Source organism: Chelatococcus asaccharovorans (assembly GCF_003201475.1).
GTDB classification, from domain to species: domain Bacteria; phylum Pseudomonadota; class Alphaproteobacteria; order Rhizobiales; family Beijerinckiaceae; genus Chelatococcus; species Chelatococcus asaccharovorans.
This window is the reverse complement of record NZ_QJJK01000009.1, coordinates 115,108-172,146: the sequence shown is the minus strand read 5'-3', so window position 1 is coordinate 172,146 and position 57,039 is coordinate 115,108. Positions and strand designations below refer to the sequence as shown.

Annotated in this window: 53 protein-coding genes (2 of these 53 cut by a window edge); 25 read left to right on the top strand and 28 right to left on the bottom strand. The window is 64.8% G+C overall.

From position 1 onward, the window contains the following. The 3 genes from carB to C7450_RS21590 all read left to right on the top strand — a co-directional run. On the top strand, positions 1 to 2,651 hold the 3' portion of the coding sequence (gene carB, locus C7450_RS21600; RefSeq protein ID WP_110376524.1) for a carbamoyl-phosphate synthase large subunit. 682 nt of this gene lie to the left of the window's left edge; the window shows 2,651 of its 3,333 coding nt (coding positions 683-3,333); its start codon lies beyond the left edge, outside the window; it ends in the stop codon at positions 2,649 to 2,651. Positions 2,652 to 2,799: 148 nt separating this feature from the next. Next, positions 2,800 to 3,273 carry a transcription elongation factor GreA gene (gene greA / locus C7450_RS21595; protein ID WP_110376523.1) on the top strand — a complete coding sequence of 158 codons (474 nt, stop codon included), beginning with the start codon at positions 2,800 to 2,802 and terminating at the stop codon, positions 3,271 to 3,273. A 138-nt stretch (positions 3,274 to 3,411) separates the two neighbouring features. After that, positions 3,412 to 3,948, top strand: a complete 537-nt coding sequence (locus C7450_RS21590; RefSeq protein ID WP_110376522.1) for a hypothetical protein — start codon at positions 3,412 to 3,414, stop codon at positions 3,946 to 3,948. Between the two features lie 4 nt (positions 3,949 to 3,952). On the opposite strand, the gene C7450_RS21585 is transcribed toward C7450_RS21590, so the two are convergent. Next, entirely contained in the window at positions 3,953 to 4,432 is a 480-nt protein-coding gene (locus tag C7450_RS21585; protein WP_110376521.1) for an Lrp/AsnC family transcriptional regulator, read from the bottom strand. Between the two features lie 112 nt (positions 4,433 to 4,544). Here C7450_RS21585 and C7450_RS21580 point away from each other — a divergent pair, with 112 nt between their 5' ends. The 3 genes from C7450_RS21580 to C7450_RS21570 all read left to right on the top strand — a co-directional run bounded on the left by C7450_RS21580 (position 4,545) and on the right by C7450_RS21570 (position 7,497). After that, positions 4,545 to 5,519, top strand: a complete 975-nt coding sequence (locus C7450_RS21580) for a mitochondrial fission ELM1 family protein (RefSeq protein ID WP_342588532.1) — start codon at positions 4,545 to 4,547, stop codon at positions 5,517 to 5,519. 64 nt (positions 5,520 to 5,583) lie between these two features. After that, positions 5,584 to 6,549 carry a thioredoxin-disulfide reductase gene (trxB, locus tag C7450_RS21575; RefSeq protein ID WP_110376663.1) on the top strand — a complete coding sequence of 322 codons (966 nt, stop codon included), beginning with the start codon at positions 5,584 to 5,586 and terminating at the stop codon, positions 6,547 to 6,549. Between the two features lie 57 nt (positions 6,550 to 6,606). Then, positions 6,607 to 7,497 carry a LysR family transcriptional regulator gene (locus tag C7450_RS21570; RefSeq protein WP_110376520.1) on the top strand — a complete coding sequence of 297 codons (891 nt, stop codon included), beginning with the start codon at positions 6,607 to 6,609 and terminating at the stop codon, positions 7,495 to 7,497. Between the two features lie 787 nt (positions 7,498 to 8,284). On the opposite strand, the gene msrP is transcribed toward C7450_RS21570, so the two are convergent. The 5 genes from msrP to C7450_RS21545 form a co-directional block, all read right to left on the bottom strand. Continuing rightward, on the bottom strand, positions 8,285 to 9,220 hold the full coding sequence (gene msrP / locus C7450_RS21565; protein WP_110376519.1) for a protein-methionine-sulfoxide reductase catalytic subunit MsrP: 936 nt from the start codon (positions 9,218 to 9,220) through the stop codon (positions 8,285 to 8,287). A gap of 76 nt (positions 9,221 to 9,296) precedes the next feature. Then, positions 9,297 to 11,030, bottom strand: coding sequence for an AMP-binding protein (locus tag C7450_RS21560; protein WP_110376518.1), 1,734 nt, complete (start codon positions 11,028 to 11,030; stop codon positions 9,297 to 9,299). A gap of 285 nt (positions 11,031 to 11,315) precedes the next feature. After that, positions 11,316 to 13,364 (bottom strand): elongation factor G, encoded by a 2,049-nt coding sequence (locus tag C7450_RS21555; protein WP_110376517.1) that lies wholly within the window; start codon positions 13,362 to 13,364, stop codon positions 11,316 to 11,318. 358 nt (positions 13,365 to 13,722) lie between these two features. Next, positions 13,723 to 14,241: a DUF992 domain-containing protein gene (locus C7450_RS21550; protein ID WP_110376516.1), complete on the bottom strand. Its 519-nt coding sequence runs from the start codon at positions 14,239 to 14,241 to the stop codon at positions 13,723 to 13,725. A 153-nt stretch (positions 14,242 to 14,394) separates the two neighbouring features. Further along, complete coding sequence (locus C7450_RS21545) at positions 14,395 to 15,597, bottom strand: pyridoxal phosphate-dependent aminotransferase (protein WP_110376515.1); 1,203 nt, start codon at positions 15,595 to 15,597, stop codon at positions 14,395 to 14,397. Between the two features lie 236 nt (positions 15,598 to 15,833). On the opposite strand from C7450_RS21545, the gene C7450_RS21540 reads away from it, so the two are divergent. Together C7450_RS21540 and C7450_RS21535 are read left to right on the top strand one after the other, a co-directional pair. Next, positions 15,834 to 16,049 carry a hypothetical protein gene (locus C7450_RS21540; RefSeq protein WP_146227436.1) on the top strand — a complete coding sequence of 72 codons (216 nt, stop codon included), beginning with the start codon at positions 15,834 to 15,836 and terminating at the stop codon, positions 16,047 to 16,049. A gap of 167 nt (positions 16,050 to 16,216) precedes the next feature. Continuing rightward, a complete protein-coding gene (locus tag C7450_RS21535; protein ID WP_110376513.1) occupies positions 16,217 to 17,353 on the top strand; it encodes a PQQ-dependent sugar dehydrogenase in 1,137 nt (378 codons plus the stop codon). Here the strand turns inward: C7450_RS21535 and C7450_RS21530 are convergent. The 7 genes from C7450_RS21530 to C7450_RS21500 all read right to left on the bottom strand — a co-directional run bounded on the left by C7450_RS21530 (position 17,334) and on the right by C7450_RS21500 (position 25,348). After that, entirely contained in the window at positions 17,334 to 17,705 is a 372-nt protein-coding gene (locus C7450_RS21530) for a DMT family protein (RefSeq protein WP_110376512.1), read from the bottom strand. The two genes, C7450_RS21535 and C7450_RS21530, sit on opposite strands and share 20 nt — an antisense overlap. A gap of 101 nt (positions 17,706 to 17,806) precedes the next feature. Then, positions 17,807 to 18,817, bottom strand: a complete 1,011-nt coding sequence (locus tag C7450_RS21525) for a hypothetical protein (protein WP_110376511.1) — start codon at positions 18,815 to 18,817, stop codon at positions 17,807 to 17,809. Positions 18,818 to 19,261: 444 nt separating this feature from the next. After that, positions 19,262 to 20,503, bottom strand: a complete 1,242-nt coding sequence (locus C7450_RS21520) for a DUF1501 domain-containing protein (protein WP_110376510.1) — start codon at positions 20,501 to 20,503, stop codon at positions 19,262 to 19,264. Positions 20,504 to 20,557: 54 nt separating this feature from the next. Next, positions 20,558 to 22,039, bottom strand: coding sequence for a DUF1800 domain-containing protein (locus C7450_RS21515; protein ID WP_110376509.1), 1,482 nt, complete (start codon positions 22,037 to 22,039; stop codon positions 20,558 to 20,560). A gap of 304 nt (positions 22,040 to 22,343) precedes the next feature. After that, positions 22,344 to 23,036 (bottom strand): class I SAM-dependent methyltransferase, encoded by a 693-nt coding sequence (locus tag C7450_RS21510; RefSeq protein WP_170147357.1) that lies wholly within the window; start codon positions 23,034 to 23,036, stop codon positions 22,344 to 22,346. A gap of 156 nt (positions 23,037 to 23,192) precedes the next feature. Then, a complete protein-coding gene (locus tag C7450_RS21505) occupies positions 23,193 to 24,179 on the bottom strand; it encodes an NADPH:quinone oxidoreductase family protein (RefSeq protein WP_110376507.1) in 987 nt (328 codons plus the stop codon). Further along, complete coding sequence (locus tag C7450_RS21500) at positions 24,176 to 25,348, bottom strand: CaiB/BaiF CoA transferase family protein (RefSeq protein WP_170147356.1); 1,173 nt, start codon at positions 25,346 to 25,348, stop codon at positions 24,176 to 24,178. Before C7450_RS21500 ends, C7450_RS21505 begins: the two co-directional genes overlap by 4 nt. Before the next feature lie 326 nt (positions 25,349 to 25,674). On the opposite strand from C7450_RS21500, the gene C7450_RS21495 reads away from it, so the two are divergent. The 3 genes from C7450_RS21495 (at position 25,675) to C7450_RS21485 (ending at position 29,187) form a co-directional block, all read left to right on the top strand. Beyond that, positions 25,675 to 25,869, top strand: a complete 195-nt coding sequence (locus C7450_RS21495) for a hypothetical protein (RefSeq protein ID WP_110376505.1) — start codon at positions 25,675 to 25,677, stop codon at positions 25,867 to 25,869. Between the two features lie 116 nt (positions 25,870 to 25,985). Next, on the top strand, positions 25,986 to 28,715 hold the full coding sequence (gene uvrB, locus C7450_RS21490) for an excinuclease ABC subunit UvrB (protein ID WP_110376504.1): 2,730 nt from the start codon (positions 25,986 to 25,988) through the stop codon (positions 28,713 to 28,715). A gap of 133 nt (positions 28,716 to 28,848) precedes the next feature. Beyond that, a complete protein-coding gene (locus tag C7450_RS21485) occupies positions 28,849 to 29,187 on the top strand; it encodes a hypothetical protein (protein WP_245450032.1) in 339 nt (112 codons plus the stop codon). Between the two features lie 84 nt (positions 29,188 to 29,271). Here C7450_RS21485 and C7450_RS21480 read toward each other — a convergent pair whose 3' ends face one another. Next, a complete protein-coding gene (locus C7450_RS21480; protein WP_410369452.1) occupies positions 29,272 to 30,327 on the bottom strand; it encodes a Tim44 domain-containing protein in 1,056 nt (351 codons plus the stop codon). A gap of 367 nt (positions 30,328 to 30,694) precedes the next feature. Here C7450_RS21480 and C7450_RS34685 point away from each other — a divergent pair, with 367 nt between their 5' ends. Beyond that, positions 30,695 to 31,744 (top strand): extensin-like domain-containing protein, encoded by a 1,050-nt coding sequence (locus C7450_RS34685; RefSeq protein WP_245450030.1) that lies wholly within the window; start codon positions 30,695 to 30,697, stop codon positions 31,742 to 31,744. 150 nt (positions 31,745 to 31,894) lie between these two features. On the opposite strand, the gene dapB is transcribed toward C7450_RS34685, so the two are convergent. After that, the gene (dapB, locus tag C7450_RS21470; RefSeq protein WP_110376502.1) at positions 31,895 to 32,704 is read right to left on the bottom strand and encodes a 4-hydroxy-tetrahydrodipicolinate reductase; all 810 of its coding nucleotides are present in this window, start codon (positions 32,702 to 32,704) and stop codon (positions 31,895 to 31,897) included. 160 nt (positions 32,705 to 32,864) lie between these two features. Here dapB and C7450_RS21465 point away from each other — a divergent pair, with 160 nt between their 5' ends. The 4 genes from C7450_RS21465 to C7450_RS21450 all read left to right on the top strand — a co-directional run bounded on the left by C7450_RS21465 (position 32,865) and on the right by C7450_RS21450 (position 35,699). Continuing rightward, positions 32,865 to 33,317, top strand: a complete 453-nt coding sequence (locus C7450_RS21465; RefSeq protein WP_146227434.1) for a hypothetical protein — start codon at positions 32,865 to 32,867, stop codon at positions 33,315 to 33,317. Between the two features lie 74 nt (positions 33,318 to 33,391). Then, positions 33,392 to 34,099, top strand: a complete 708-nt coding sequence (locus C7450_RS21460) for a ribonuclease T2 family protein (protein ID WP_245450028.1) — start codon at positions 33,392 to 33,394, stop codon at positions 34,097 to 34,099. Beyond that, the gene (locus C7450_RS21455) at positions 34,096 to 34,935 is read left to right on the top strand and encodes a 23S rRNA (adenine(2030)-N(6))-methyltransferase RlmJ (protein WP_110376500.1); all 840 of its coding nucleotides are present in this window, start codon (positions 34,096 to 34,098) and stop codon (positions 34,933 to 34,935) included. Before C7450_RS21460 ends, C7450_RS21455 begins: the two co-directional genes overlap by 4 nt. A 158-nt stretch (positions 34,936 to 35,093) precedes the next feature. Beyond that, positions 35,094 to 35,699, top strand: coding sequence for a glutathione S-transferase family protein (locus C7450_RS21450; protein ID WP_110376499.1), 606 nt, complete (start codon positions 35,094 to 35,096; stop codon positions 35,697 to 35,699). 180 nt (positions 35,700 to 35,879) lie between these two features. Here C7450_RS21450 and C7450_RS21445 read toward each other — a convergent pair whose 3' ends face one another. Further along, entirely contained in the window at positions 35,880 to 36,638 is a 759-nt protein-coding gene (locus C7450_RS21445; protein WP_110376498.1) for an outer membrane protein, read from the bottom strand. Between the two features lie 372 nt (positions 36,639 to 37,010). Beyond that, the gene (locus tag C7450_RS21440; RefSeq protein ID WP_170147355.1) at positions 37,011 to 37,679 is read right to left on the bottom strand and encodes an outer membrane protein; all 669 of its coding nucleotides are present in this window, start codon (positions 37,677 to 37,679) and stop codon (positions 37,011 to 37,013) included. A gap of 336 nt (positions 37,680 to 38,015) precedes the next feature. On the opposite strand from C7450_RS21440, the gene C7450_RS21435 reads away from it, so the two are divergent. Both C7450_RS21435 and C7450_RS21430 read left to right on the top strand, forming a co-directional pair. Next, on the top strand, positions 38,016 to 38,819 hold the full coding sequence (locus C7450_RS21435) for a glycosyltransferase family 2 protein (RefSeq protein ID WP_110376496.1): 804 nt from the start codon (positions 38,016 to 38,018) through the stop codon (positions 38,817 to 38,819). Then, positions 38,816 to 39,571: an SDR family oxidoreductase gene (locus C7450_RS21430; RefSeq protein ID WP_110376495.1), complete on the top strand. Its 756-nt coding sequence runs from the start codon at positions 38,816 to 38,818 to the stop codon at positions 39,569 to 39,571. Before C7450_RS21435 ends, C7450_RS21430 begins: the two co-directional genes overlap by 4 nt. Here C7450_RS21430 and pgeF read toward each other — a convergent pair whose 3' ends face one another. The 3 genes from pgeF to lgt form a co-directional block, all read right to left on the bottom strand. After that, complete coding sequence (gene pgeF / locus C7450_RS21425) at positions 39,572 to 40,381, bottom strand: peptidoglycan editing factor PgeF (protein WP_110376494.1); 810 nt, start codon at positions 40,379 to 40,381, stop codon at positions 39,572 to 39,574. 205 nt (positions 40,382 to 40,586) lie between these two features. Further along, positions 40,587 to 41,753, bottom strand: coding sequence for a class I SAM-dependent methyltransferase (locus C7450_RS21420; RefSeq protein ID WP_245450026.1), 1,167 nt, complete (start codon positions 41,751 to 41,753; stop codon positions 40,587 to 40,589). Next, positions 41,750 to 42,658 carry a prolipoprotein diacylglyceryl transferase gene (gene lgt / locus C7450_RS21415; protein WP_110376493.1) on the bottom strand — a complete coding sequence of 303 codons (909 nt, stop codon included), beginning with the start codon at positions 42,656 to 42,658 and terminating at the stop codon, positions 41,750 to 41,752. The genes C7450_RS21420 and lgt overlap by 4 nt, the downstream gene beginning before the upstream one ends. A gap of 228 nt (positions 42,659 to 42,886) precedes the next feature. Between lgt and C7450_RS21410 the strand changes: the two genes are divergently transcribed. The 6 genes from C7450_RS21410 to C7450_RS21385 all read left to right on the top strand — a co-directional run bounded on the left by C7450_RS21410 (position 42,887) and on the right by C7450_RS21385 (position 48,135). Beyond that, entirely contained in the window at positions 42,887 to 43,159 is a 273-nt protein-coding gene (locus C7450_RS21410; protein ID WP_110376659.1) for an accessory factor UbiK family protein, read from the top strand. A 381-nt stretch (positions 43,160 to 43,540) separates the two neighbouring features. Continuing rightward, positions 43,541 to 44,041 (top strand): type III secretion system chaperone family protein, encoded by a 501-nt coding sequence (locus C7450_RS21405; protein WP_110376492.1) that lies wholly within the window; start codon positions 43,541 to 43,543, stop codon positions 44,039 to 44,041. Between the two features lie 411 nt (positions 44,042 to 44,452). Beyond that, complete coding sequence (proC, locus tag C7450_RS21400; RefSeq protein ID WP_110376491.1) at positions 44,453 to 45,271, top strand: pyrroline-5-carboxylate reductase; 819 nt, start codon at positions 44,453 to 44,455, stop codon at positions 45,269 to 45,271. Positions 45,272 to 45,371: 100 nt separating this feature from the next. Beyond that, complete coding sequence (locus C7450_RS21395; protein ID WP_110376490.1) at positions 45,372 to 46,163, top strand: TetR/AcrR family transcriptional regulator; 792 nt, start codon at positions 45,372 to 45,374, stop codon at positions 46,161 to 46,163. Positions 46,164 to 46,396: 233 nt separating this feature from the next. Then, positions 46,397 to 46,771: a tRNA-binding protein gene (locus tag C7450_RS21390; RefSeq protein ID WP_110376489.1), complete on the top strand. Its 375-nt coding sequence runs from the start codon at positions 46,397 to 46,399 to the stop codon at positions 46,769 to 46,771. Between the two features lie 62 nt (positions 46,772 to 46,833). Further along, positions 46,834 to 48,135 (top strand): hemolysin family protein, encoded by a 1,302-nt coding sequence (locus tag C7450_RS21385; protein WP_110376488.1) that lies wholly within the window; start codon positions 46,834 to 46,836, stop codon positions 48,133 to 48,135. 25 nt (positions 48,136 to 48,160) lie between these two features. Here C7450_RS21385 and C7450_RS21380 read toward each other — a convergent pair whose 3' ends face one another. From C7450_RS21380 to C7450_RS21370, 3 genes are read right to left on the bottom strand one after another with little or no spacing between them, the layout of a single operon-like run. Next, the gene (locus tag C7450_RS21380; protein ID WP_110376487.1) at positions 48,161 to 49,543 is read right to left on the bottom strand and encodes an ATP-binding protein; all 1,383 of its coding nucleotides are present in this window, start codon (positions 49,541 to 49,543) and stop codon (positions 48,161 to 48,163) included. Next, positions 49,540 to 50,256 (bottom strand): response regulator, encoded by a 717-nt coding sequence (locus C7450_RS21375; RefSeq protein ID WP_210206500.1) that lies wholly within the window; start codon positions 50,254 to 50,256, stop codon positions 49,540 to 49,542. The genes C7450_RS21380 and C7450_RS21375 overlap by 4 nt, the downstream gene beginning before the upstream one ends. A 5-nt stretch (positions 50,257 to 50,261) precedes the next feature. Next, the gene (locus C7450_RS21370; protein ID WP_110376485.1) at positions 50,262 to 50,768 is read right to left on the bottom strand and encodes a MarR family winged helix-turn-helix transcriptional regulator; all 507 of its coding nucleotides are present in this window, start codon (positions 50,766 to 50,768) and stop codon (positions 50,262 to 50,264) included. 289 nt (positions 50,769 to 51,057) lie between these two features. Here C7450_RS21370 and C7450_RS21365 point away from each other — a divergent pair, with 289 nt between their 5' ends. Then, positions 51,058 to 51,948: a branched-chain amino acid aminotransferase gene (locus tag C7450_RS21365; RefSeq protein WP_110376484.1), complete on the top strand. Its 891-nt coding sequence runs from the start codon at positions 51,058 to 51,060 to the stop codon at positions 51,946 to 51,948. A gap of 215 nt (positions 51,949 to 52,163) precedes the next feature. On the opposite strand, the gene C7450_RS21360 is transcribed toward C7450_RS21365, so the two are convergent. From C7450_RS21360 to uvrC, 5 genes are all read right to left on the bottom strand, one after another. Continuing rightward, a complete protein-coding gene (locus tag C7450_RS21360; RefSeq protein WP_425351254.1) occupies positions 52,164 to 53,603 on the bottom strand; it encodes an MATE family efflux transporter in 1,440 nt (479 codons plus the stop codon). Positions 53,604 to 53,686: 83 nt separating this feature from the next. After that, a complete protein-coding gene (locus tag C7450_RS21355) occupies positions 53,687 to 54,181 on the bottom strand; it encodes a molybdenum cofactor biosynthesis protein MoaE (RefSeq protein WP_110376658.1) in 495 nt (164 codons plus the stop codon). 2 nt (positions 54,182 to 54,183) lie between these two features. Then, complete coding sequence (gene moaD / locus C7450_RS21350) at positions 54,184 to 54,435, bottom strand: molybdopterin converting factor subunit 1 (RefSeq protein WP_110376657.1); 252 nt, start codon at positions 54,433 to 54,435, stop codon at positions 54,184 to 54,186. A gap of 122 nt (positions 54,436 to 54,557) precedes the next feature. Beyond that, positions 54,558 to 55,136: a CDP-diacylglycerol--glycerol-3-phosphate 3-phosphatidyltransferase gene (gene pgsA, locus C7450_RS21345; RefSeq protein ID WP_245450024.1), complete on the bottom strand. Its 579-nt coding sequence runs from the start codon at positions 55,134 to 55,136 to the stop codon at positions 54,558 to 54,560. A gap of 89 nt (positions 55,137 to 55,225) precedes the next feature. Next, on the bottom strand, positions 55,226 to 57,039 hold the 3' portion of the coding sequence (uvrC, locus tag C7450_RS21340) for an excinuclease ABC subunit UvrC (protein ID WP_110376655.1). 391 nt of this gene lie beyond the right edge of the window; 1,814 of the gene's 2,205 nt are visible here — the last part of the coding sequence; its start codon lies beyond the right edge, outside the window; it ends in the stop codon at positions 55,226 to 55,228.

Genomic DNA, 57,039 nt, shown 5'->3' with positions numbered 1-57,039 from the left:
ATAAGGCGGACAACTGCATCATCGTCTGCTCCATCGAGAACATCGATCCGATGGGCGTGCATACGGGCGATTCGATTACGGTCGCCCCCGCTCTGACCCTGACCGACAAGGAATACCAGATCATGCGCGACGCCTCGCTGGCGGTGCTGCGCGAGATCGGCGTCGAGACCGGCGGCTCGAACGTGCAGTTCGCGGTCGATCCGGCCAACGGCCGCATGATCGTCATCGAGATGAACCCGCGCGTGTCGCGCTCCTCGGCGCTCGCCTCGAAGGCCACCGGCTTCCCGATCGCGAAAGTGGCCGCCAAACTCGCGGTCGGCTACACCCTCGACGAGATCGCCAACGACATCACCGGCGGCGCAACGCCAGCCTCCTTCGAACCCTCGATCGATTATGTCGTCACCAAGGTGCCGCGCTTCGCCTTCGAGAAATTCCCCGGCGCCGAGCCCACCCTGACGACCGCCATGAAATCGGTCGGTGAGGCCATGGCCATCGGCCGCACCTTCCAGGAATCCCTGCAGAAGGCGCTGAGGTCGCTCGAAACCGGCCTCACCGGCCTCGACGAGATCGAGATCCCCGGCCTCGGCCAGGGCGACGACCGCAACGCCATCAAGGCGGCGCTCGGCACCCCGACCCCGGACCGCCTGCTGATCGTCGCCCAGGCGATCCGCCTCGGCATCGATTTGAAGCAGATCCACGACACATGCCGCATCGACATGTGGTTCCTCGAGCAGCTTGAGGAACTCATCGCCACCGAGGAGAAGGTCCGCGCGCACGGCCTGCCGACCACCCCGCGTGCCTTCCGCAAGCTGAAATCCATGGGCTTCTCGGACGCGCGCCTTGCCGTGCTCACTGCTAAGACCGAGGCTGAGGTCAAGGCCGCGCGCCGCGGCCTTGGCATCCGGCCGGTCTTCAAGCGCATCGACACCTGCGCGGCCGAATTCGCCTCGCCGACGGCCTATATGTATTCGACCTATGCAGCGCCCTTCGCCGGCACGCCGGCGGATGAAGCGCTCCCCAGCAACCGCGACAAGGTCATCATTCTCGGCGGCGGGCCGAACCGTATCGGCCAGGGCATCGAGTTCGACTACTGCTGCTGTCACGCCGCCTTCGCGCTGAAGGACGCGGGTTACGAGACCATCATGGTCAACTGCAACCCGGAAACCGTGTCGACCGACTACGACACGTCGGATCGGCTCTATTTCGAGCCGCTGACCGCCGAGGACGTGCTCGAGATCATCGATACGGAGCGGGAGGCCGGGCGGCTCCATGGCGTCATCGTGCAGTTCGGCGGCCAGACGCCCCTGAAGCTCGCGGGCGCGCTGGAGGCGGAAAAGGTGCCGATCCTCGGCACCTCACCCGACATGATCGACCTCGCGGAAGACCGCGACCGCTTCAAGCGCCTGCTCGACCGGCTCGGCCTGAAGCAGCCCAAGAACGGCATCGCCTATTCCGTGGAACAGGCCCGCCTCGTCGCGGCGGAAGTGGGCCTGCCGCTCGTCGTGCGCCCCTCCTACGTGCTCGGCGGCCGCGCCATGGCCATCATCCGCGACGAGGACACGCTGTCGAACTACCTGCTCGACAGCCTGCCCGCGCTGGTGCCCCACGACATCAAGGCGCGCTACCCCAACGACAAGACCGGGCAGATCAACACCCTGCTCGGCAAGAACCCGCTTCTGTTCGATCGCTATCTCTCGGACGCCATCGAGGTCGACGTCGATGCGCTCTGCGACCGCAACGGCGTCTATATCGCCGGCATCATGGAACATATCGAGGAAGCCGGCATTCATTCCGGCGACAGCGCCTGCTCCCTGCCGCCGCATTCCCTCGATGCCGAGCTCCTCGCCGAGCTTGAGCGCCAGACCAAGGCGCTGGCGCTGGCGCTTGAAGTGGGCGGCTTGATGAACGTGCAATATGCCATCAAGGACAAGGAGATCTACGTCCTCGAGGTCAATCCGCGCGCCTCGCGCACGGTGCCCTTCGTCGCCAAGGTGATCGGCGAGCCGATCGCCAAGATCGCAGCCCGCATCATGGCCGGCGAAGCGCTCGAGGTCTTCGACCTCAAGCCGAAGACCCTTGAGCATATCGGCGTGAAGGAAGCGGTGTTTCCCTTCGCGCGCTTCCCCGGCGTCGACGTGCTGCTCGGGCCGGAGATGCGCTCGACGGGCGAGGTCATCGGCCTCGACCGGTCGTTCGGCGTGGCCTTCGCCAAGAGCCAGCTCGGCGGCGGCACGAAGGTGCCGACCAAAGGCACGGTTTTCGTCTCGGTGAAGGATGTCGACAAGGAGCGTATCCTGCCGACCGTGCGGCTTCTCACCGGCCTCGGCTTCAAGATCGTCGCGACCTCCGGCACGCAACGCTTTCTTGAGGATAATGGCATCGTGGCGACGAGTATCAACAAGGTTCTCGAAGGTCGCCCGCATGTGGTGGACGCCATCAAGAACGGCGGCATTCAGCTCGTTTTCAACACCACCGAAGGGGCGCAGGCCCTCTCGGATTCGCGGTCACTGCGGCGGGCGGCCCTCTTGCATAAGGTGCCTTACTATACCACTCTTGCAGGCGCTGCGGCGGCTGCCGAAGGGATCAAAGCCTATCTCGACGGCGAACTGGAGGTGCGTGCATTGCAGGACTATTGGCCGGCCCACAGTTGATGGACCGCCAGTCGCGGTAGACCCAATTTTTTCATTGATCCCGTCGCATTCCCGATAGCCTAAGATCCCGACCCTGACACCCTCGGTCGGACCACTCCGCGAAAGCGGAGAACGGCCGGGGCGACGTTGTATTGCGAGAGAAGGACGAATGGAGAAGATCCCGATGACAGCGGCGGGCTACGCTGCACTTGAGGCGGAACTCAAGCAGCGCCAGCAGCAGGAGCGTCCGCGCATCATCCAGGCCATTGCGGAAGCGCGTGCGTTGGGCGACCTGTCTGAGAATGCCGAGTACCACGCCGCCAAGGAAGCCCAGGGGCTCAACGAAGGGCGCGTGCAGGAGCTTGAGGGCCTAATTTCCCGGGCCGACATCATCGACGTCTCCAAACTCGACGGCCAGAGCGTCAAGTTCGGCGCGACGGTGACCCTCGTCGACGAGGACACCGAGGAAGAGCGGGTCTACCAGATCGTCGGCGAGCCCGAAGCGGACGTGCGCCGCGGCAAGATGTCGATCACCTCCCCCGTTGCCCGTGCGCTCATCGGAAAAACCGTTGGAGACACGGTCGAGGTCAATACCCCCGGCGGTGGCAAGTCCTACGAGATCGTCAAGGTCGCGTTCATTTAGTTTCCCAAGCGCGTTCATTTAGTTTCCCAAGCGCGTTCATTTAGTTTCCCAAGTCGGTATGGCTACGCGTAACACCGTGCAGCTGCGGAAACTTTACGGGTCAGGTTCGCGTTGAACGAGCGAGCAGGAGGGGTTGTCATGCGTAGCGTATCGCGTCGAACCGTCACCGCCGGTGTGGCGGCCGCCCTCGCCCTTGCTTTCGCTGGCTGCGTGTCGAAAGGCGACATAAGCCTGCCGCCCGATGTGGCCGCGACAATCCGGTACGCGACCATCACCGTGGACGTGTCCGCCTTGCAGGCCAAAGGGCTATCGGATTGGGCGTCGCTCATTCAGCAGGCGACGACCGCCCAGCTCACGAAGGCGTTCGCGGATCAACGCACGACGGCTAAGAACGGCGCGACCCTTCAGGTCGTCATCACGGGCGTGACGCTGACGAGCTTCGTCGGCGGTGATGGCGGCGATCTCCCGATGGATGGCGGCAGCTCCAACGATTATCTCGAGGGCGACGCGTTCGTCATCTCCTCCACGGGCGAGATACTGGCCAAGAAGCACATCCTGCTGGCTTTGCCGGCCGAAGAGGCCGGCGCCTGGTATCTGCCGAACATCGATCAGATGCGGCTGGTGAACCTTTCGAAGAATTTCGCGCGCTGGGTTCAGCACTACTTCCACAGCTGACCGCTCAGGCGCTTTCCCGGTCCGGGAAAGGCATGATTGGCGCGTCCTTGACCTGGTCGAGGGTCACGGCGGTGCGGACATTGCGGACATTGGGCAGTCCTGTCAGCTCCAGCACGAAGGACTGGAAGGATTTCAGGTCCGGCGCCACGCATTTCAGGAGATAGTCGATATCACCGGACAGGGTCCAGCATTCGCGCACAAGGGGCCAGGCCCGGATGCGGGCCTCGAACTGCGCGAGATCAGTCTCTGCCTGGCTCGCCAGATGGACCATGGCAAAGCACGTGACCTCGTAGCCGAGCTGCCTTTCATCGAGGATGGCGCGATAGCCCTTGATGAGCCCCGCCTCCTCCAGCGCGCGCACCCGCCTGAGACAAGGGGGCGCCGACAGACCTGCACGCTTGGCGAGCTCGACGTTCGTTATGCGCCCTTCGGACTGCAACTCCGCCAGAATTTTCCAGTCCGTATCGTCCAAAGTGAAACGCAAGGGGGAACCATCCCTTCCCGCAGGTGCGAAGGCTGTGTAGACCCGTGAGCAGACTGACACAAGCGCGACGGTCCGGCGATAGCCACCTTGCGCACCGCGACCGGAGTCTGTTGTGATTCTGCCGGCTGATACAACGTCATGGGTTGTGACGGATGGCAAGATCGGCGATGAGGGACAATGCCTTGCGATAGCCGAGGCGTTGGGCCTCACCCCGTCCGTTCGCCGCGTCGCGCCCCGTCCGCCCTTCGCATGGGCGATGCCCTATGGACCGATCGATCCGCGCGAGGCGCCGTCTGAGCCAGACAGCCCGATCGCCCCGCCCTTCCCGGATATCCTGATCGCCTCCGGCCGGCGCGCCATCGCCTATGTCCGTCATGTCAAACGGGCGTCCCAAGGCCGCACCTTCACGGTCATCCTGAAAGACCCGCGCACGGGCGCCGGCGCCGCCGACCTCGTCTGGGTGCCGGCCCATGACCGCCTGCGCGGGCCGAATGTCATCGCCACATTGACGAGCCCGCATCGCATCACGCCCGAGCGGCTCGCCGCCGCGCGCGCAGCACCGCCGTCCTGTCTCGCAGGGCTGCCAGGCCCGCGCGCTGCCGTGCTCGTCGGCGGGAACAGCCGGCACCATCGTTTCACGGCGGCCGACATCGCCCGCTTCACGAGCCTTCTCGGCGAACTCGCGGCCTCGGGCGTGTCGCTGATGGTGACCCTATCCCGGCGAACGCCCCAGGCCCTCGCCGACGCGGTCAAGGAGATCGTGACCCGTAACGCCTGTTATATCTGGGATGGCCAGGGGGAAAATCCCTATATAGCCCTGCTGGCGCTCGCCGATTCGGTCGTCGCAACAGCCGATTCGGCCAATATGGTCGCCGAGGCGGCCGCCACTGGTGTGCCCATTCTCGTTTTCGAGCCTTCAGGCGGACATCGAAAGATCAAAGCGTTGCTGGAAGGCCTCACGTCGGCAGGAGCTGTGCGTCCTTTTGCCGGAAGGCTTGAAGTAGGAGCATACCTGCCATTAAATTCAACCGTGACTATCGCGGATGCGATCGTTACCGCCTACAGGCGGCATCGGTCACATTTGTAACCCTTCTCGCGGCCTCGAGGTCGCGCCCGCAGACAGCGCTTATGGCTGCTGCGTTCTGGACCTGATCATGAGCCACACGCACAGTAAAGTTTTGATCGTCGGCTCCGGGCCGGCAGGCTATACGGCTGCGATCTATGCAGCACGAGCAATGCTTGAGCCGGTACTGGTCACGGGACTGCAGCAGGGCGGACAGCTCACGATCACCACCGATGTCGAGAACTATCCCGGCTTTGCCGACGTGATCCAGGGACCCTGGCTCGTCGAGCAGATGCGCCTGCAGGCCGAGCACGTCGGCACAAGGCTGATCAACGACCATATCGCGTCGATAGACCTGAGCCATCGTCCCTTTCAGGTCAAAGGCGACGGCGGCGACACCTATTCGGCCGAGGCGCTCATCATCGCGACCGGTGCGCAGGCGCGCTGGCTCGGCCTGCCCTCCGAGCAGAAATTCCAGGGCTTCGGCGTGTCGGCCTGCGCCACCTGTGACGGATTCTTCTTCCGCAACAAGTCGGTCATCGTTGTCGGCGGCGGCAATACGGCCGTCGAGGAAGCGCTCTACCTCGCCCAGATCGCCGCGAAGGTCACCCTCGTCCATCGCCGCGACAGCCTGCGCGCCGAGCGCATTCTGCAGCAGCGGCTTTTCGAGAACCCGCGCATCTCCGTGGTCTGGAACAGCGAGCTGCACGACATTCGCGGCAATGAAGCGCCTCTCAACGTAACCGGCGTCAACCTGCGCAATGTGGTGACCGGGGAAATCAGCGAACTGCCGGCAGACGGCGTCTTCATTGCCATCGGCCACAAGCCCGCGAGCGAACTGGTGGTTGGACAGCTCGAGCTGACGCCATCGGGCTATATCCGCACCGTGCCTGGCTCAACCGCGACCTCCGTTCCGGGCGTCTTCGCCGCCGGCGACGTCACGGACGAGGTCTTCCGGCAGGCTGTCACGGCGGCGGGTCTCGGCTGCATGGCGGCGCTCGAGGCCGAGCGCTGGCTTGTCACGCGCGACGCCGGTCTCCGGGCCGCTGAATGACCGTGGCCATCGGCAACGCATTGATGATGATAACGAAGAAACGCCCGGGGGGCGGCCGTGGATTGGGACAAAGTTCGTATCTTCTATACAGTTGCCGAGGCGGGGAGTTTCACCCGGGCCGGCGATGATCTCGGCCTCAGCCAGTCTGCCGTAAGCCGGCAGGTCAGCGCTCTTGAGCGCGAGCTGAAAGCGCCCCTGTTTCATCGTCATGCCCGCGGCCTTATCCTGACCGAGCAAGGCGAGCTTTTGTTCCGCGCCGCGCGCGACATGACCATGCGGCTCGATTCGACGCGGGCCCGCCTCGCCGAATCCCGGGAGCGTCCATCGGGCAATTTGCGCGTCACCACGACGCTCGGATTGGGCTCGCATTGGCTCACGCCGCGCCTCGGCGAGTTCCTGGATCTTTATCCCGATGTGCGTGTCGAGCTCATCCTCACCGACGAGGAACTTGACCTGTCCATGCGCGAGGCCGACGTCGCGATCCGGCTGCGCCAGCCGGTTCAGGGCGACCTGATCCAACGCCGGCTGTTCACCGTGCATTTCCACGTCTACGCATCAACCGAATATCTCAAGCGCTTTGGCCAGCCCGACAAGCTCGCCGATCTCGACAGCCATCGCATTCTGACGTTCGGCGGCCCGATCCCGCATTATCTCCTCGCCGCCCACTGGCTGGCAACGGCCGGCCGCGACGTCAAGGACCCGCGGGCCCACCATCTCGTGGTCAACAATATCACCGCGCTGAAGAAGGCGACGGAAAAGGGCGCCGGGATCGCCGTGCTGCCCGACTATCTCGTCGAGCCGGGGCTTGGCCTCGTGCAGATCCTGACGGACGTCGAGATGCCGTCGCTCGACAGCTATCTCGTCTTCCCCGAGGAAATGAAGAACGTGGCGCGCGTGCAGGTCTTCCGCGACTTCCTGATCAGCAAGGCCCAGCGCTGGACCTACTGACGGCGACAGGCTCATCCGCACTGCAGAGACGGGGGCGCATCGCCCTCTTTTTTCAGCGAACAGCGTCCGATCGATAACGGCCCGCACGAGAGGCTGGAGGCCGCCTGGGCCTGCCCAGAAAATCGGCAGGTTGCAGTGCAAAGGCCACTGAGGACATGGCGACGGAGGAAGCCCGGCAATTCATGCAGGGTTTGAATGGAGCTCGGCGCCATTTGCGAATCACTGCCGGCTGATTCTCCACGCGCTAAGGCAGGCAAACTGGCAGGCAAACACGATCAAGATAGGGCATTTGAATGTTTGCAGCCCAATTTCGTGGGGCTTTTAGCGTTAAATGACGCCGATGCGACGCCTTGATCAAATTTCTCAAACAAGGTTAACGCGTCGTTACCGCGGTAAAGCGCCGGTCCTATAGGCGTCTTAATAATCTCATTTTCCTATATTTTTCGTCGCGCCACTGCTGTGAAACCCGCATCGCTCTTACGGTTAGCCGCGGCTGTCGACTAAATATGCGGCAACTGCATAGCAGTCATGTCGCATGTTGCATTGCAAAAAGGCAGAAAATCGAGCATATTGATCATGGCTGAAGACGTTGGGCTCCGCACCACCTCCCGGCGTAGAGCTTGTTTTCGGCCGTTCCCCTCTGGAAGTGTTCTGACTTCGGTCAGACATTAACTCGGGCCGGATTTCCCTAGTGGAAATCCGGCTCCTTTTCTTTGGGGGATCGGCATTGGCCACCAGCGCCTGTCACGGAGTTGGATTGACCTTCAGGTTACCCACTCCAGCTTCTTCACATGAAGAGGCGCTCGCCTTCCAGGCCCTTGTACATATCAGCCACGAACTCGCCGTAGCCGTTGTAGATCACGGTCGGCCGGTATTCCCCTGTTCCCAGCACCTCCTCGCGCGCCTGGCTCCATCGGGGATGGGCGACAGCCGGATTCACATTGGCCCAGAAGCCGTATTCCGAGGCCTGCAGGCTCTCCCAGTAGCTGACCGGACGCTTCTCGGAAAAGGAAATCGCAACGATCGACTTGATCGATTTGAACCCGTATTTCCAGGGGGTTGCCAGCCTCAGCGGTGCACCCATCACCTTCGGGAGCGGCTTCCCGTAGGCGCCCGTGACCATGAAGGCGAGATCGTTGGTGGCCTCGGCGATGGTGAGACCTTCGGTGTAGGGCCAGGGGTACCAGGTCTGTTTCTGCGCGGGCGCGACCTTCGGGTTGAGAAAGGTCTTCATCACCACGTATTTGGCCGAACCAAGCGGCCGCGCCATGTCGACAAGCGCGCGCATCGGAAAGCCCGTCCACGGCACGGCCATCGACCAGGCCTCCACGCAGCGATGCCGATAGAGCCGCTCCTCAAGGCTGACACGCCGCAAGAGGTCTTCGAAGGCGATCTCGAACGGCTTCTCCACAAGGCCGTCGATCTTCACGGTCCAGGGCGAGGTCGGCAGCGCCTCCGCGGCGGATGCCACGCGCTTGGAAAAGCCGAACTCGTAGAAATTGTTGTAGTTCGTGTTGTCGCTTTCGGGCGTAACCGGCTGGGTGAGCTTGTAGAGATCGTTGCGGGCGGCCGGATAAGGGCTGTCGGCGGCGAGCGCGGGCCCGCCCCCTGCAAGCACCAGGGCCCCGCTACCGGCCATGAACGCCCGGCGATTGAGGAATATCGCCTCGTCCGCGGCTTCTCTTTCAGGGATTTCCCAGCCACGTTTTGCTCTCACGAACATACACGGCCCCATTGTTGGAAACGTTGATCTGATCCGCCAGAGAAAGCGCCTGTCACAGGCGAAGCGCAAATCACGTTCAGGTGCTTCCGGCCGGCGGATGCCCGTTGAGCACCGCCTCGCGAAGGACGCGGCGCAACACCTTGCCCACATTCGATTTCGGCAGGCTGTCGCAGAAGGTGATGCGCCGGGGCATCTTGTAGGGCGTGAGCGACTGGCGGGCAAAGGTCCGGATGTCGTCCTCCGTCAGGCTCGGATCGCGCGGGACGATATAGGCAGCGACCATCTCGCCCGATTGCGCATCCGGAAGCCCGATTACGGCAGCCTCCAGGACTTTCGGATGGCGCACCAGCACATCCTCCACCTCGGTCGGATAGACGTTGAAGCCCGAGACGATCACCATGTCCTTGATGCGGTCGACAATGCGCAACGCGCCATCAGCTTCCATCACGGCAAGATCACCGGTGCGGAAGAAGCCATCGGCCGTCATCACCGCGGCCGTGGCATCGGGATGGCGCCAGTAGCCGGCCATGACCTGGGGTCCGCGCACGCAGAGTTCACCAACACTGCCGATCGGCAGATTGTCCTGTCCGCCGGAGGCGCGAATGACCACGACGGTCGACGGCAGGGGATAACCGATCGTGCCCGTGAACGCCTCGATATCGAGACGATTGACGGACACCACCGGCGAAGTCTCCGACAGGCCATAGCCCTCGATGATGGGCTGGCCCGTCAGCGCTTTCCAGCGCTCCGCCACCGCCGCCTGGGTCGCCATGCCCCCCGAGACACAGAAGGCAAGCCGCGAGAAGTCGATCGCCTTCGCGCCGGGATGGTTCAGTATGGCATTGAACAGGGTGTTGACCCCGCACAGCATGGTGAAGCGTTCCGTCCGGAGGGTCTTCACCAGCCCCGCGATATCGCGGGGATTGGCGATCAGCAGCGAGCAGGCACCGCAGACGAAGCGGCTGATGCAACAGGCCGTCAGCGAGAAGATGTGATAGAGCGGCAAAGCCGTGACCATCACCTGGCCTTCCATGTCGTCCGGCACCCAGGCGCCAACCCAGGCGCGGATCTGCGCGACATTGGCGACGATGTTGCGATGCGTGAGCATCGCACCCTTCGGAATTCCCGTGGTCCCACCCGTATATTGCAGGAAGGCGACATCCTCGCCGGCAATGCTGACCGGCGCCGGCCGTCCGGTAGGGCCGGCCATGATGGCGCTGAAGCGGTGATGCCCCGGCAATGCGAAAGGCGGCACTGCCCGCTTCACATGCCGCGATACGGCATTGACCAGATGCCCCTGCCACCCCATGAGATCCCCCGGCGCGACGACGACGATCGCATCGAGGCCGAGATCCTGTCGCGCCGTGGCGACTGTGCCGGCGAAATTTTCCAGGACGAACAGCGCGCGGGCACCCGCGTCCTGGAGTTGGTGCGTCAATTCGGTGGCGGTGTAGAGCGGATTGACGTTGACCACCGTGTAGCCGCCGCGGATGGCACCGATCATCACCGCGGGAAAGGCCAGCACATTCGGCATCATGATGGCGATCCGATCGCCCTTCACGAAACCCTGCGCCTGCAGCCACGCGGTGACCTTATCAGCCGCCTGGCCGAGCGCCCGATAGCTCAGGGTGGCACCGAAGCTCTTGAAGGCCGGGCGATGGTCGAACCGGGCGATCGCCGTGCTGAACAGGTCCGCCAGCGTGCCCTGCGGCTCGATCGCATGGGGGACGGAGGCTGGATAGGCGGAGAACCAGGGAGCCGAATCATCCGCGGCGAGATGCGTCTCGCCTGCCCTCTCCTCGCGCGCCATCCCTTGCCTTTCCGCTCTTAATCGTGCGTGCCGCCGTCGGGCGCCCACCGACAGACTAGAGCATGGCACTGACAAGTGTGAAACGGTTTCCGACAAATTCGGTGTTTGAACAAGGAGATAAAGCAGCGGGCGTGGCTGGCGGCATCAGAACGTCCGCTGGTCTTCTCAATGGGCCATGACCCTTCCCCCAGCGCCCTCCCCCAAGGCCCAGCGAAGAGCGCCATCGCCGCGCCGGGCCGCGTGGCGCCGTCGGCTTGGGTCGTTATCCAGACTTGCGCCCCGCCATCAACCGTGGGCAGCCTGCTGCGCGACGAGATCCGCCGCCTTGCCGGTCAGCTCCGCGAAATGATCGAAGCTTGCCGAGAATGTGCCGACCCCCTGGGTCGCCGAGCGCAACTCGACGATCATGTCGCCGATCTCGGCTTCCGGAATATGGGCCTTCACCGTGTCCCAGCCCTCCCAGCCCGGCCGCCTGTCATAACCGAGGATCTGCCCACGCCGCGCCGAGATCAGGCCAGTGATCTTCACCATGACCTCGGAGGGCACCGCGAGTTCCACGCCGAGCACGGGCTCCAGCAGGACCGGACTGGCCTTCGGCAGGGCGTCGGCGAGCGCGAGCCGCGCCGCGGCGCGGAAGGCCATGTCCGAGGAATCGACCGTATGATAGGAGCCGTCCTTGAGCGTCACCTCGACGTCGACGACAGGGAAGCCGAGCGGCCCCTTGCCCGTCGCCTCGCGTACACCGGCTTCCACCGAGGATATATATTGCCGCGGGATGACCCCGCCACTGATCATATCCGTGAAGATCATGCCTTCGCCGCGCGTGAGCGGCGCGATATCGATGACGACGTCGCCGTACTGGCCGTGGCCACCTGACTGCTTCTTGTGCCGGCCGCGCGCGGAGGCCATCGTGCGGATGGTTTCGCGGTAAGCCACTTGCGGCCTGCGCACGGCAACCTGCACGCCGTAGCGATTGGCCAGGCGTTCCAGCGCCACGCGCAGGTGCATCTCGCCCTGCCCTGCCAGCCGCAGTTCTCCAAGCTCCGGCTGGTGCTCGACGACAAGCGACGGATCGGCCTCGACCAGCTTGGCGAGCGCGGCCGTCAGGCGCACGTCATCCTTGCGGTCTGTCGTCACCAAAGCACAGGCATAGACGGGCTGCGCCGCCGTGAGCCTCACCAGCGGCTCGGGCGCCGTCCGCCCCGCGGCGAGTGTTTCGCCCGTCGCGATACCTTCGAGCCGTGCCAGGGCGACCGTGTCGCCGAGGCCTGCCGTCTGCTGCCGCGTGGTCGCCGCACCGTTCTGCCGCAGGATACCGGCGATGCGCGCCTCGCTGCCGCCGGACCCCGTCACGCTATCGCCCTCGGCCAGGCTGCCGCGCAGTATCCTGACCAGTGAAAGCTTGCCCCCTTGCGGCAGATGCGTCGTCTTCATCACCTGGGCCAGCGCCGGTCCCTCCGGCGCGACACCGAGGCGTCGCGCCGTATCCGCAACACCCGGCACCTCGTGGCGCAGCGCCTTGAGCAGGCGCGTGACGCCGTTGCCGCGTTCGCCCGCGCCGATGAGCACCGGCACGACATGCTGCTCCCGCAACTCGCGCGTGAGATCGTCGAAGACGCGGTCACGCGGCGGCTCGATCTCCTCGAGCAAGGCTTCCATCAGCGTGTCGTCGTAGTCCGCGAGCTTCTCCAGCATGGAGAAGCGCGCCTCCTTCTCGGCGGGAAGCTCCGCCTCCGGCAGATCGACCACCTCGCTTGCGGCATGTTCGCGGTAGATGAAGGCCCGCTCGAGCGCGAGGTCGATGAATCCGACCGCAATGCCGTCGTTCCAGATCGGAATCTGCCGCATGAGGAGCGGGGTGCGCGATGCGGCCTGCAGGAGACTGAGGGCGTCCCTCACCTCCAGCGACGAGGCATCGACCTTGTTGAGAAAGATGAGGCGGGGAATGCCTGCATCTTCAAGCTCGCGCAGGACGACCTCAAGGGCATGCAGCTTGCGGACATCCGCCTCGCAAACGACGATCGCAGCGTCACAGGCCGGCAGCACTGCACCCATGTCATGGCGGAATTCAAAAGAGCCGGGGCAATCGATGAACGTATAGCTCTCGCCGAGATATTCGAGCGAAGCGACATTCGCTTCCACGCTCATCAGATGGGCGCGGGCCTCCGGACTGGCATCGCCGACCGTGTTGCCGTCGGCAACGCGGCCCTGGCGATCGAGCGCGCCGGCGCGTGCCAGAAGCGCTTCCAACAACGTTGTCTTACCGCTCTGCTGGGGCCCCACGATGGCAATGCATCGTGGCCCAGCAGATACTCTCCCGCCTTGATCTCCCATGGCATTCTCCTCTCCAGCCCAGTCTCTGCCGGGAGCCCGTTGCCCCGACAGTCGTGCCTGGTCCCAGCGCGGCCCGCGTCTCGCCGAACGCGCGTGGGTGTGAGAATGGTGGTCCAAGGTGCGGAAAAGCGCCCAAGCGGATCGCCATTCTCGCGGGCTCTTTCCGGCCCAGAATGGCAATGGTCTCGCTAAAGGGCGTGAGAATCAAGCGCTGCGTTGGCGCGACGCTGTGAGCGGGCAGCGGACAAGGGCTCCGGCCCGCACAGCCGGGCCGGGCGACGATCCGGGCATTCTCGCCGTTGACTCGCGGCGAGAATGCGCGGCCACTCCGATGGCTGGTAAAATCGACTTCAGCCTGTCAGCGGACGCTATGGAGCTGAAGATCGGCAACCCCGAGGGCAAGATTGAAGCCTTGCTGGCCCTGGATGGACAGCGGCTGCAGGCTGATGGAGCGGCGCGATCCGCCGACGAGCACATTGGCCCCCACGCCGCCGCCAACCGTTGCCTCGCCCGAGACGCCGGCGTAGGTGCCGGCGAGCATGCCGCGCGCCGTGCGGCCACCGGTGGAGAACACGTCCCAGATCAGGGTGCCTTCCGTGGTGGCGCCGATGTCGAGACCGAATTTGCGGATCGTGCCCGCATAGTAATCACGCTTGCCGGCATTGCCACGGAACACGCAATTTAGGGCTTTGGACGATGTGATGATGAAACCCGGGCCGCCGGATACGGAACAGGTCAGCCGGCCAACACGCGTGTTGCTGGTGCTCTGAGCCTCCGCCGAGGCCACAAGCAGGGGCGCGGACGCCAGAAGAGCGCCAACGGACGCAATACCGAGGGCACGCGCAAAGGTCTTTCGTGTGACGCTACCGAATGTCATGGGGCTCTCCTGCCAAGGTTCTACTGCCGAGGTTCTACCGCGAGGGGCCCTTCCGCGAAGGGCTCCTCTGCAAGGCGCAACAGATGTGCGTCTTCAAACGCTTCCCCAACCATGGGAAGCAGCCGGCAGTTCCCACCGCCGGCTGTGAAACTATCAGCGCAGTTCCGCGCAGAAGCGCTGGATTCGCGCGCAGGCATCCTCGAGCTTGTCGATCGAGGTGGCGTAGCTGATGCGCAGGTTCGGGCCGAGGCCGAACGAGGAGCCGTGCACCGCAGCGACGCCTTCGGTCGCCAAAAGTTCCATGACGAAATCTTCGTCGGTCTCGATCACCTTGCCCGATGGCGCGGTCTTGCCCATCAGCGGAGCGCAGGATGGATAGACATAAAAGGCCCCTTCGGGCATCGGGCAGTTTAGTCCGCGCGCCTGGTTGAGCATGGATACGACAAGCGCCCGGCGCTCCTCGAAGGCTTTGCGGAACACACCGAGATGATCCTGCGGGCCGTCCAGCGCCTCGACAGCGGCCCACTGGGCAATCGAGCAGGCCCCCGAGGTCTGCTGGCCCTGGACCATGTCCATGGCGCGGATGAGATGCTCGGGCCCGGCCGCATAGCCGATACGCCAGCCGGTCATGGCATAGGCCTTCGACACGCCGTTCATGGTGAGCGTGCGCTCGTAGAGCGACGGTTCCACCTGCGCCGGCGTCACGAATTTGAAGTCGCCATAGACGAGGTGCTCGTACATGTCGTCGGTCAGGACCCAGACATGCGGATGACGGACGAGCACATCGGTGATCGCTTTCATTTCCTCATGGCTATAGGCGGCGCCCGACGGGTTGGACGGCGAATTCAAAAGAACCCACTTGGTCTTTGGCGTCAGCACACGCTCAAGGTCTGCAGCCTGCAGTTTGAAGTTGTTCTCGATCGTCGTAAGCACCGGTACGGGTGTGCCGCCGCACAGCAGTACGATTTCCGGGTAGCTCACCCAGTAAGGCGCCGGAATGACGACCTCGTCGCCCGGATTCAATGTCGAGAGGAAGGCGTTATAGATGACATGCTTGCCGCCGGTGCCGACAATAACCTGCGAAGGCTTGTAGTCGAGTTCGTTCTCGCGCTTGAACTTGCGCGTGATGGCCTCACGCAGCGGCAGAATACCCGGGACGGGCGTGTACTTCGTCTCGCCGCGGCGGATAGCGGCGATCGCCGCTTCCTTGATATTGTCGGGTGTATCGAAGTCAGGCTCGCCGACGGACAAAGAAATCACGTCGCGGCCGGTGGCTTTCAGGTCGCGGGCTTTCTGCGTCAGCATGATGGTAGCGGACGGCTTGATGCGCGACAGAGCATCGGCAAGAAAGGCCATGGACCTGCACTCCTTCAAAGATCCGTGAAAAGGCGCCGGACACTAGTCCGCCGCTGGCCGCCGCGCAAGCTGTTGCAAGCAGGACGGAGACGATTCAGGGAACTTTCCATTAACCCCACCGTTCACTTTGACAAGCAAGGCCGAACAGCATCTGCCATTGTGTGCCATCGCACGGCCGATGGTTGCGGATGGATCTAATGTCCGGTCAGTTTCACAAGGGCTCAAAGGAGCTCACGATGCGTCTCAGTGATCCTATCCGCATGTCGGATATCCGTAAGGCGAAGAATACGGTTGGTGCCATGTCACGCGTGGAAGTGGCGCGCCAGTTCAAGATGTCCTTGATGCTTGTCGTGGTTTTGACGGTGGCGACGCTTGCCGTGACAGCCATCAATCACATCGCCTCGACAGATACCGTGCGCGCTCCTGAGGGGGCCGTGACGCGCGTATCGTAAGGACGTGAGGGCCGGCAAGCCGGCCTCGTCTGAACTGCAGGCCAACATCTCCACTGCCCCTCGCAAAATGTTGATCCCGGATGCCGGCCGAACCGGGATCCCTAAATAGATCTCTCCCCTTACGCTTGTATGCGAGCGTCTCGACGCCGTGACCGGGAGAAGATCTGATGCGCGTGGTCCTGTCCGCTTTGGCCTTTCTAGGCGCGACAATCCTTTCGAATGCCCCGTCGATCGCACAGTCTTCGCCGGAGCGGCAGCAGTTCGGCCGCCTGACGGTCGAGACCGTGGCGCGGGATCTTGACCATCCCTGGAGCCTGGCCTTCCTGCCGGACGGCCGCATGCTGGTGACCGAACGCGCCGGCCGGCTGCGCCTCATCGGCAATGGTAACGCTACGGCTATATCCGGCGTCCCGGAGGTCAGGGCACGTGGACAGGGCGGCTTGCTCGATGTCGCACTCGACCCCGATTTCGCGACGAATCGCCTGATCTATCTATCCTATGCCGAGCCGCGGGAAGGCGGTCTCGGCGGCACCGCCGTCGCCCGCGGGACGCTGGATGAACGCGCCGCGCGCCTCACCGACGTCCAGGTGATCTTCCGCCAGCAGCCCGGCTATTCCGGCAACAACCACTTCGGCTCGCGCCTTGCCTTCGCGCCGGACGGTACGCTCTTCGTAACCTTGGGCGAACGCTTCGATCTCCGGGACAAGGCGCAGGATCTCGACAACCATCTCGGCAAGGTGGTGCGGATCAACCGCGACGGTAGCATTCCCGCCGACAATCCTTTCGTCGGCCGCAGCGGCGCCAAGCCGGACATCTGGACCTACGGCCACCGCAACCCGCAGTCCGCCGCCATCAATCCCCGCACCAACGTCCTGTGGACCATCGAGCACGGCGCCCGCGGCGGGGACGAGATCAACATCTCCAGGAAAGGCGCAAATTACGGCTGGCCGGTCATCGGCTATGGCACCCACTATTCCGGCGCGAAAATCGGCGCGGGCACGACGCAGAAGGGCATGGAACAGCCCGTCTTCTACTGGGATCCGTCGATCGCGCCCTCCGGAATGGTCTTCTATACCGGCAATCGCTATCCCGGCTGGCAGAACAGCCTGTTCACCGGGGCGCTCGCCGGCCAGATGCTGGTCAGGCTGCAGCTTCAGGGCGACCGCGTGATCCGCGAAGAACGCCTCCTCACGGACATGGGGGCGCGCATCCGCGATGTCCGCCAGGGGCCGGACGGCCTCCTCTATCTTCTGACCGACGAGAGCAATGGGCGGCTTCTGCGGCTCATCCCGGCGGGCTCTTGAAGATAAACGACGCGCCGAGCGCGATCAGCGCAAAGCCGATGCCATGGTTGAGGGTGAGCGGCTGCTTGAGCACGGTGACCGAGAACCCCGCGAAGACGATCAGCGTAATGACCTCCTGAATCGTCTTGAGCTGGGCGGCCGAATAGACAGCGGAACCGAAGCGGTTGGCCGGCACGGCCAGGCAATATTCAAAGAAGGCTATGCCCCAGCTGACAAGCACAACCACCCACAGGGGGGCCGATTTGTAATTGAGATGACCGTACCAGGCGACGGTCATGAACACATTGGAGAAGATGAGGAGAACGATCGGCACGAGGGCAGCCATGGAGGGCTGGGCTAGCAACTGGGGCATTGAACGCTCGGAAAAATTGAAGCGAGGCCCCCACAATAGAGCTTTGCCGGTCCTTGACCATCGCATGCCGGTTCATAGCGGCGTTGCATCGAGAAGGTTGACTACTGCAGCCCACGGAACGTCAGGCGCAGCATCGCCGAGGCGTCGAGATGGCCGGTTGCATTCGCCGCCACCGGAATGGAATAGCCGACGCGTGTATCGACCTTCGCGCTCACCCAGTCCTTGTCAGAGCCAAAAACGCGGGCCACGGCGGCCACGCCGGGTTTCACCGTCGCCCCCCAACGGTCGCTGGCAGCGGGCTGATAGGATGATGACACCACCACCTGGGGCGTCAGCATCCAATCGCCATCACTCGACCCGCGACGATAGCCCAGACGCAGGTCCATATCCTGGTTCCGTCCCCCCTGCGCGTCGATACGGCCCGCGGCCGTGCCGCCCCAGACGAAGCCGCGCGCGGTCTCGGCCGCCTGCCGCTGCAATGTCCACCCCCACCGCGCATCGTCCTGCCGCCATGCGCCGCTATCGCTCGCGACCTCCGTCGAGAAGGTGATATTGCCACCAGCGCCAACCGACACCCCCAGCGCCCGCTCGGACGGCTGTGGAATACCAGGGAGCGCGATTGTGCCGGTAGAGCGGGCCGTCGTGGTCACGCCCCGGGCGATCGGCGCAACGCGCCATTCCGGGCGGAGTGCCCGCTGCCCCGCAGACAACCGATAGGGCGTCAGGCTCGCGAGATTGGGCATTTGGATGCTGGCCAGCTGACTTGCGTCGAAGAAGCCGTTCTCATCCGTTACTGCCGCGCCGCCCGCTTCAGCCAGGTCACCGCCCGCAGAACCATCGGCGCCCGAACCGAGATCGCCTTCCGCGGCGAAGCATTGGGAGGGAAGTTCGAAATCGTCCAGGGTAATGCCCTTGAACGTCGCGAGATCGAGTGAGGACAGACGTTCGGGCGTGCGCCCCTCCGCAGGAGCATCAGGCGTGCGGCCACCCGGCTCATGCGAGACCTGTGCGCCCGGGGATTGCGCGCCGGCATCGCCAGCGGCAAGACTACCCAGCACACCGATGATGGCAACCGCGGCACGCGATCGGCTGAGAACGCGAAATCGTCGCATGGCTGGTCAACCTCTCACATCACTCACGCCGAGGCGCGGGCCCCTTCCTTGCAGCCCACAAGCGTCGACCGTTTCACCCAGCCGCCCATAGCTGCAGAACCGCCAGGCACCGCGCAGGACGAACTCGAATCTATCCAGCATCTAGCAGCGACGCAGACGGGCCAAGGTGCGACCGCGCACCTGCTGCCGGACCGCCACCGCGATCAAGCACTGCCGATGCTGCAGTGCAACACAACGCACCATTCAATGCAAGATCGCGGGCGGACCTTCCACGGCGCAGCGCCCGTATGGTGAATGGATGGTTATGCACGTCCCGGCGCATTCCGGCGATGAATGGCGCGAGGCGATGCTGAGCGCCGGGAAATCGCGCAAGTCCGTCTGCCGCGGACTTGCGCGGATCATGAATAGATGTTCTAAATCAATAGCTTGAGCGAATTTCCGGATTCAGACGATCAAGCCGGACATCGGCCGGACGAGGCCACTGTCGGGAAAGACATCCCGCCCGAGAGCCGCGGCCGAGACGCCGAAGAGGTCCGTGAGCAAACCCTTCGTGACGGCGCGCAAGTCCGTCGTTGCGCTGAGGTCGCGGCCTTCATAAAGGTCGGCGTCCTTCAGGCCGGGCCAGTCGGCGATCACACGTCCCCCCTTGATCGCGCCGCCTGCGAGGAACGACACCGTCCCGGTGCCGTGGTCGGTGCCCTCGGTGCCGTTGATCCGTGCCGTACGGCCGAATTCGGTGACGACCATCACCACGGTGTCGGACCAGCGCGGACCGAGCCCCGTCTCCAGCGCTTGAATGGCGCCGTCGAGCCCGCCGAGCAGTTGCGCCAGCCGGCCGGTCGCGCCACCTTCGCGCGCATGGGTGTCCCAGCCCTCGAAGGCCATGGCCGCAATCCGCGGTCCATCGTCCGCCGCCAGGAGGCGGGCAGCGCCTTCGGCGATCTGGCGCATCCCCTGCGGCGTGTCGGGGCCGCCGCGCCGGCCTGCCATCTTCCCGTTCGGGCCAGCGCTGGCCAAGGCCAGCCGCTCGGTATCGACGCCGCGCATCAGGGCCTGTGCGAGCACCGGATCGGTCTGGCCGTAGAGGTCCATGAGCCGGCGCGCCAGATCGTCGCCGGCAGGCGGCAGGCTCGGCGGCGCCCAGCCGAGCACAGGCGCGGCACCGCGAACGACAAGCGGCGCCACCGCGCCGACGCCGAGGCAGCCGCGGCGGGCGACCGCTTCGCCTTCCGGCAAGGCGGCGACCAACCGGTTGAGCCAGCCGCTGTCCGTGCGCCCGACACCGGCCTGCCCACTCTCCAGTACGTCCTGCCCATCGAAATGCGAGCGGTCGCGGTAGCCCGTCGCGACGGCATGGACGACGGCGGCCTGTCCCTTGCCATAGAGCCGCGCGAAATGCGGCATGGCAGGGTGGAGGGCGAAGAACCCGTCGAGCGGGATCGCGGGATTGGGCCCACCGCGCTCAAGCGCGAGATCGCCGTGCAATCCGACGTAATCCGGATCGCCGATCGGCGCCACGGCGGCCAGGCCATCCATCGCCCCGCGCAGGACGATACAGACGAACCGGACATCGCGGCCGCCGGCGGCATAGGCGAAGCGCGGCATGAACGACCAGCCGAACAGGGCGCCTGCCGTGCCCAGGATGGCGCGACGTGACGGGGTGATGGTTTCGCAGAGTTCGCTCATCGCAGGCCCTTTCGGAAGAAGCGGCGTCAGGGCGCCGTCACGACATCGATGACGTCAGCGCCACTGAAACTCCGGCGCCATGAACAACAGGGCGAGGCCCTGTTCGCGACTGTCGGCCCGGGAAACCGCAACACGGGTTTCCCGGGAGGCGCGCGGCCCGAGCACGTTGGCCAGCACGTCATTCGGGTTCCGCGCGCCCGGTGCCTGCCGGCCGAGCATCGCCGCCGTCTCCAGGCGCGACGTCATGCCCTCGGCGGAAATCCACGCACCGGCGGTATCGGGGAAACCGTTCGGACCGGAGGGATCCCACAGCCCCTGCCCCATGGCGTTGAGGGCCGAGAGGAGCGGATTGACCGCGTTCGGCCTGTCCAGTCCGGAGCGACCTGTCGCGCGCAGGCCCGCGATCAGGAATTCATAAGGCAGGCGCGGCTTCCGCGTATCCTCGCGCCAGGCCTCCGGCGCCTCGAGCAGCGTCAGCGACACCGCCGCGAGATCGCCGTCGGTGTCGATGAAGGCCCGCTCCAGCCGGCCGACCAGCTTCGGGTCCGGAGTGTCGGCCGTGAAATGGCGCGCCAGCTTGCGGGCGATATGATGGGCGGTCGCGGGGTGGCGGGCGAGGTCGAGCAGCGCCATCTGGCCCTGCACCGCCCCACCCGTGCGATAGCTGGTGCCGAGCACGCTGTGGTCGCCCGGCTCATGCTGATAGGCGCTGAAGATGAAGCGTCCCTGCACCCGGTTGGGTGTGTCGTTATAGGCCACCGTCCAGCCCGTGATCGTGCGCGCCAGACTGGTCACGTCCGCCTGGCTATAGCCGGAGCCCACGCCCATCGTGTGGAGCTCCAGGATCTCGCGCGCCAGGTTCTCGTTGAGCCCCCGGCGCTGCTTTTGTCCGGCCTGCGACTGCGGACCGACGGACTGCTGGTTGTCGAGATACATCAGCATGGCGGGGTGGGTCTCGACCGCCAGCAGCATGTCGGAGAAACGGCCCAGCACATAAGGGCGGATGGCCTCGCGCTCGAAGGCGCCCGCCAGCGTCTTCACCTGCCCGCCCTTCGACGTCGCGATCGCGAAATGGTTGGACCAGAAGAGCACCAGCCGCTCGACGAAGCCGATGTCGGGGCCCAGCCCGAAACCCATGCGGGCGGCCGCCTCCGTCAGGAAGGTGGCTTGCGGGATGGTGCTGCCCGGCACCCGCATCGGCCCGACCGGCTTGTTGGGCTCCATGCCGCCCACCCGCAGGCCGGGGGTGCCGGGCTGTGGCGTCGGCGGCTGGCCGGGATCCGGCCGCACCGGCATCCGCGCGACGCGCAGGAAATCCTCCCGCTCACGCCAGGCCCGGAACAGGGCCGCACTCGTCTCAAGCCCCGTATTGCCGCCCTGGGGGACTGCGGTGCCGGCGCTCAGCCCGGTGCGCACCTCCTCACGCAGTCTTTCGCGGATGTCATCGGCAATCCCGCCGATGCCGTCAGCTTTCACGCCAAGCCCGAAACGGTTGACCGCAAAGACAGCCAGCCGCGTGTCCCGTTCGCTTGCCATGCGCCCTTCTCCCGTGCCGCAAGAGGGTACGTCACGGACAGGACCGCGCCATTCACTGTAACGGCACAGTCTATCCTGTCCGAGAACAGTATTGCTCAGGCACAGTCCAGACGAGACGATGCCTGCGATGCGCACGGGCGGCGTGATTCAAAATGCCTGGACCCGGACCTGCCGCCATGCTCATGACAGGCATGTTGCCGTTACACCCCATTACCCGCGGATGTCGGAAACATGAACTTTTTGTCATCTCGCGATTGTAATCCAACCGCGAACCGTCAGGCTCTCGCTTGGCAGAACGGGCCGGTCAGATGCGCAAGTCACCACGCCGCACGGCAAAAATGCTTGCGCCGCTGAACCCGTGCCACAACCGCTCCGGGATATTGGCGTCGCGCAGGACGTCGGCCGGAAAATTCCGGGTGGCGTCATAGGTGGTGTCCAAATGGAAGAGCATGCCCAGCGTATCGGCGATGAAGGCCCGGCCGAAATGACGGCGATGGCCGTAGTCGCCGAATCGCTCGGGATTGATCGTCTCGGGCCGGGTCATCTCCTCCCAATAGTCGTCCCCGACGATTGGAACCGAAAACAGCATCACGCCATCGGGCTTCAGCGACCGCGCGAGCTGTGTCAGTACCACCGTGTAGTTGCAGGCGATGTGCTCGAGCACGTGATTGTGGACAATGAGGTCGAAGGTGGCCGGTTTCAGGTGGAAACCGTCGCGGCACAGGTCAAAGGCGCCGACCGGCACCCCCACATCCGCATAGGCCTCCGGTGCGATGTCGACCGCGCGATAGTTCTCGCCGCCTATACCCTGCAAAAGCCTCGCGAGCCCGCGCTCCGGCGCGAAGTGGAGAATATGCGCCCCGTCGGCAAGGCCGAGCGCCTTGATATGCAGGGCGGCCATGCGCGTACGCTCCAGCGAGCCGCAGTCCGCACAGCGCGCCAATGGACGCTTCGGCATGTCGAGGAAGGCCGTGCCGCCGCAAATATTACAATGCATAGAGAATCCCCGGGGCTGCTGGGTCGCTGCAGACAAGGCAAGACGCCATCGTCGCGCCTCGCCCATGGTTAGCAGCGCCATAGCCAGGAACACAATGCTGGATCATCGTCGGCGCTCGTCAAAGCCCCGCCGCGCGTGAGACACCCACTTTGCGGATCACCTCTGCGGGATCTCCACCACGCATTTGCCACTGTGCTTGCGCGCCAGAAGCGCGTCATAGGCCTGCCGCGCGTCCGCGAAAGAATAGACATGGCCCGCCCGTGGATTGAGCCGCCCGCTGTCGATCCAGTCGCGCATCGCGTGGAAGTCAGACCACCCTTCTTCGCCGGTCTCGAGCAAGGCGCGCCGCGCTTCAACACCGATCACCGAGATCATCTTGACAAGCATCACGTTGGTTCGCGGGGTTGCTGGACGTCCGGAAGTGAAACCGACGACAAGAATGCGCCCGCCAACCGCGATGGCCCGCATCGACGCGTCGAAGACATCGCCGCCAACCGGGTCATAGAAGACATCGGCGCCCCTGCCCTGCGTCAGTTCGAGAAGTCGCTCGCGCAATGGCTCGCGATTGGAGTTGACGACGTGATCTGCCCCCACGACTTGCGCCAGCCGCTCGTCGCTGCCGCCGGTCGCGATCACCGTTGCTCCGATCAGCTTGCCGATCTCAACCGCTGTCGAGCCGACGCCCCCGGTGGCGCCATGGACGACGAGCGTCTCACCAGCCTTGAGATGGCCGCGCCGCACCAAGGCGTTGTAGGACGTCCAGTAGTTCATCAATGCGGTCGCACCGTCGGCGAAGCTCAACCGCTCCGGGCAGGGAAACACGAAGGACTGCGGCATCACACAGTATTCGGCCAGGGCGCCGCCCCTCATGTCCGCCGCAAACACCATGACGCGATCGCCGGGCGCGAAAGCCGTCACGCCGTCTCCGCAGCGTTCGACGGTGCCGGCGCATTCGTTGGAGGGGATATAGGGCAGAGGCGGAAGCTTCTGATAGGTGCCGTCGAAAATCAGCATCTCGCCAAAGGCGAGGCCCGCGGCGTGGTTGCGGATCAGTATTTCGCCCGGCCCCGGCTCGGGTCGCGGCACCTCCGCGATCTCGAGCGCGAAAGGCTTCTCGAAGCGCCTCAGCATCCAGGCCTTCATTGTCCCGCTCCCTGCGTGGGAAGCCCGACCTCCGCGAGGATCTCCGCGCCATCTGCCCCAAGCACAGGCGCATGCCGATGAAGGCCAGCGGGCGTCTCGGAGAAGCGCGCGGGATGCGCAGGCTGCCGGTAGCGACCGACGACCGGATGATCGTGAACCTCAAGGATACCGGTCGCCGCGATCTGGGGGTCCGTGATGATGTCCTCGGGCCAGTTGACCGGCGCATAGACCGCATCGACCGCGTCGAGGCGCGCAAGCCACTCAGCCGTCGTGCGCGTCAGCAGGATGGCGCCGATCTCCGCGTTCAGACGAGCGGCATTGACGAAGCGCTGGCCAAGTGTCGCGAAATCCGGCTCGGCAAGAAGATGTGGACATTCCAGCACCGCGCAGACGGCGGCAAATTCGCTGGCCGTGACGAAGCCGAGAATAATGGACCCGTCGGCTGTCGGGAAACAATAGCGGGTCCCCGACACCGAGCCGCCCGGCTTGACGCCATCGCCGATAAGCGTCGCCCGGCCCATCGTTTCGGGCCATAGGAAGGACAGTGCCGCATTCAGCATGCTCACCTCAACATGCTGCCCCTTGCCGGTACGCTCACGGACGAGCAGTGCCGCCGTCACGGCCTGGAAGACGGACAGCGCCGCGATCTTATCGGTCACCGCGTTGCGGACGACATCGGGCGTGCGTGTCAGGGGGTCGGCCTGGATGCCGGCAAAACCCGCGATGCCCTGGACGACGATGTCGTAGACCCGCCGTCCTGCAGCCGGCCCGGTGCGGCCCAACCCGTCGATCGACACATAAATGATATCATCGCGGATCGCGCGTAGCGCCTCGTAGCCGAGCCCAAGCCGATCGATGACTCCAGGGCGAAAATTCTGGACGACGACGTCGGATGCCGCGGCGATCTTGATGGCCGCGGCCCGATCGGCTTCGCTTTTCAAGTCGAGAACGATGGACCGCTTGTTGCGGTTGGCATTGAGGAACATCGTCCCCATTCCGGAAACATCGGAGCGGCTCTCGCCGGAGCCGCGCAGCTGATCGCCGGCCGGGGCTTCCACCTTGATGACATCCGCCCCCTGGTCGCCCATCAGCATCGTCGCCAGGGGTGCCGTGAGATTGCTGCCGAACTCGACGACACGATAGCCGCTCAACGGGCCTCGATCTGCCATGACGACGTCTCCTCGCATGCGGCCCGGCAACGGTTGAAGGACGGCCAAGCTCCCAAAACCCGATAATACTTCGGATTTTAATCGTCAATCCCGGATACCCGCAGCAGGCCGCGCATGCAACCTCAGGGGCTGAGGCGAGGCGGGTCATTCGCGCAGGTGACGCGCGCCACGACAGCGCGCCCGTCGATCGGCAGCAACTGCCACGCTCAGGGTCTAAGTCTCTCCTATAATTACGTTTCCATCGCGTTGGACGGCGGCGGTGCGTTTTGCCGACCGTATGTCTCGCGCGCTGGGCACGGCCCACCCCCCTTTGCGGGAGAGCTTCGATGGCAAGTTCAGGCAACTTTTCGCTGACGGCACCGTCAAAGATTGTGTTTGGTATTGCGCTCATACTGGCAATCATTGCGATACTCGTGACATACGGCATTTTTCCGATTCCGTTCTTCTCCGGCCACGGCTTCGAGACGCTCCTTGTCGGATTCGTCCTGCTTGTTGTCGGTGTCCTCTTCAGCGGCATCTAGATTTTGCAGAGCGCGCACCGCTCGCAGCAACACGTCCGTACGCGCAACCTCGGGAAAGCGCCGCAGAACACATCTGCGGCCTTTTCTCGACGGGGGAGTCGGCCCATATTGGGGCCATGGCTCCCAAAACGCCCCGTTCCAAGGCTGCGAAACCCAACGTCCAGCCCCTTGACCCCTTTCTCGCGGATCTCTTGAATCCGGCGATCAACAAAGGTCGCGCCGGCCCAGGCGGAGCCGCGTCCGACGCGGGCGACGAACGCCGCGGTTTCGGCGAGGCGCCGCAGGCGCGTTTCGATACGGGCGTCGCCTGGTCTCCAGGCGCGGGCTCCGTCGCCGCCAAGCCCGCCACCAAGCCCGCCAAGCCTGAGCGACCCGGGAGCAAGGGCCCAGCGGGAAGCAAGGGCCCGGGCGGAAAGAAATCCGCAGCGCTCCCGCCGCTGAGCGATCCGGACGGCGGCTCCGGCGTCTCCGCGACGGTCGCCGCCCTCTCCGCCCTGCTGGAGAGCGGGAACCCGCTGTTCAAGCACGGCAAACTGTGGACGCCACACCGGCCCGAGCGGCCGGAGAAGTCGGAGGGCGGCGTCGCCTTCCGCATGCAGTCGGATTTTGAGCCGGCCGGCGACCAGCCCGCCGCCATCGTCGAGCTTGTCGACGGTATCCGCCGCCAGGAAACCGACCAGGTGCTGCTCGGCGTCACCGGCTCGGGCAAGACCTTCACCATGGCCAAGGTGATCGCGGAAACCCAGCGCCCGGCGCTCATCCTGGCGCCAAACAAGACCTTGGCCGCCCAGCTCTATGGCGAGTTCAGGAGTTTCTTCCCGGATAACGCCGTCGAATATTTCGTATCCTACTATGATTACTATCAACCCGAGGCCTATGTGCCGCGGTCGGACACCTATATCGAGAAGGAATCGTCGATCAACGAACAGATCGACCGTATGCGCCACGCCGCGACACGCGCCTTGCTTGAGCGCGACGACGTCATCATCGTGGCCTCGGTGTCCTGCATCTATGGTATCGGCTCGGTCGAGACCTATACCGCCATGACCTTCTCCGTGAAGGTTGGCGAGACCATCGAGCAGCGGCAACTCATCGCCGATCTCGTGGCGCTGCAATACAAGCGTACGGGCGGCGATTTCGGGCGCGGCACCTTCCGCGTGCGCGGTGACGTGATCGAGATTTTCCCGGCCCACTATGAGGATCGCGCCTGGCGGGTCTCGCTGTTCGGCGACGAGGTGGAATCCATCGTCGAGTTCGATCCCTTGACCGGCAGCAAGACGGCCGATCTCGGCTTCGTCAAGGTCTACGCCAATTCGCACTATGTGACGCCACGTCCGACGCTCATCCAGTCCATCAAGGGCATCAAGGAAGAGCTGAAATGGCGGCTCGACGAGCTGCACCGCATGGGCCGCCTGCTCGAGGCCCAGCGGCTGGAGCAGCGCACGACCTTCGACCTTGAAATGATGGAGGCGACCGGCTCCTGCGCCGGCATCGAGAACTACTCGCGCTATCTCACCGGCCGGCGGCCCGGCGAGCCGCCGCCGACGCTGTTCGAATATCTGCCGGACAACGCGCTCGTCTTCACCGACGAGAGCCATGTGACCGTGCCGCAGATCGGCGGCATGTATCGCGGCGACTTCCGCCGCAAGGCGACGCTGGCGGAATACGGCTTCCGCCTGCCGTCCTGCATGGACAACCGGCCTCTGCGCTTCGAGGAATGGGACGCGATGCGTCCGCAGACGGTGCATGTGTCGGCCACGCCCGGCTCGTGGGAAATGGAGCGGACCGGCGGCGTCTTCGTCGAGCAGGTCATCCGGCCGACCGGCCTCGTCGATCCGCCCGTGGACATCCGCCCGGCCCGCACGCAGGTCGATGACCTGCTCGGCGAAGTCAAGGCGGTCGCAGGCCAGGGCTATCGCTCGCTCGTCACGGTGCTGACCAAGCGCATGGCGGAAGATCTGACCGAATATCTCCACGAGCATGGCGTGCGCGTGCGCTACATGCATTCGGACATCGACACCATCGAGCGCATCGAGATCATCCGTGACCTGCGGCTCGGCGCCTTCGACGTGCTGGTCGGCATCAACCTCCTGCGCGAGGGTCTCGACATTCCGGAATGCGCCCTCGTCGCGATCCTTGACGCGGACAAGGAAGGCTTTCTGCGCTCGGAGACCTCGCTGATCCAGACCATCGGCCGCGCCGCGCGCAACGTCGACGGCCGCGTCATCTGCTACGCCGATAACGTCACCGGCAGCCTCGAGCGGGCGATGGCCGAGACCAGCCGGCGCCGCGACAAGCAGCTTGCCTATAACGCTGAACACGGCATCACGCCGCAATCCATCAAGAAGAACATCGGCGACATTCTGGACTCGGTCTACGAGCGCGATCACGTCAAGGTGGATGCCGGCCTGCTGCCGAAAGAGGCGGCAAGCGTCGGCCACAATCTCAAGGCCGTCATGGCCGACCTCGAGAAGCGCATGCGCGAGGCCGCTGCCAATCTGGAATTCGAGACGGCCGCGCGCCTGCGCGACGAGATCAAGCGGCTGCAGGCGACCGAGCTTGCCATCGCCGACGACCCGCTGGCCCGCCAGGCGGATGTGGAGGCCAAGGCCGGACGCTTTGCCGGCTCGCGCAAATACGGCACGAAAGCCAACGAGCCTCCGTCCCCGCGCGACACGGCCGGCGACGAGGCAGGGCCGGTGACGCGCGCCCGCAAGCCGACCCTCGATGAAATGGGGCCGCACAACCGTGAAATTCCGCTCGGCGCCGAGGAATTCAAGCCGCGCGCCGTCGCCGACTGGGCCGGCACGGCCAAGGTGAAGAAGGGAGGACGTCGGCGGCGATAGAACGCTTTACGCCGACGCAAGATTTCCTTTTTGAGGTAGCATACGGCCCTTCTTCACAACTTGCTGATTGTGAAAGAACAATCGATCAGTGTTTCTATTGCACGGCATGATCCCGATGCCGGAGAAGACGCCGATGACGATCAACCCGCGTGTTTCCGCCTCTCGACCCGGTTCCAGAACATCGATGATCACGGCGACAGGCGTTGCCGTGGCGCTTGTCACGGCTTCGCTCACAGCGGCGGCCACGCCGGCTTTCGCGCAGGCGCAGGTTCAAGCGTCTCAGGAGACCTGTGCCAATCTGCAGAACCTGGTGCAGCGCCAGGGGCGCGTGGTCATCGGCACCGGCCCCTATCTCTACGATACCTATGTGAACAACTGCCCACCACGGGCGAGCCAGGTGCCGGCCTATCTGTCGACGCGCGACAATCCCCAATGCTTCGTCGGCTACAGCTGCGGCCAGGGCAACAACTGACCCCCCAACACCTGATGGCGGGCAAGAAAAAAGGCGCCGTACAAGCGGCGCCTTTTCCATTTCAGTCTCGATGCCGGCCGGCTATCAGGCCTGCTGAACAGCCGAGAGCATCCACTTGCCGCCCTTGGAGCGGCGGAACGTCCAGAGTTCGGTGGCCTCGGTCGGGACGTCCGCGTGGCCTTCGACGATCTTGTTCGTTTCACGATCGAGGGTGGTGTCGATCAGCGAGAAGCGCATCGCGACGGTGGCATAGTCGACATCGCCTTCGCGCCAGGCTTCAGCCAGATCACCCTGTAAGAGCTTGACGTCCGAGAGGCGGTTGACATGTCCCTCGGCCGCGGTGCTGGCGAGATCCTCGGCCATGAAGGCAACGACTTCCGGCGTCGCCAGACGCCGCAGCGCATTCAGGTCCTCGTTGGAATAGGCCGCCTGCACATCGATGAGCGTCCGCTCGAAGGCATCGAAATCAGCCGGCTGAATGTCGATCTCATCCACCGGCGTCGCGGGTGCGGCCGGGGCCGCCTTACCGCCGAGGCCTCCAAGGGCACCACCAAGGGCGCCACCCAGACCACCGCCTGCTCCACCGCCAAGACCACCAAGACCGCCGCCGCCAAGACCGCCGCCAAGAGCACTGCGGTTCAGGCCATTGCTCGTCGGGCTGGCACCGGCCATGGCCGGCTCCTGCCGACGCCGGAAGAAGCGCATGGCAAGGGCAACAAGGCCGACGATGAGGCCGACCTGCAGGAGGAGCCCGAAGATGGAGCCAAGGCCGGACAGGCCGCCGAACAGGCCGCTGCCGGACAGGAGGCCGAACAGGCCGGCGCCAAGCAGACCGCCCATCAGGGCCGTGCCGAAGCCGCCGCCGAAGAGGCCGGGCCGCTGCGCCGCCGCGGGACGTCCCGCCATGCCGGGCTGGACCGCATTGGGTTGCGCCACGCCGGGCTGCGTCGTCGAGCGCTGCAGCGGTGCCGCCTGTGTCGGCGCCGTCGCGGTCGGCGGCGGCGCGCTATACGTGCGTGTGCCACGGCTGCCCAAGCCGCCACCGCGGCCCGCGCGCGCTTCCGCGACACTCGCCGTCACCATCAAGGCAAGTGTGGCTATGGCGACGAACCCACCACGGCGACCCAATGTTCTCAGCAACGTCGTCCCTCCCGAATACATCCACCTAAGGCCTTCCAGCGTTCGACCCGCGAGCGCCAGACATAGCCGCTATTCCATTACCGCATGGAAAATAGGGAATGACCGGGCCGATTGAAAGACCCGGACCTGTGTTTTTTCAGGATTGGCGAGGTCTCCGCGAGGTCTGCGTGTCAATCGCGGCGGAGAATACGCGGCGTCGCTTCCGCTTCACCGCAGGATTGCCAAGCGGCGCCAACGCTCTGCCTCACAACACTGTGTCCGCGCCCAGGAAAGGCGGTTCTCGGGGCAACGGACAAGCGTTGAGAGTCCGTTAGGACAATGCCTGCATTGTTCGGGCCTTGCAGAGACAGCGCGCGGAGTGATGCGTATGGCGCGCCGCCCTTTTATGCGTCCGTCCTCGTGGAAGCTCGGCGGTTCAGTTCTGGTGGTGTTGGCTCTCGCGGGATGTGGGCTGTTCGTCATGGAAAAGCGGGCGGCCTGGCGCGGCGAGGCCGAATCGGCATGCCTTGCGGCGCACAAGGAATTGCGCACTTCCGCCTATTTCGAGCAGGCCCGTGCCATTTCAGGTCCTGGCGCCTGCGGCATGGACTATCCGTTTCGCGTGAGCGCCTTCGGTGAGGGCAGCATCGCCCTGAAATCCCGCGCCCTGCTCGCCTGCCCGGCCATCACCACGACGGATCGCTGGTTCGCCGAAATCGTCCAGCCGGCGGCAATGCTCTATTTCGGCCAGCCCGTGACGGCGGTGAATGCCGGCTCCTATTCCTGCCGGTCCATGAACAACAAGGCAGGCGCGGCGCGCTCCGAGCATTCCTTCGGCAACGCAGTCGATATCATGTCGCTCACTCTTGCCGATGGGCGGGTGATCACGATCCTCAAGGGCTGGCGCGGCGCGCCCGAGGAGCAGGAATTCCTGCGGGAGATCTTCGTCGGGTCGTGCCGCTATTTCTCGACGGTGCTCGGGCCCGGCGCTGACGCCTATCACTATGATCACCTGCATCTCGACCTTGCGCGCCATGCAAAAGGGCGAACAATCTGCAAGCCGGTCATCAAATTTGCGCCGCGTATCGATCCCGAGCATCCGATGACATACACGATGCCATCGGCGGCCCCGGCGATCCTTCCCGACACCCCATCGGGCTCTCCCCGCTATGATCTGCCACCGGAGGGCCCGCTACCGGACGACGGTCCGGAAGCGGGCGCCGGCGGCGGCATTCCGACCGCCAGCATCGCGCCAGCCCAAGCGCCGCTGGACCTCACGCCACCGGATCAGGCACCCCGCCCGGCCCCTTACCCGGTATCCGCCGATACGCCGGCGGCCGGGTACACCCCGGCGCCCTACTCACCTTCCCCGCCACCGCCAGCGCGCCGCCTGTCGGCGGATATGGACCTGCGGCCGCCGGGACTGGTCGGGCGTTGAACCCCCGAGCATCCGGCGTCTCGCAAGCGCCGGAAACCCTTCTGCCTCTGGAGCCAGTCCGTCTTTCACGGATTGGCTCCGATCTAAAATTGACGAGAATATTCAATGTCTTGAATGGAATCAGACGATTCCATTCAAGTCGGATTTGCTCTAGGACATCAGGCTGTCGAGCCCGCGCCGGAGACCCGGCTGCTCGGCGACGCGCCGCGCGGCCAGCAGGGTTCCGGCAACGTAAGGTGCCGCAGACGAGCCCGCGTCGTGCCGGATGAGCAAGCGTTCGTCCGGCAACCCGAAATGGGCTTCGCAGGAGAGCACGTAGCCCGGCAGCCGCAGGGAGTGCACCTGAACGGGAATGGGGGCGCCAATGCTGGCGCCGCGTGTTTCCTTCAGGCCCGAGAGATCGGCGACGGGCTTCGCCGTGCCAGCCTGGCGTGCCTCCCCGAGCACTTCCGCGAGCTCGCGTCCCGTTCCCGAGGGAACGTCGGGCTTGGACGCCGACGCGTAGTCGACGATCTCGACATCCGGCACATAGCGCGCCGCTTCGAGTGCGAAACGCTTCAGAAGGGTCGCGGTTATGGAGAAATTGCCCGCGGCGATGACGCCGACATGGGCCTTGCGCGCCGCGGCGTCGATCTCGGCATAGTCCTCGGCACCAAGCCCCGAGGTGCCGACGACCACATGCCGCCCCGCCTCGATGGCCGTCAGCACATTCCCCTTCACCACATGCGGCTTGGTGTAGTCGATGACCACATCGGAAGGCACGGACAGCGCATCCTTGAGCGAGGCAGCGACAATGACCCCGGCCGTCGGCGCCCCGATGGCCTCACCGGCATCCTTGCCCGCAGCAGCCCGACTGACCGCGCCGGCGAGGACGAGATCACCCGCAGCCAGGACCGCTGGAACGAGCGCCCGCCCGACCCAGCCCGTGGCGCCCGCGACCACGATACGAATGCCAGCCATATCAGCACCTTTTGTTGCACAATGCCGCTCGCGCAGCACTTCTTGAACAACTGTGGCGCGGCTGCGCTTGACCCCGCAAGCTCCATTCAGCATGGTCCAGAGAAATATATGGCCAAGCAGGACCTATCTGCTGTCAGAGCTACCACGCGTCGGAGTTGACATGCGCAGGATGATCGCCGCTTCCCTGATGCTCGCGGCCGCGAGCTCGCTGAGCTTCGCCGGTGAGCGCGCACCCGGCGAGGCACAAATGCCGATGGATCTCGACCCCATCAACGTCACGGGCAACCTTCCGACCTGCGACTCGGTCGCGGTGGTTTCCGAGGTTGCGATGCGCTTCGCAAGCAAGGAATCCGAATTCTGGAACTCGGATCTTCGTCTGGCCCAGTTCGAGCGGATCAGGCAGATCGCTCTCAAGCCCTGGGGCGAGGACTTCGTGCCGCGGCGTTTCTGCAAGGCCACGACACTTGTGACGGATGGCGTGAAGCGCGAAGTCATCTATTCGGTGCGCGCGGGTCTCGGTGGCATCGGCTTCAGCTGGAACGTGGAATTCTGCGTGCGCGGCATCGACCGCGGCTGGAGCTTCGCGCCATGGTGCAAAACCGCGCTGCCGTGAGCTGAAGGCCAGTGGGGACCTGCGCGGGAGACAACGGCGCTCGCCTGGCTTCGACGCCTGCGAAGCTGTCGCGCGTGAAAGGCTTCGGGCAGCGCCTGGCCGGAGCATCCGGCCGGCTTGCTGGCCTGGTGGCAGCCTGTGCAGCCCTGTGGGTCGCCGCCCTGGCACCCGCCGCCGCCCAAAGCGGCGGCGAACGTCGAGGGGCGCCGCCCGGCCAGTTCGACTTCTACGTCCTTGCCCTGTCGTGGTCGCCCGGTTTCTGTGAGCTGAACAAATCCCCGGACCGCTACGATCAATGCCGCAGCGGCAGCGCACTCGGCTTCGTGGTGCATGGGCTCTGGCCACAGTACACGCAAGGCTTCCCGACGACCTGCTCGGCAACGGCCACCCAGCCGACACGCGCTGCGATCGCCACGACGGCGGGCCTCTACCCTGACGAAGGCTTGGCCCGCTATGAGTGGCGCAAGCATGGCACCTGCTCGGGTCTTAGCCCGACGGACTACTTCGCCGCCGTACGCCGCGCCCGTGACGCGGTGGTTATCCCGCCCGCCCTCACCGCGATGCAGAGTGACGCGACCTGGACGCCGCTCGATCTGGAACGCGCCTTCGTTGCCGCGAATCCGGGCCTCAGGACAGACATGATGTCCGTCGCCTGCCGCCGTGGAACGCTCAGCGAGGTGCGAATCTGCTTCTCCAGGGATCTGCGCAGCTTCCAGACCTGCCCTGAATTGGATCGCCAGGGCTGCCGCGGCGGCTCCGTCACCGTGCCGCAACCGCAATGAATTACAGGCACGGGTATCACGCTGGCAATTTCGCCGATGTGATGAAGCATGTCGTGCTGACGCGCATCCTCGCCCATCTCCTCAAGAAGGACACCCCTTTCCGCGTGATCGACACCCATGCCGGAATCGGGCTGCATGATCTCGACAGCGAGGAGGCCCAGCGCACAGGTGAGTGGCGCGATGGCATCGGGCGGCTGGACGAGCCCTTTGCCGACGACGTCGAAGTCCTGCTTGCGCCGTATCGTCAGGCGATCAGCGCCGTGCGCGCAACCAATCCGATGGCCTATCCGGGCTCTCCCATGATCACGCGGTTGATGCTGCGTCGCCAGGATCGCGCCATCGTCGTCGAGCGCCATCCTGAGGATGCAGCACGGCTGGCCACCCTGTTCCTGCGCGACCGCCAGGTCAAAGCGCTGGAACTCGATGGCTGGACTGCTTTGCACGCGATGATTCCGCCGCGGGAGCGGCGCGGCCTCGTGCTGATCGACCCACCCTTCGAGGACGTCGGTGAGCTTGCGCGCCTCGGCCGCGACATGCTCAAGGCTCAGGCGAAATGGGAGACAGGCATCTTCGCCGGCTGGTATCCCATCAAGAACCCCGCCGATACGGACCGATTCTGCAAGGACCTTGCCGCGGGCGCAAAAACGAGCGTGTTGCGGCTTGAATTGATGATCGAGACGCGAATCGATCCGGCACGCCTCAATGGCTGCGGTCTCCTCGTCATCAACCCGCCATGGAAACTCGCCGAGGAAGCGGAGATCCTGCTGCCTGCGCTCGCAGAGCGTCTGGCGCGCGATGGCCACGCGGGTTTTCGCTGTGAATGGCTGCGCGAATGACGGCAGCCGTCACGCCCGTCATCGGGCCGGATCATTGACCCGGCCATCGCCGGCGACAGCTGCAAATGCTTCTGCCGCTGCCTGCTCCGTTCACGACGAGACGGGCTGATTATCTCTTGCCACAGTATCTCTTGCCACAGTCAGCCAGGAACACCGCCATGCTCACATTGCGTTCCTCTCCGCCGTCGCCATTCGGCCGCAAGGTCAAGATCGCCGCCAAGGTGCTCGGTCTCTGGGACAAAATCGACGTCGTGATGACGGATACCGTCGATCCCGGCGATTCGATCCGCCGCCAGAATCCACTGGGCAAAATCCCGGCCCTCATTCTCGAGGACGGCCGCGTCCTGTTCGATTCGCGCGTGATCCTCGAATATCTCGATTACCGCGCGGGGGGCGGTCGCATCATTCCCAACGGCCCGGCACGGTTCGACGTGCTCACGCAGCAGGCCCTCGCTGACGGCCTCCTCGATGCGGCCCTTCTGCTCGTTTATGAAAAGCGCTGGCGGGATGCCGACAAGCACGACGAGAAGTGGGTCGCGCATCAGCGCGGCAAGGTTGAACGCAGTCTCGCCGTCTTGGAGGCGATGCCACCCGCTCCGCCAACGGCCGTCCCCGATGTCGGACAAATCACTGTCGCCTGCGCCCTTGGCTATCTCGATCTGCGCTTTGATGGCGAATGGCGCGCAACCTATCCCCGGCTTGTGGCATGGCTCACGGCGTTCGAAAAAGCCGTGCCGGCCTTTGCGGAAACGGCGCCGGCATAAGGGCATCCGTCAGCGCAACCGCTCCGCCCGTACAGCATGAGGCCTGCCTCGACGAAAGCCGGGCAGGCCTTGTTTTAAGGACAGGCGAGGAAACGCCCGATACCAGACGTTCAACCCCCTCGGCCAAAAAAAAGCCGGCGGGTTGCCCCACCGGCTTGGTATTCAGTCGGATCGCTAGGATCAGAAGCCGTTGAACTTGTAGTTCAGGCCAGCGCGAACCACACCGAACTCGGTGTCGTCGCTGTTGTTGCCGCTGTAGGCGTTGTTCCACACGTAGGAGCTGTTGTTGCCGTTGTTGCCGAGGTTCACATAGAGACCCTCGATCTTGGCAGTCAAGTTGTCGGTGAAGGCGTATTCCACACCACCGCCGACGGTCCAGCCCGTCGTGGTCGAGTCGCTGTTGCTGATGAACGCGCCGTTGTAGTACGTGCCGTTGCCGTTGTTGCCGCCGCCGTAGGCGAAACCACCGGTCACGAAGATGAGGGCGCGATCAACGGCGAAGCCGAGACGGGCGCGGACGGTGCCGAACCACTCGACGCCATTGCCGCCGGCCGAAGCGTAACCCGCATAAGGAGCAACAACGTAGTTGTTGTTGTTCGAGGAGTTCATGTCAGCGTACTGGATGTCCGCTTCCAGACCCGCGACGAACTGACCGAACTGATAGTTGTAGCCGATCTGGCCACCGCCGACGAAGCCGCCGTCGCTGGAGTCGGTGCCATACACGATACCCGTGTAAGGATCGACGTAACCCTTGTTGCTGTTGGTGTTCCAGCCGTAGCCGGCGTTCACGCCGACATAGAAGCCGGTCCACGTGAAGATCGGAACCACCACCGGCGCAACCGGGGCGACACGACGGCTCGGCAGGTCAGCCGCGAAAGCGACCGCGCCCGAAGCCAAGAGACCTGCGGCAGCCACGCCAGCAAGAAGAACCTTCTTCATAACTTACTCCTGTTGCCTTCCCGAGAGCGTCGATGCGTTCGCTCTGGACTTGCCCCTTTGTAGCGCAAAGCTGCGCTGACGTCTGTTGCAGGCAGGCAACAGCAACCCTAATGATACATGGCAAAAATGTGGCAGACGCACGCCATCAAGGCGGCTTTTGGTTAACAAATATTAGGAACAGTTAACGCGGCGCCTTGAATGCCATAGAAACAGGCAATCGGTCATTAATGACCTGGCACCCGCCACAACCGGTGCACTTCCGGCCCGCAAATCGAGCCGGAAGCGGTGCGCGACGCCCGCCGCAAGTTCTACCGCGCATGGTTAATAAAAGGTTAACGCGGGCGCGCAAGTGCGGAAGATCGACCTCGTGGATCAGAACTTGTAGTTCAGACCCAGACGCGCCTCGCCGCCCTTATGCTGCTCCTTCACGACGCCGCCGTCGGGCATGACGTACTTGGCCTGGCTGACCTTCGTGTAGAGATACTCGCCCCGGACGGAGACGTTGTCAGTCACCGCGTATTCCACGCCGGCACCGACGGCAAAGCCCGGATGCCAATGCGACTTCGTTTTCGACGAGGGTGTACCGATGCTCATCTGACTGAGGGCGAGACCGCCCGTACCATAGACAAGGACGCGATCGAACGCATATCCGAGGCGCGCACGCACCGTGGCTCCGTAACCTTGCTCGATCTTGAGGGATTGGCCGGACCGGCCGGAGGCCTTCAATTTCCCAAAATGCTTGTCGAAGTCAGCCTCGGCGCCGACCACCCAGGAACCGAACTGATAATTGTAGCCGCCCTGGGCACCGGCTGCCCAATCGTTCGCTCCCTTCTTGATGTCTTTATAGGACTTTCCCGTCGAGAACCTCGAATAGCCGCCATGGATACCGCCATAGAAGCCGGTCCAGGTGAAAACGGGCGCGACAACGATCGGAGCCACCGGCGCTGAGGCCCGCGAGGGGAGATCGGCGGCGAGCACCTGTCCCACAAAGCCGCAAGCCCCGAGAAGCGAAAGCGTCCCGATCCGCAAAATATTCCGCATGAAATACTCCATAGATATTATGAATACAGCACAGTGGGAGAATAAGCTCCCGTCCGGCCGTTGCCCCTCCTTCAATTGCTGAATCCCTGCCGTAATATCAATGAAAATGCCGATATATTACTTTCATTCACCTTAAAAGCATTATTTAGTTGCATTTTTGCCAGTTATACTTGAGATATAGCGCAAATTGCGCAAATTTATAGTGGAACTGCGCGATCCGTCCTGACACAGCGACCGCTGACTGCCTATCGCGCGCGCCCCTTTCATGGCCGCCACACGCGTCGTGCCCCAGAGCGAGCGCCTTGCGACCCCACAGCACCATGCCTAAAAGCAAGTATGTCCACGACACGCCGCACGCTGCCCCTGTCCGTCTTCATCATCGCCCGCAACGAAGGGGACCGGATCGCCGCGACCCTGCGCGCCCTCAGGGATCTCACCGACGACCTCATCGTCGTCGACTCGGGCTCGACCGACGACACGGTCGCCGTCGCGGAGCGCCTCGGAGCCCGCGTCATTCACAATGACTGGCCGGGCTACGGGCCGCAGAAGCGATTCGCCGAGGAACAATGCCGGCATCCCTGGCTCCTCAATGTCGATGCGGACGAAGTGGTGCCTGCCGATCTCGCCGCGGAAATCGCAGCGCTGTTTGCCCGCGGCGAGCCCGATGCCGATGCCTTCAGGATCCGCATCGCCGAGATCTTTCCGGGCGAAGGCAAGCCTCACCCCCTCGCCTACGCGCTCTCGCCCGTCCGCCTCTATCGCAGCGACAAGGGCCGCTATTCGCCCTCGCCGGTGCATGATCGCGTCCAGCTCGTCGCCGGGGCGCGGGTCAAGCGGCTCAAGGGCACGATTCACCATTTCTCGGTGCGATCGCTCGGCGACCAGCTCGCCAAGCTCAACAGCTATACGGACGCTCTCGCCGACGATCTCGATGCGCGCGGCGAAAAGGTCTCGACTTTACGGCTGTTCGTGGAATTTCCCGCGGCCTTCCTCAAGGCGTATATTGGTCGCCGGCATGCCATCCGCGGTCTCTACGGCTTCATGACGGCTATGAACTTCGCGTTCTATCGCTATCTGCGCATCGCCAAACATGTCGAGCGACGCCTTGTGTCGCGTGCCAGGGATGAGGGACGTCTGTGAGCGACGAGATCGCGCTTGTGACGGGCGGCGCGCGCCGCATCGGCCGGGCTATTGCGCTGCGTCTCGGCCAGGCCGGCTACGCGGTGGCCGTACACTACGGCCGCTCGCGCGACGAGGCCGAAGCCGTCGTCGCCGCCATCGCGGCGGCGGGCGGGCGGGGAGCCGCCGTTCAGGCGGATCTTGCGGCGGCAGAGGCCGCGTCGACGCTCGTCTCAAACGCTGTCGCGGCGCTCGGTCCTGTGACGCTCCTCGTCAATTCCGCCTCGCTGTTCGAACCGGATGCCCTTGCGACGATAACGTCTGCCGGCTGGGACGAGCAGATGGCGGTCAATTTGCGTACGCCCGTCTTCCTCGCCCAGCAAATGGCAGCCCATCTGGCCGAGGATCGGTATGGCGCCGTCATCAATATTCTCGACCAGCGCGTCCGCAAGCTGACGCCGGATTTCTTCTCCTACACCCTGTCAAAGGCCGGCCTCGCCACGGCGACCCGCACGATGGCGCAGGCGCTCGCGCCGCGCATCCGCGTCAATGCGGTCGCCCCCGGCCCGACCCTGCCCAGCAAGCGCCAGAGCGCCGAGGATTTCGCGCGCCAGGGGGCTGCCGCGCTCCTCGGCCACGGGCCGTCGGTGGAGGAGATCGCCGACGCCGTTCTGTTTCTGGCGCAGGCACGCAGCATCACGGGGCAGATTCTCGCCGTCGACGGCGGCCAGCATCTCGTCTGGCGGACGCCCGATACAGAGGTCAGCGAGTAGTCAGCGAGTAGCCAGCGCGATCGCCGCGATCAGACGGCCATAGTCGCCTTCGCCGCGGTGGGTGGCGCGGCGATAGCTGTAGAAGCGCTTCTCGTCGCCATAGGTGCAAAGGCTGGTATCGAAAATGCGCCCGACGCCCGCCCTGACAAGGCGCGCGACGATATAGGCCGGCAGGTCGAACATCGCGTGGCCCTCGCGGGCCGACGGCGTGAAGAACGCCGCATTGTCCGGGTCCTGCTCCAGGAAACGCGCCCGGAACTCCGGTCCCACCTCATAGGCCGCCCGGCTGATCATCGGGCCAAGGACGACGGTCGTCGCTTCCCGGCGTGCGCCAAGCGTCTCCATGGCGGCGAGGGTCGCCTCGGCAACGCCTGCGAAGGCGCCTTTCCAGCCGGCATGGGCCGCACCAACCACACCCGCCTGCGGATCGGCGAAGAGCAAGGGACCACAGTCGGCGCTCGAGACGCCGAGCGCGATGCCGGGCGTTGCCGTCACCATGGCGTCGGCGCGGGGCCTCTCGGCATCCCGCCACGGTGCATCGACGGTGATCACATCGGGCGAATGGACCTGGTAGAGGCCGATGAGATGCGAGGCGCTGACCCCGAGATAGGCGGCCATGCGGCGGCGGTTCTCGCCCACGCTGACAGGATCGTCCGAAGATCCGACACCGCCGTTCAGGCTCGCATACTGCCCCCCGGAGACCCCGCCCTCGCGGGTGAAGAAGGCGTGGGTGATGCCCGGCAGCTGCAAGGCCTCGGCTTCGATGGCAACCGCCGCTGATCGGGAACGTGGGCGCTTTTCGGAAGTCATGGGCTGAGATGTCATGGGCTCAGAGGTCATGGGCGCTCGCAGGTTGGCGGCAAAGGTCGTGCTGGCCTGAACGATGATCGACGCGGCAAAGCAATGAATAGAAGCCTCAAGGGGAAACCGCAACGATTCCGGGGCGTGCCGAAAGGCCCTGCGGCCGGAGTGACCGCGGCCTTCGGCCTGGCCGACGCGACCAAAGCGCCGCCCCCTAAACCACCGGTTCGATTCGCGCCGAAAAGCCCGGCAGCAGCGGCAAGGCCGGATCAGCCAGGGCGATCACCTTGAACAGCTGGCCCATCCCCTCGGGTTGATCCGTGCCGTTTTCGTTGGCCGCTTCGATGCGGGCACCGACGCCGCCGCCACCCTCGACGAGCCGCGCGAGCGCCTGGTCGATCGCCTCGGCCTCGCGCCTGACGAGCTTGCGTTTCAGGACCGCCGCGCGCTCGCGGATACCGAGGCCCGTCAGGAATTCGCCCTGCGTCGTCGGCCCGTGCTGGGCCGCACCGGCGAGACGCCCGACCTTGCCGATCAGCGCGAAATCGACATGGGTGGTCAGGTCCGCCTCGCCGGGCGTCGCCAACACATCGACGAAGCGATGCGCCCGCACGGCCTGCAGGGTGTCGCCGAAGCCGGAGCGCATATGGCCGTAGTCGATGGCGAGGAGCGCTCCGCCTTGCGCAACGAGGCGCGCCGCGATTTCGCCGGTAACGGCGAGCCCCGCGCGTGGCACCTCGAGCAGGGCGCCGACCGGTCCTTCCGTCGTGATCTCGGGGGATGGCGCCGCCGCGATACCGAAGGTCAGTTCGCCCGCGTCGTTCAAGCCGACGAGGCGTTCATGCCAACCCTGCTCGGTGCGCAGGAACTGGCGGACGGGCAGCGCATCGAAAAATTCGTTGGCGAGGATGATAGCCGGCCCATCCGGCAGGGTATCGACGGACGCATGCCAGACCACGTCGCCGGCGTCGGCGAGGGTCGCCTCCTGCCTTGCGCGCAGGACGGGGCTCGTCTCCACGAGATGGATCGCCAGCGCTTCGCGAAAACCCGGCACGACGCGCGCGACCCTGACCGTATCCGCCATCAGTGTGCCGCGTCCGGGGCCGAGTTCGACGAGATTGACCGTGGCCGGCGCCCCCATCAGCCGCCATGTCTCGGCCGCCCACAGCCCGAGCAATTCGCCGAACATCTGCGATATCTCGGGCGCCGTCACGAAATCGCCGCTCGCGCCGAGCGGATCGCGCGTCATGTAGTAGCCGTGGCGTGGATGGCCGAGGCACACCGCCATGAAGGCCTCGACGCTGATCGGCCCGTGGAGCGCGATCAACTGCTTCAACTCACGGCCGAGCGGCGTGTCGGGCTCTGGCATCGTGTCGCTCATACGGGCTGATCCTTGGCCGGTTTGGCGCCATCCCCGGCGACAGCAGCCGATGGCACGGCCCCGGCCTGCAGCGGTGGCCGGCGCAGGGCCCAGACGATCAACCACAGGCCGGCGATGAACAAAGGCAGCGAGAGCAGCATGCCCATCGTCACGCCGCCCTGCAACGCAGTGACATCGCGGCCGAACAGGAAGCCGAGTTGCGGATCGGGCTCGCGGAAGAACTCGCAGGTCGCCCGCGCGACCGCATAGCCGGCGCCGAACACGCCGGCGACGAGCCCCGGGCGGCGATAGCCGGCGATGCGCACCACGAGGGCGACGATGAGAAACAGGAGGATACCTTCCGCAAAGGCCTCGTAGAGCTGGCTCGGGTGGCGCGGAACGGGGCCCCCGCTCGGAAAGACGACGGCCCATGGCACGTCAGGCGCTGGCCGCCCCCAGAGTTCGTCATTGATGAAATTGGCGATCCGGCCGAAGAACAGGCCGATCGGCGCCACCGTGCCGGCGAGATCGAACAGGGGCATCACGGGGAGGTTCCGTGCACGGCCGAACAGGATGATCGCCGCGATGGCGCCGAACAGCCCGCCGTGGAAGGACATGCCGCCGCGCCAGACGGCGAAGATCTCGGCGGGCGCGTGGATGTAATAGGAGAAATTGTAGAACAGCACGTAGCCGAGCCGGCCGCCGAGAACGACGCCGAGCGCCACATACACCAGGAGATCGTCGAGGTCATTGCGACTGGGACGGCGGATATCGCCCCACAGGGCGGGCGTGGCGACCAGCCGGCGCATGAGAAGCCAGCCGCCGATGAGACCGATGACATAGGCGAGCGCATACCATCGGACGGCGAACGGGCCGATTGCGAAGATCACCGGATCAATGACGGGAAAATTGATGGCAAAGGGCATGAAGCCGACCTGATCCTTGCGCGAGCGGTTCGTGGTCCAGAATGTGTCCCGGCCACACAGCTCGCAGAACGTGGCGACAGTTTCAATGGCGAGACCGGCCGGTCAAGCCGTGTTATCGAGATGCGCGATGGACTGGGACGTATATCGCGCGGCGACCGTGCCACAACGGACACAATGGAGCCGCAGAGTAAGCCCATGAGCTCCATCACATCGAATGAGGTTTTTATCATGACACAGACGACCGGCCGCTTCTTCGATGATGTCGCCCGCCTGTTCACCGATGCCGCGGGTGTTGCAGACGGCGCGCGCCGCGAAGCTGAAGCCATCATGCGCGCGCAGATGGAGAGGCTATTGCGCACTATGGACGTGGTGACCCGCGAGGAGTTCGAGGCGGTTCGCCAGATGGCGCTGATCGCGCGGGAAGAAAACGAAAAGCTGGAAGCGCGCATTGCGGCCCTGGAAACGCGGCTTTCCGACGCAGCCAATCCGGAAAAAATCTGAGAAGCGTGGTCCGTCATCCCATTTCAACAGCGCCGGGTGCCGCCGAACCGCGACCACGTCTCGAGCAATGTTTTGCCCAAGACTTGTGGACGGCGCCAAAGGAACTGTTGTGCGAAGACAGCGAATCCCGGAGCGTTCGTTGGTCTTTCTTGCGGTGGGACTCGTGCGGGATATAGTCAATCAGACAAGTGATTCGCTCATTCGGGGCTCCCACTTATCGATGGGGGCCACGCCGATGAGTACGCCCCGATGGATAAACCGGAACTCTATTCGGCCTATCCAGGCAGGGTGGCGTCGCACGTGTTCGTGTTTTCCCGATGTGGCTTGCGCATCCGGTGCAGGCTCGCATCCCGACAGCTCCGCACAAGCCGAGGGTTCGGCATGACGCACGTCGAGTTTGAAGTTAATCGCTCTGAGCATCCCCTCGACGTTGTCGAAAGGCTTGCGTCGGATCACGACTGGACCTTCGATCGCGCCGAGGACGACGAGATGTCGGTCTCGGTGTCCGGCGGCTGGACCGACTATCACATCGCCTTCACCTGGATCGAGGACATGGAAGCCGTCCATATCGGCTGCGCCTTCGACCTCAAGGTGCCGGATCGGCTGCAGACGGAAGTCCTGAAGCTCGTCGCACTCATCAACGAGCAGCTCTGGGTCGGGCATTTCGATCTCTGGACGCGCGAGAACGTGGTCATGTTCCGCCATTCGCTGCTGCTCGCCGGTGGCGCGGAGCCCAACCATGGGCAATGCGAGATGCTGCTGCGCACGGCGACCGAGGCGTGCGAACGCTATTATCAGGCGTTCCAGTTCGTCATGTGGGCGGGCAAGAGCGCCCGGGAGGCCCTCGACAACGTCTTGTTCGAGACGGAAGGCGAGGCCTGAGCCTCCCGGTCGGCCCTGTGGAGCGAATTTGACATGGGAGTCCCGCCTGACATGAGGCTCCAGATCAAATGTCACATTCAAAAGCTCCACTAAAACCATTAACTTGCTGGTGGTTCTCTTGACTCCGACATTGGCTCCAAGGCCCGTATCAGACGGATGCAAATGTCGGAGCAGAACCACGAGCCGGCCGGCGTTGAGCTTCGGCCCCCTTCGCGAACCGAACCACGCCGTCATTCCGGAGTGAGCCGAGAGGCCTGCACCGGGAATGACGCTTCAATTCCTCAAGACGCGAGGTCTCGTCTCTTCTTGACCTGATCGCTCGGGCAACCCACAACAGCGGCATCGCCTGGCTGGTCGCATGCTCGCGACGGCCTTGCCCTTCTGGTTTGTTCGAGACGATCGGGTTCCGTCATGACAGTCGCACTTCCCGCCTCCCTCCTCCTCGTCGGCGCCGGCAAGATGGGTGGCGCCATGCTCGACGGCTGGTTGAAGATCGGGTTGCCGCCGGCGCGGATCACGGTCATCGATCCGTATCCCTCCCCGGCCATGCAGGCCCTTGCGGACAAGGGCCTCACCCTCAATCCCGCGCTCGCGGACCTTGCGCCGCAGGCCGTCCTTGTGCTCGCCGTCAAACCGCAGATGCTCGATGAGGCAGCCCCGCAGCTCGACAGGCTGATCGGGGCCGACAGCGTCATTCTGTCGATCCTGGCCGGCAAGACGATCACCGATATCAAGGAGCGGCTGCCGGCCGCCCGGGCGATCGTGCGCGCCATGCCGAACCTGCCTGCCTCGATCGGCCGGGGCGTGACGGCCGCTGTCGGCAGTTCAGGCCTGACCCTGGCCCAGCGGGACCTCGCGCAGGCGCTCCTGTCGGGCGTCGGCTCGGTCGAATGGTTGGACGACGAATCCCTGATCGATGCCGTCACGGCCATCTCGGGCTCGGGGCCGGCCTATGTCTTCCATCTCGCCGAGTGCCTCGCGGAGGCTGGCCGCACGCTCGGTCTGCCCGCCGACGTCGCCGTGCGGCTCGCCCGCGCAACCGTCAGCGGTGCGGGCGAACTCCTCCATCAGTCGGACCTCGCCGCCGGCACGCTGCGCGAGAACGTCACGTCGAAAGGCGGCACCACAGCGGCGGCGCTCGAGGTGCTGATGGCCGCCGACGGCCTGCAGCCGCTCATCCTGCGCACCGCCCAGGCCGCCAAGCGCCGCGCCGCGGAATTGTCCGGCTGAGGCCAGGGGCGCCGGGCCATCTTTTTTGCCCCGGGGTCCTCACTTTGGCCCGCTTGCGTCATTATGTTGAGTGAAGCGGCTCACTCTTGAGGAGATCCCGATGGTCAAGAAGCCAGTTTCCCCCCGGGCCAAGGATGAAGCGCCGCCCCCGGCGAGCGCTCAGGCATCCGCAGCCGCCTCGGCTTCCGGCCGCACCGCCCCCGATCGGCGCGATGCTGTCATTGATGCCCTGATGCGGTTGGCTGCCGGGCATCAGTGGCGCGCCATCGGGCTCGTCGACATCGCCCGGGAAGCCGGCATCAGCCTGGCCGACCTGCGTGATACCTATCCGTCCAAGGGCGCCATCCTGGCCGGCTTCACCAAGCGCATCGACCGCATCGTCCTGGACGGCACGACCGACGACCTGGCGGATGAGCCGGCACGCGAGCGTCTCCTCGACATCATGATGCGTCGCTTCGACGCGCTGGCGCCCTATAAGGCGGCGCTGCGCAACATCACGCGCAGCCTGCGGCACGAGCCCCTGGCGATTGCCGCCCTGAACAAGCTCGCGGCGAATTCCCAGCGCTTCATGCTGGCGGCGGCCGGCATATCGACCGAAGGGACGCTGGGCACGCTCAAGATCCAGGGCGCGGTCGCCGTCTTTGCCAGAACCTTCGAGACCTGGATCGACGATGACGAACCCGATCTGGCCCGCACCCTCGCGCGTCTCGATCGGGAATTGCGCAAGGGCGAGCGCGTCCTTCTCTACGCCCAGGACGTGCATCGCCTCACCGCACCCTTGCGGGCCTTCGGCCGGGCGCTCTGCGCCCGCCGTCGCTACGGCCGTCATCGCCGCCGCGAGGATGAGGAACCGGACCTGCGCGACGGGGACGACTACGTTCCCGCGCTATAGGGCTGATCGCCACCGGCCATAAATTCTGGCCTCGACTCGTGTCATCGGAGGTTCCAGCACTGGCGTCGCCCTCGTCGGACAAGCCCGGCGATGAAGGCTTATGGACGCTGGATGCTGCTTCACAGGCCTCGGCCAGACAAGCGCAGGAAATGGAAGGCCCGGCTCGACGGATGCTGCGTGATGCGCGAGGATGAAGCGGCGGATGCACGATTCGCCGTTTCAAACTTGAACAAATGACATCATCTTCACAATCATCGACATCTCCGGGACCATCCACCGCCACCTACGACGACTTCCAGAAACTGGACATTCGCGTCGGCACGATCGTCGAGGCCGCGCCCTTTCCTGAAGCGCGCAAACCGGCCTTGAAGCTCGTTATCGATTTTGGCGGGGACATCGGGCGCAGGAAGTCATCCGCGCAGATCACCCGCAACTATGAGCCTGAAGGCCTTGTCGGCCGTCAGGTTCTCGCTGTCGTCAATTTTCCGCCCCGCCAGATCGGCCCCATGATCTCGGAGGTGCTGACGCTCGGCGTGCCCGATGCCGCGGGCGAAGTGATGCTCATCAGCCCCGATCGCGCAGTGCCCGATGGCGGGCGCCTTTACTGATTGAATATTAAGCAGCCGCCTGCTGTTCGCCAGGCTCGCCCCCATGCTATGACCACAGAGCCATGGTGACATTTGAACTTTTGGTTGTCGCCGTTCTCATTGTGCTGAACGGCGTGCTGGCGATGTCTGAGCTCGCCGTCGTTTCGTCGCGGATCCCGCGGCTGAAAGCCCTTGCGGCGTCGGGTCGCAAGGGGGCCAGCGCGGCCCTCAAGCTGGCATCCGACCCCGGCCGTTTTCTCTCCACCGTCCAGATCGGCATCAGCCTCATCGGCGTTCTCGCGGGCGCCTTCTCCGGCGCCACGCTCGCGACGCGGCTCACCGCCGTCTTCGAGGACCAGGGCCTGTCGACGCGCCTCGCCGATCCGCTCGCTTTCGGCCTCGTCGTCGGCGCGATCACTTACCTGTCGCTCATCATCGGCGAACTGGTGCCCAAGCAGCTCGCCCTGCGCAACCCCGAGGCAATGGCCTCCACCATTGCGCCGGCGATGGTTCTGCTGTCGCGCCTGTGCGCGCCGCTGGTCTATATCCTCTATATCTCGCAGAATGCGATGCTGCGCCTCCTCGGCGCGCGGGGCGAACGCTCGTCCAATGTCACCGACGAGGAGATCCGGACGCTGGTCGCCGAGGCCGAGACCGCCGGCGTCCTCGACCCCGAGGAGCGGCGCATGATCGCCGGCGTCATGCGGCTTGCCGATCGCTCGATCGCTGCGATCATGACACCGCGGCCGGACGTGGACTGGGTGGACCTGACCGACGACGAGGAGACCATCCGCCGCACGGTTCTCGACAGCCGCCGCTCGCGCCTGCCCGCCATGGACGAGGAAGGTGTGCCCGTCGGCGTCATCCAGGCCAAGGACATGCTCAATGTGCTCCTGTCGGGCGAACCGCTGAAGGTGCGTGAGCTCGTGCGCGAGGCGCCCGTCGTTATCGACACGTTCGGCGCCCTCGCCGCGCTGGACCGGCTGCGCACGTCTCAGGTGCCCATGGCGCTCGTGCATGACGAATATGGGAATTTCGAGGGAATCGTGACGCCGGCGGACCTGTTGTCGGGCATCGCCGGCGCCTTCCACCAGGGCGAGGACGATGACGAGGGTCCCGGCATCGTGGAGCGCGACGACGGCTCCTTCCTGATCGGCGGCTCGGTGCCGGCCGATGAGCTTGCCGATCTGCTCAACCTGCATCTCGATGCGGACCGCGACTACCACACGGTCGCCGGTTTCGTGCTGTGGGTGCTGAAGAGCCTGCCGCAGGTGGGAGAAGCCTTCGAATGGCAGGGCTGGCGGTTCGAGATCGTCGATCTCGACGGCGCGCGCATCGACAAGGTGCTGGTTTCGCGCGCGCCCCTCACCCACCGCCGGCGGTAATTGGGCAGCGACGCGCCGGGCTGAGCTATACCGGGATCCGCACCAGGGCGCGGAGGCCGCCGAGCGGACTGTCGGCCAGCGTCACGTCGCCGCCATGCGAGCGGGCGATATCCCGCACGATGGCAAGGCCCAGCCCGGTCCCGCCCTCGTCCATGTTGCGCGCCTCATCCAGCCGCACGAAGGGCTTGAACACCTCCTCGCGCTGGTCGGCGGGTACACCCGGCCCATCGTCGTCCACCGTGAGCAGGAGCCAGCGCCCCTCCACCCCCGCGCGCACCTCCACAACCACGCTGTGGCGGATCGCGTTGGTGATCAGGTTGACGAGGAGCCTGCGGAAGGCATCCGGCCGCACCGTCACGACGAGCGGGCCGGTCACCTCGACGGATAGCTCCTCGCCCTGGCGCTCGAAATCGCTGCGAATGGACTGGAGCATCTCCGCGATATCGGTGGGCGCGGCCTGCTCCCCGGCGTCGCCGCGGGCAAAGGCGAGATAGGCTTCCAGCATGCGGGCCATCTCGTCCACATCGGCGCGCAGCGCTTCCAGCTCGGCGCTGTCTTCGATGAAGGTCAGCGACAGCTTGAACCGGGTGAGGATGGTGCGCAGGTCGTGGCTGACCCCGTTGAGCATCGTCGTGCGCTGCTCCATCGTGCGCTCGATCCGGCGGCGCATCTCGATGAAGGCCTGGCCCGCCCGGCGGATCTCGCGCGCACCGCGCGGCATGAAGGTGACATCGCGGCCCTTGCCGAAGCTTTCCGCGGCATTGGCGAGGCGCAGGATCGGCTTGATCTGATTGCGCAGGAACAGGATGGCGATCATGAGCAGCACCATGGAGGTGCCGAGCATCCACATCAGAAAGATATGGGAGTTGGACGCGTAGGCGAGACTGCGGCGCGCGATGATCCGCATGACCGCCTTGTCGAGCTTGATGCGGATCTCGATGAGATTGGAGCGGCCGACCGTATCGATCCAGAACGGCCGCCCGATCTGCCGGCGGATCTCATCGGAGAGCACGCCGTCGAGGATCGAGAAGAACGGCTTGGGGCCGGGCGGTGGCAAGTCCGTGCCGGGCAGGAAATCGATGTCGAGGCCGAGCCGGTCGCTGGCGATCGTGCTCAGCGTCGCCGCATCATTGTCCTGCGGATAGCTTTCATAAACATCGATGATCGCGGCGATGTCGCTGGTCACGGCCGACGACAGGCGCCGGGTCACCAATTGCCAGTGCCGCTCCATGAACACATAGGCGACGACCGACTGCAGGATGATGAAAGGCGCGATGATAATGATCAGCGTGCGCGCATAGAGCCCCTTGGGCAGGAGACTGCCGACGCGCCGCGCGAAACGATCGAACAAGGCGCCGGGGCTCGTGATCGCCTTGGCCAGCCCGCCGTGGCTCAACCAGTTGGTCATCCGTCGACAAGCAACCTGTAGCCGATCCCGCGCACGGTCTGGAGGTAGGCGGGATTGGCGGGGTCGCGCTCCACTTTCCGCCGAAGCCTGTTCATCTGGACATCGACCGTGCGCTCGCTCGCCGCACCGCCATGGCCGGCAAGTTCCTCCCGCGGCACATGCTCACCCGCGCGGTTTGCAAGAATGGTCAGGATATCGCGCTCCCTGTCAGTGATCCGCACGATCTCGCCGTCGCGGCGCAGTTCACCCCGATCGAGCCGAAACAGGAATTCGCCGAAGCGTACGGCCTCACGCTGCGGGCCCGATTCGGCACCCTCGTTGGAGAGCCGCCGCAACACATTGCCGATCCTGAGCAGCAATTCCCGCGGCTCGAACGGCTTCGACAGATAGTCATCCGCCCCGGTCTCGAGCCCCTCGACCCGGTCCGCCGACTCGGTCCGTGCCGTCAGCATGATGATGGGAACATCGGAGCCATGCCGCAGCCGTCGCGCAAAGTCGAACCCGTTCTCACCCGGCATCATGACATCGAGGATCAGGAGGTCGAAGACCATATGACCGAGTACGCCTTCGGCCTCTGCGGCCGTCGCCGCCGCCGTCACCCGATAACCGTTCTGGTTCAGGAAGCGCGTCAGAAGCTGCCGCAGACGCCGGTCGTCGTCGACGACGAGCAGATGCGGCGCATCATCAGCCAGTTCCACCTGTGCGACATCCATGCGGGTCACGACCGCCGCCCTGCTTCCTTCCACACCAAACGCGCGACATGGGCGCTGTCATCCGGGTCGATCATCGCGAACAGGAAATCGAGCACCGCCTCACGCGCGCCAGCGTCGCATTTTGAAAGCGCACGGGCAATGCGTTCCTGCTGCACGGCGGACATCGCCAACGACAAGGCCTCCCCCTTTTCGGTCAGATACAGCAGACGCTGGCGCCGGTCCGTCACGCCGGCGCGCTGCTCGACGAAGCCGTCGCGAATCAGCTCCTTGAGAACCCGGTTGAGGCTCTGCTTGGTGATCCGCAGAATGTCGAGCAGCTCGGCGATGGTGAGGCCCGACTGGCGCCCCACGAAATGCAGGATGCGATGGTGCGCGCGCCCGAACCCATAGGAGTTGAGCATGCGATCGGGATCGCTCACAAAGTCGCGATAGGCGAAGAAGAAGAGCTCGATGATCTCGTAATCCGGAGACGCACGATCACGATCATCGCCAGCCGGCGCATCGGCGTTCATGGGCGCGGAAGCCCGCGGCGCCTTGACGTCAGATGGTGCCGGGGCTTCCTCTTCGATAGGGGACACGTCCACCGCGGCAGATCGTCGGGCCGCGGTTCGCGTACGCAGTTGCGCCAACCCGATACTCCTATTTTTATGTCAGCCTTATTGACATATCTCAGGCAGATTGTTACTCGTCAAGCATCATCCGCGAAATGAAAGAACCCCAACGGGTCGATGCACGCTATGTTTAAATCGCAATCATAAGCACATCGTAAGTTCGCGGGGATTTGCCAAGGAGATTTTTGAGATGTCTGCCACCCCCTTCGATCAGCGAGAAGGTTCCATCTGGTTCGATGGCGCCTTGATTCCCTGGAAGGACGCCACCCTGCATGTGCTGTCGCATGGCCTGCACTATGCGTCCTGCGTATTCGAGGGTGAGCGGGCCTACGGCGGCGAGATTTTCAAGACGAGGGAGCATTCCGAGCGCCTGCTCCAGTCCGCCAAACTCCTCGACTTCGAGATTCCCTTCACCGCGGAAGAGATCGACGCCGCCAAGGCACTCGTCGTCAGGACCAACGGCAAGGCTGATGCCTATGTCCGTCCGGTCGCCTGGCGTGGATCGGAAATGATGGGCGTTTCCGCCCAGCACAACAAGATCCACCTCGCCATCGCAAGCTGGGAATGGCCGAGCTATTTCGATCCGGAAGCCCGCCGGAAGGGCATCCGCCTCGACATGGCCGAGTTCCGGCGCCCCGATCCGGCGACGATCCCCTGCAAGGCGAAAGCCTCGGGCCTGTACATGATCTGCACCATCTCCAAGCACAAGGCCGAGCGCAAGGGCTATGCCGATGCGCTCATGCTGGACTGGCGCGGCCATGTGGCGGAATGCACCGGCGCCAATATCTTCTTCGTGAAGGATGGCGCCCTGCACACGCCGACGCCCGATTGCTTCCTCGATGGCATCACCCGCCGCACGGTGATCGCGCTCGCCAAGCGCCGCGGCATCGCCATCAACGAGCGGACCATTCTGCCGGAAGAACTCGCCACCTTCAGCGAATGCTTCATCTGCGGCACCGCCGCGGAAGTGACGCCCGTCGGCGAGATCGGCGAATACACCTTCACGCCAGCCGCCATCACGCAGGCGCTTGCCGAGGACTACACCCGCGAGGTGCAGCCCAAGGCCAAGGCTGCCGCCTGACAACGGCGGTTGTCTATACCAGCGGACGAAGGGGCCGGCCCGCAAGGGCCGGCCCCTTCTGTTTGCGATCAGACAGGCGTCGGGTTGGTCCGCGCTGGTTATCCTGTGGCAAACCGCCGGAGAACCGCCAGCACTGATCCCTCCCCTTCAGGGGAGGGATCAACGCGGCGTCCAGGACAAAGCCGGACAGCAAAGGCCAAGCCCCGCGCCATGTCTCACGGATGCGCGGCGGCAAGGTCCAGCGGCGCTTGCGCCTTGCTTCTCGTCGGCACGAGCCCGTTGCGCTCGCGGCGCAGCCAGCGCCACATCAGGAGCAGGGCGACGACGCCGAGCCCGGTCGCGAGCCCCGTCCAGATTCCCGCGCCGCGCCAGCCGAGCGGAAAGGCGAGAACGGCGCCGAGCGGCAGGCCGATGATCCAGTAGCCCGTTGCCGCAATCAGCATGGGTACGCGCGTGTCATGCAGGCCGCGGAGCATGCCGATCAGCACCGCCTGTCCGCCATCCGCCGCCTGGAACAGGGCCGCGAAGGCCAGGAACAGGATGGCGAAGCCGATCACCTGGGCATTGGCCGGATCTTCCGTATCGAGGAAGACGCTGATTAACAGGTCCGGCAGCAGGACCATCGCCGACGCCGTCACGGTCATGAAACCCATGCAGATGATGAAGGCCATCCAGCCCGCGCGCCGGATCGCCTCCGGGTCGCGCGCGCCGTAACCGCGCCCCACACGGACCGTCGCCGCCTGCCCCACCCCGAGCGGCACCATGAAAGCAAGCGACGCGATCTGGATGGCGATGGCGTGGGCGGCCAGTTCCGCCGAGCTCAGCAGGCCCATCAGGAAGGCGGCCGCGTTGAAGATGGTCACCTCGAGCGTGATCGTCGCGGCGATGGGCAGCCCGAGCCGCCAGAACGCGACGAGGCGCGGCCAGTCCGGCCGCCACCAATGGCCGAACAGGTGGTAGCGGCGGAACCGGCGCTCGATCAGGACAACGCCGGCAAGTCCGACGAAGAGCAGCGAGCTCGACAACGTTGTGGCAATCCCCGAGCCCGGCAGTCCGAGGGCGGGAAAGCCGAGATGGCCGAACATCAGGCACCAGTTGGCCAACGCATTGAAGACGATGGCGACCATGCCGATGGCGAGCGGCCACATCGGCCGCTCGAGCGCCGCAACGAAGGAGCGCAGCACGAGATAGAGCAGGAACGGCAGGAGGCTCCACTGCAGGGTCCGGAGATAGCTGCCCGCCGCGGCTGCAAGATCCTTCTCCTGGCCGAAGGCCAGCAGGATCACCTCACCATTCCACAGGATTGCCCATCCCGGTACCGAGATAATGGCAGCGGACCAGAATCCCTGCCGCACGGTTCGCCGAACGTCCCGAACGGAATGACGATGGCGACCGAGCTCGCTCGCCACCATCGGTGCCGTGGCCGTCACCAGGCCGATGCAGAAAATCAGCACCGCGAAATAGAGATTGGCGGCAAGCGCCCCCGCGGCGAGCGCCGGTGGCCCGATGCGGCCCATCATGATCACGTCGGTCGTGGTCATGGCGGTCTGGGCGACATTGGTGAGGATCAACGGCCAGCCAAGAGCGACCATGGCGCGCGCTTCAGCGCGCCATGCGCTCCACATGGCGGTCCTGCTCGGCAAAGACGTGTTCATGAAGCCCTTGTACGCGACATCGGCAGATGCCGCCATATTGGGCAATCATGAGTTGTTCTGATGGGTGCGACAACGCACTTTGATTATTTATGCGGCAATACCTGTCCGGATGCGCGCCAGCGATCCATGGCCTTCTCGTCGGTCGCGCGTGCCTCGACCCAGGCATCACCGCCATCGGCCCGATGCTCTTTCTTCCAGAAGGGGGCCGATGTCTTGAGATAGTCCATCAGGAAGGACGCCGCCTCGAATGCGGCCTGGCGATGGACCGAAGCGGTCACGACGGCGACGATCATCTCGCCGGGACGGATCGGACCGAAACGATGCACGACAGCGACGCCGATGAGGGACCAGCGGCTCACGGCCTCAGTTGCCAGCCGGCCGATTTCCTCCTCGGCCATGCCGGGATAATGCTCGAGCTCCAGCACCGCAAGCGCGCCATTCTCGTCACGGCAAAGGCCCGTGAAGGTGACCATGGCGCCAATATCCGTGCGTCCCGCCGACAACTCGGCTGCGAGGGCCGCGGAATCGAACGGCTCCTCTTGGACGCGCACAATTTTCGAGGGATGAGCGGCGGTCACGATCAACCCCCGGTCATCGGCGGGAAGAAGGCGATCTCGCGCGCGCCGGCGAGCGGTGTGTCCGGGCGGCTGTGGCGACGGTCGATGGCGGCGCGCACGATGTCGGGCTGGGCGAAGGCGCGCGCGTAGCCCTCCCCGCGCCCGCGCAGCCATGAAACCAGCTCCGCAACCGTCGTGATGCCGGGCGGCAGCACGGCCGTTTCCTCGCCATGCCCGATACGCTCGCGCAGCCATGCGAAATAAATCAGCTTCACCTCGGCCATACGCCCCGTTCCTCGCAGCGCTCGTCCTCGCGCCCTACATCCATTCCCTTATGTAGTGGCGGATGCTGCCCCTGGGCAACCAGGGCTGCGAGCGCCTACTCCTGGTCCAATCCCTACTCTTGGTCGATGAGATGCCGCAGGCCAGCGCGGAAGTAGTCGAAGCCCGTGTAGAGCGTCAGCACAGCGGCGATCCACAGGAGCACGAGGCCGATCTGCGTCGTGCCAGGCAACACCCGGTCGCCGGCAGGACCCGCAATCAGGAAGCCGACAGCCAGCAATTGCAGCGTCGTCTTCCATTTGGCGACCTTGGTCACCGGCACGCTGACCTGGAGCTCTGCCAGGAACTCCCGCAGGCCGGAGACGAGGATCTCGCGGCAGAGAATGATGATCGCCGCCCACAGAGACCAGCTGCGGATGGTGCCGTCGGCCACCAGCATGAGGAGGATCGCCGCCACCAGGAGCTTGTCGGCGATGGGATCGAGCATCCGTCCGATGGCTGATTGCTGCGACCAGGCGCGGGCGAGATAGCCGTCGAAATAGTCGGTGATCGCCGCCGCCACGAAGATGACGAACGCGCCCCAGCGCAGAACCATGTCATGCGGCCAGAACAGGCAGACCACCAGTGCCGGCACAGCGAGTATCCGGCCATAGGTCAGGATGTTGGGCAGACTGAATGTGCGGGCGCGTCGCATGGCAAGGCCGGGTAAATCACCGCTCCCGGAGGAACCATGAGTATCTGCGGGGGTCAACGGTTTGGGAGAGATTCCATCGACCATGCCATTCAGCCCTGATTCTCATGAAAGAATTCGTAAACGATGCGTGCGGTCGCCGCATTGATGCCTGGCGCCCGCTGCAAATCCTCCAGCGAGGCGCGCGACACCGCCTTGGCCGTGCCGAAATGCAGGAGGAGCGAGCGCTTGCGTGAGGGCCCGATACCCGTGATCTCGTCCAGCGGATTCTTGGTGAAGGCGCGCTTGCGTTTCGCCCGATGGGTGCCGATCGCAAAGCGGTGCGCCTCGTCGCGAAGACGCTGGATGAAATAGAGCGCCGGATCGCGCGGAGCAAGCTTGAACGGCGTCCGCCCCGCCATGACGAAGGTCTCCCGACCCGCGTCACGATCGGCGCCTTTGGCGACGCCGACGAGCGGCACATCGGTGACACCAATATCGGCGAGCGCCACGCGGGCGGCCTCCAGCTGGCCCCGCCCGCCGTCAATCAGGACGAGGTCCGGCCAGGCGGGAAAGCTGTCGTCGTCCGTCACGTCATCCTCAAACGCGCCATCCACCTCCCCCTCAGGCATGCCTTCCGGCTCGCCCACATGAGGAGGACGGGCGCCGTGGTTGAAGAGTGTGTCACCCCTCACCCCATCCCTCTCCCCGCCGGGGAGAGGGAGCACCCGATCATCCGGCGTGATCACGATCGCTGCGGAGGGACCAGCCCCGTCCCGCGGCGTCTCCTTGAGGAGGCGGGCAAAACGCCGGCTCAAGACTTCACGCATCATCCCGAAATCATCCCCCGGCGTCAGATCCTCCGAACGGATATTGAAGGTGCGATAATGCGTCTTCATGAACCCCTGGCGGCCGGCGACGATCATCGCGCCAACCGCATTGGTGCCCATTATATGCGAGTTGTCGTAGACCTCGATGCGACGCGGCGGCGCGGCAAGGCCGAAAGCCGCCGCGAGACCGGCCAGAAGCTTCTCCTGTGAGGCGCTGTCGGCGAGCCGCCGGGCGAGCGCCTCCCGTGCGTTCTTGAGGGCATGGTCCACGAGATCCCGCTTCTCGCCACGGCGCGGCGTCGCAACCTCCACGCGGCCGCCGCGCTGGGTGGAAAGGGCATCAGCCAGGAGGTCCTGCTCGGGCAGATCGTGGGACAGCAGCACAAGCCGCGGACAAGGCTTGTCGTCGTAGAACTGGGCGATGAAGGAGGACAGGACTTCATCGGGGGCCAGCCTGGCGTCAGCCTTCGGGAAATAGGCGCGATTGCCCCAGTTCTGGTAGTTCCGGAAGAAGAACACCTGCACGCAGAACTGTCCCGCCTGCAGGTCTATGGCGAAGACATCGGCCTCTTCCACGGACTGCGGGTTGACATCCTGTGTCGCCTGGATGGCTGACAGCGCCGCGAGACGGTCGCGGTAGCGCGCCGCGCGCTCGAATTCGAGCGCTTCCGACGCATGCTGCATCTCCTCGGCCAGCGACTTCTTCACAGCGGTCGAACGCCCGGACAGGAAGGCGCGCGCCTCCGCAACCAACCCCGCGTAGTCATCAAGGCCGATCTCGCCTGTGCAGGGCGCCGAGCAGCGCTTGATCTGGTAGAGCAGACAGGGCCGGGTGCGGTTCTCGTAGTAGCTGTCGGTGCAGGTGCGCAGCAGGAAGGCGCGCTGCAGCGCGTTGACCGTGCGCGTCACCGCGCCCGCGCTGGCGAAGGGGCCGTAGTAGTCCCCCTTGCGGTTGCGCGCGCCGCGATGCTTGACGAGCTGTGGCGCGGGATGGTCGCCCGTCAAAAGGATATAGGGAAACGATTTGTCGTCACGCAGCAGCACGTTGTAGCGCGGGCGCAGCTGCTTGATCAGGTTGGCCTCGAGCAGCAGCGCCT

Coding starts and splice junctions, on each gene's coding strand:
- C7450_RS21540 (WP_146227436.1), top strand. CDS start 15,834: ATGCGTCTCAGTGATCCTATCCGCATGTCGGATATCCGTAAGGCGAAG.
- C7450_RS21505 (WP_110376507.1), bottom strand. CDS start 24,179: ATGAAGGCCTGGATGCTGAGGCGCTTCGAGAAGCCTTTCGCGCTCGAG.
- C7450_RS21495 (WP_110376505.1), top strand. CDS start 25,675: ATGGCAAGTTCAGGCAACTTTTCGCTGACGGCACCGTCAAAGATTGTG.
- C7450_RS21530 (WP_110376512.1), bottom strand. CDS start 17,705: ATGCCCCAGTTGCTAGCCCAGCCCTCCATGGCTGCCCTCGTGCCGATC.
- C7450_RS21590 (WP_110376522.1), top strand. CDS start 3,412: ATGCGTAGCGTATCGCGTCGAACCGTCACCGCCGGTGTGGCGGCCGCC.
- C7450_RS21370 (WP_110376485.1), bottom strand. CDS start 50,768: ATGAACGCCGATGCGCCGGCTGGCGATGATCGTGATCGTGCGTCTCCG.
- C7450_RS21515 (WP_110376509.1), bottom strand. CDS start 22,039: ATGGCAAGCGAACGGGACACGCGGCTGGCTGTCTTTGCGGTCAACCGT.
- C7450_RS21555 (WP_110376517.1), bottom strand. CDS start 13,364: ATGGGAGATCAAGGCGGGAGAGTATCTGCTGGGCCACGATGCATTGCC.
- C7450_RS21550 (WP_110376516.1), bottom strand. CDS start 14,241: ATGACATTCGGTAGCGTCACACGAAAGACCTTTGCGCGTGCCCTCGGT.
- C7450_RS21485 (WP_245450032.1), top strand. CDS start 28,849: ATGACGATCAACCCGCGTGTTTCCGCCTCTCGACCCGGTTCCAGAACA.
- proC (WP_110376491.1), top strand. CDS start 44,453: ATGACAGTCGCACTTCCCGCCTCCCTCCTCCTCGTCGGCGCCGGCAAG.
- C7450_RS21450 (WP_110376499.1), top strand. CDS start 35,094: ATGCTCACATTGCGTTCCTCTCCGCCGTCGCCATTCGGCCGCAAGGTC.
- msrP (WP_110376519.1), bottom strand. CDS start 9,220: ATGTTCGTGAGAGCAAAACGTGGCTGGGAAATCCCTGAAAGAGAAGCC.
- C7450_RS21380 (WP_110376487.1), bottom strand. CDS start 49,543: ATGACCAACTGGTTGAGCCACGGCGGGCTGGCCAAGGCGATCACGAGC.
- C7450_RS21375 (WP_210206500.1), bottom strand. CDS start 50,256: ATGGATGTCGCACAGGTGGAACTGGCTGATGATGCGCCGCATCTGCTC.
- greA (WP_110376523.1), top strand. CDS start 2,800: ATGGAGAAGATCCCGATGACAGCGGCGGGCTACGCTGCACTTGAGGCG.
- C7450_RS21560 (WP_110376518.1), bottom strand. CDS start 11,030: ATGGCGCGCGAGGAGAGGGCAGGCGAGACGCATCTCGCCGCGGATGAT.
- C7450_RS34685 (WP_245450030.1), top strand. CDS start 30,695: ATGGCGCGCCGCCCTTTTATGCGTCCGTCCTCGTGGAAGCTCGGCGGT.
- C7450_RS21535 (WP_110376513.1), top strand. CDS start 16,217: ATGCGCGTGGTCCTGTCCGCTTTGGCCTTTCTAGGCGCGACAATCCTT.
- pgsA (WP_245450024.1), bottom strand. CDS start 55,136: ATGCGACGCGCCCGCACATTCAGTCTGCCCAACATCCTGACCTATGGC.
- uvrB (WP_110376504.1), top strand. CDS start 25,986: ATGGCTCCCAAAACGCCCCGTTCCAAGGCTGCGAAACCCAACGTCCAG.
- C7450_RS21520 (WP_110376510.1), bottom strand. CDS start 20,503: ATGAGCGAACTCTGCGAAACCATCACCCCGTCACGTCGCGCCATCCTG.
- C7450_RS21435 (WP_110376496.1), top strand. CDS start 38,016: ATGTCCACGACACGCCGCACGCTGCCCCTGTCCGTCTTCATCATCGCC.
- C7450_RS21510 (WP_170147357.1), bottom strand. CDS start 23,036: ATGCATTGTAATATTTGCGGCGGCACGGCCTTCCTCGACATGCCGAAG.
- C7450_RS21420 (WP_245450026.1), bottom strand. CDS start 41,753: ATGAGCGACACGATGCCAGAGCCCGACACGCCGCTCGGCCGTGAGTTG.
- C7450_RS21405 (WP_110376492.1), top strand. CDS start 43,541: ATGACGCACGTCGAGTTTGAAGTTAATCGCTCTGAGCATCCCCTCGAC.
- C7450_RS21525 (WP_110376511.1), bottom strand. CDS start 18,817: ATGCGACGATTTCGCGTTCTCAGCCGATCGCGTGCCGCGGTTGCCATC.
- C7450_RS21445 (WP_110376498.1), bottom strand. CDS start 36,638: ATGAAGAAGGTTCTTCTTGCTGGCGTGGCTGCCGCAGGTCTCTTGGCT.
- C7450_RS21410 (WP_110376659.1), top strand. CDS start 42,887: ATGACACAGACGACCGGCCGCTTCTTCGATGATGTCGCCCGCCTGTTC.
- C7450_RS21395 (WP_110376490.1), top strand. CDS start 45,372: ATGGTCAAGAAGCCAGTTTCCCCCCGGGCCAAGGATGAAGCGCCGCCC.
- C7450_RS21545 (WP_110376515.1), bottom strand. CDS start 15,597: ATGGCCTTTCTTGCCGATGCTCTGTCGCGCATCAAGCCGTCCGCTACC.
- C7450_RS21500 (WP_170147356.1), bottom strand. CDS start 25,348: ATGGCAGATCGAGGCCCGTTGAGCGGCTATCGTGTCGTCGAGTTCGGC.
- C7450_RS21360 (WP_425351254.1), bottom strand. CDS start 53,603: ATGAACACGTCTTTGCCGAGCAGGACCGCCATGTGGAGCGCATGGCGC.
- C7450_RS21390 (WP_110376489.1), top strand. CDS start 46,397: ATGACATCATCTTCACAATCATCGACATCTCCGGGACCATCCACCGCC.
- pgeF (WP_110376494.1), bottom strand. CDS start 40,381: ATGACTTCCGAAAAGCGCCCACGTTCCCGATCAGCGGCGGTTGCCATC.
- C7450_RS21455 (WP_110376500.1), top strand. CDS start 34,096: ATGAATTACAGGCACGGGTATCACGCTGGCAATTTCGCCGATGTGATG.
- dapB (WP_110376502.1), bottom strand. CDS start 32,704: ATGGCTGGCATTCGTATCGTGGTCGCGGGCGCCACGGGCTGGGTCGGG.
- lgt (WP_110376493.1), bottom strand. CDS start 42,658: ATGCCCTTTGCCATCAATTTTCCCGTCATTGATCCGGTGATCTTCGCA.
- C7450_RS21440 (WP_170147355.1), bottom strand. CDS start 37,679: ATGCGGAATATTTTGCGGATCGGGACGCTTTCGCTTCTCGGGGCTTGC.
- C7450_RS21465 (WP_146227434.1), top strand. CDS start 32,865: ATGCGCAGGATGATCGCCGCTTCCCTGATGCTCGCGGCCGCGAGCTCG.
- C7450_RS21365 (WP_110376484.1), top strand. CDS start 51,058: ATGTCTGCCACCCCCTTCGATCAGCGAGAAGGTTCCATCTGGTTCGAT.
- C7450_RS21385 (WP_110376488.1), top strand. CDS start 46,834: ATGGTGACATTTGAACTTTTGGTTGTCGCCGTTCTCATTGTGCTGAAC.